The 55,003-nt window shown below is 66.7% G+C and carries 59 protein-coding genes and 1 pseudogene (1 of these 60 cut by a window edge); 30 read left to right on the plus strand and 30 right to left on the minus strand.

What is annotated here, in order from left to right:
- Together ACK4IU_RS10335 and ACK4IU_RS10340 are read right to left on the minus strand one after the other, a co-directional pair.
- A partial coding sequence (locus ACK4IU_RS10335; protein ID WP_409734632.1) for a phytoene desaturase family protein occupies positions 1-496 on the minus strand: 496 nt, incomplete at its 3' end.
- 3 nt (positions 497-499) lie between these two features.
- Positions 500-1,291, minus strand: coding sequence for a cyclase family protein (locus ACK4IU_RS10340; protein WP_409734634.1), 792 nt, complete (start codon positions 1,289-1,291; stop codon positions 500-502).
- 127 nt (positions 1,292-1,418) lie between these two features.
- Between ACK4IU_RS10340 and ACK4IU_RS10345 the strand changes: the two genes are divergently transcribed.
- The 6 genes from ACK4IU_RS10345 (at position 1,419) to ACK4IU_RS10370 (ending at position 8,167) form a co-directional block, all read left to right on the plus strand.
- Positions 1,419-2,987, plus strand: a complete 1,569-nt coding sequence (locus ACK4IU_RS10345; RefSeq protein ID WP_409734636.1) for a phytoene desaturase family protein — start codon at positions 1,419-1,421, stop codon at positions 2,985-2,987.
- A 33-nt stretch (positions 2,988-3,020) separates the two neighbouring features.
- Positions 3,021-4,544 carry an ABC transporter substrate-binding protein gene (locus ACK4IU_RS10350; protein WP_409734638.1) on the plus strand — a complete coding sequence of 508 codons (1,524 nt, stop codon included), beginning with the start codon at positions 3,021-3,023 and terminating at the stop codon, positions 4,542-4,544.
- A gap of 94 nt (positions 4,545-4,638) precedes the next feature.
- Positions 4,639-5,649, plus strand: coding sequence for an ABC transporter permease (locus ACK4IU_RS10355; RefSeq protein WP_409734640.1), 1,011 nt, complete (start codon positions 4,639-4,641; stop codon positions 5,647-5,649).
- Positions 5,642-6,508, plus strand: coding sequence for an ABC transporter permease (locus tag ACK4IU_RS10360; protein WP_409734643.1), 867 nt, complete (start codon positions 5,642-5,644; stop codon positions 6,506-6,508). Before ACK4IU_RS10355 ends, ACK4IU_RS10360 begins: the two co-directional genes overlap by 8 nt.
- A complete protein-coding gene (locus ACK4IU_RS10365) occupies positions 6,505-7,374 on the plus strand; it encodes an ABC transporter ATP-binding protein (protein WP_409734645.1) in 870 nt (289 codons plus the stop codon). Before ACK4IU_RS10360 ends, ACK4IU_RS10365 begins: the two co-directional genes overlap by 4 nt.
- A complete protein-coding gene (locus ACK4IU_RS10370) occupies positions 7,367-8,167 on the plus strand; it encodes an ATP-binding cassette domain-containing protein (protein ID WP_409734647.1) in 801 nt (266 codons plus the stop codon). Before ACK4IU_RS10365 ends, ACK4IU_RS10370 begins: the two co-directional genes overlap by 8 nt.
- A gap of 1 nt (position 8,168) precedes the next feature.
- Here the strand turns inward: ACK4IU_RS10370 and ACK4IU_RS10375 are convergent, their stop codons facing one another.
- On the minus strand, positions 8,169-8,723 hold the full coding sequence (locus ACK4IU_RS10375) for a winged helix DNA-binding protein (RefSeq protein WP_409734649.1): 555 nt from the start codon (positions 8,721-8,723) through the stop codon (positions 8,169-8,171).
- A gap of 153 nt (positions 8,724-8,876) precedes the next feature.
- Here ACK4IU_RS10375 and ACK4IU_RS10380 point away from each other — a divergent pair, with 153 nt between their 5' ends.
- The 12 genes from ACK4IU_RS10380 (at position 8,877) to ACK4IU_RS10435 (ending at position 20,262) form a co-directional block, all read left to right on the plus strand.
- A complete protein-coding gene (locus ACK4IU_RS10380) occupies positions 8,877-9,929 on the plus strand; it encodes an LLM class flavin-dependent oxidoreductase (protein WP_409734651.1) in 1,053 nt (350 codons plus the stop codon).
- 11 nt (positions 9,930-9,940) lie between these two features.
- Complete coding sequence (locus ACK4IU_RS10385; RefSeq protein ID WP_409734653.1) at positions 9,941-10,435, plus strand: flavin reductase family protein; 495 nt, start codon at positions 9,941-9,943, stop codon at positions 10,433-10,435.
- A 284-nt stretch (positions 10,436-10,719) separates the two neighbouring features.
- On the plus strand, positions 10,720-11,550 hold the full coding sequence (locus tag ACK4IU_RS10390; protein WP_409734656.1) for a PaaX family transcriptional regulator C-terminal domain-containing protein: 831 nt from the start codon (positions 10,720-10,722) through the stop codon (positions 11,548-11,550).
- A 161-nt stretch (positions 11,551-11,711) separates the two neighbouring features.
- Positions 11,712-12,917: a 3-oxoadipyl-CoA thiolase gene (gene pcaF, locus ACK4IU_RS10395; RefSeq protein WP_409734658.1), complete on the plus strand. Its 1,206-nt coding sequence runs from the start codon at positions 11,712-11,714 to the stop codon at positions 12,915-12,917.
- Between the two features lie 14 nt (positions 12,918-12,931).
- Entirely contained in the window at positions 12,932-13,933 is a 1,002-nt protein-coding gene (paaA, locus tag ACK4IU_RS10400; protein ID WP_409734660.1) for a 1,2-phenylacetyl-CoA epoxidase subunit PaaA, read from the plus strand.
- A 61-nt stretch (positions 13,934-13,994) separates the two neighbouring features.
- Complete coding sequence (paaB, locus tag ACK4IU_RS10405; protein ID WP_322243342.1) at positions 13,995-14,279, plus strand: 1,2-phenylacetyl-CoA epoxidase subunit PaaB; 285 nt, start codon at positions 13,995-13,997, stop codon at positions 14,277-14,279.
- Entirely contained in the window at positions 14,279-15,118 is an 840-nt protein-coding gene (gene paaC / locus ACK4IU_RS10410; RefSeq protein ID WP_409734663.1) for a 1,2-phenylacetyl-CoA epoxidase subunit PaaC, read from the plus strand. The genes paaB and paaC overlap by 1 nt, the downstream gene beginning before the upstream one ends.
- A gap of 4 nt (positions 15,119-15,122) precedes the next feature.
- Positions 15,123-15,647, plus strand: coding sequence for a 1,2-phenylacetyl-CoA epoxidase subunit PaaD (gene paaD, locus ACK4IU_RS10415; protein ID WP_409734665.1), 525 nt, complete (start codon positions 15,123-15,125; stop codon positions 15,645-15,647).
- Positions 15,648-15,684: 37 nt separating this feature from the next.
- Positions 15,685-16,761, plus strand: a complete 1,077-nt coding sequence (gene paaE / locus ACK4IU_RS10420) for a 1,2-phenylacetyl-CoA epoxidase subunit PaaE (protein ID WP_409734667.1) — start codon at positions 15,685-15,687, stop codon at positions 16,759-16,761.
- Positions 16,762-16,768: 7 nt separating this feature from the next.
- Positions 16,769-17,524 carry a Phenylacetic acid catabolic protein gene (locus ACK4IU_RS10425; protein WP_409734670.1) on the plus strand — a complete coding sequence of 252 codons (756 nt, stop codon included), beginning with the start codon at positions 16,769-16,771 and terminating at the stop codon, positions 17,522-17,524.
- Positions 17,525-17,569: 45 nt separating this feature from the next.
- Positions 17,570-19,648: a phenylacetic acid degradation bifunctional protein PaaZ gene (gene paaZ, locus ACK4IU_RS10430; RefSeq protein WP_409734672.1), complete on the plus strand. Its 2,079-nt coding sequence runs from the start codon at positions 17,570-17,572 to the stop codon at positions 19,646-19,648.
- Positions 19,645-20,262, plus strand: a complete 618-nt coding sequence (locus tag ACK4IU_RS10435; RefSeq protein ID WP_409734675.1) for a transferase hexapeptide repeat family protein — start codon at positions 19,645-19,647, stop codon at positions 20,260-20,262. Before paaZ ends, ACK4IU_RS10435 begins: the two co-directional genes overlap by 4 nt.
- Here ACK4IU_RS10435 and ACK4IU_RS10440 read toward each other — a convergent pair.
- The 4 genes from ACK4IU_RS10440 to paaG all read right to left on the minus strand — a co-directional run bounded on the left by ACK4IU_RS10440 (position 20,246) and on the right by paaG (position 23,511).
- Complete coding sequence (locus ACK4IU_RS10440; protein ID WP_409734787.1) at positions 20,246-20,845, minus strand: TetR/AcrR family transcriptional regulator; 600 nt, start codon at positions 20,843-20,845, stop codon at positions 20,246-20,248. The two genes, ACK4IU_RS10435 and ACK4IU_RS10440, sit on opposite strands and share 17 nt — an antisense overlap.
- An 84-nt stretch (positions 20,846-20,929) precedes the next feature.
- Positions 20,930-22,240 carry a phenylacetate--CoA ligase PaaK gene (gene paaK, locus ACK4IU_RS10445; protein ID WP_409734677.1) on the minus strand — a complete coding sequence of 437 codons (1,311 nt, stop codon included), beginning with the start codon at positions 22,238-22,240 and terminating at the stop codon, positions 20,930-20,932.
- Between the two features lie 30 nt (positions 22,241-22,270).
- A complete protein-coding gene (gene paaI, locus ACK4IU_RS10450) occupies positions 22,271-22,702 on the minus strand; it encodes a hydroxyphenylacetyl-CoA thioesterase PaaI (protein WP_409734789.1) in 432 nt (143 codons plus the stop codon).
- A 14-nt stretch (positions 22,703-22,716) separates the two neighbouring features.
- Entirely contained in the window at positions 22,717-23,511 is a 795-nt protein-coding gene (gene paaG, locus ACK4IU_RS10455) for a 2-(1,2-epoxy-1,2-dihydrophenyl)acetyl-CoA isomerase PaaG (RefSeq protein ID WP_409734680.1), read from the minus strand.
- Between the two features lie 72 nt (positions 23,512-23,583).
- On the opposite strand from paaG, the gene paaN reads away from it, so the two are divergent.
- The 7 genes from paaN to ACK4IU_RS10490 all read left to right on the plus strand — a co-directional run bounded on the left by paaN (position 23,584) and on the right by ACK4IU_RS10490 (position 31,710).
- On the plus strand, positions 23,584-25,266 hold the full coding sequence (gene paaN / locus ACK4IU_RS10460; protein ID WP_409734682.1) for a phenylacetic acid degradation protein PaaN: 1,683 nt from the start codon (positions 23,584-23,586) through the stop codon (positions 25,264-25,266).
- 26 nt (positions 25,267-25,292) lie between these two features.
- Positions 25,293-26,423, plus strand: a complete 1,131-nt coding sequence (locus tag ACK4IU_RS10465; protein ID WP_409734685.1) for an ABC transporter substrate-binding protein — start codon at positions 25,293-25,295, stop codon at positions 26,421-26,423.
- Positions 26,424-26,490: 67 nt separating this feature from the next.
- Positions 26,491-27,363: a branched-chain amino acid ABC transporter permease gene (locus ACK4IU_RS10470; protein ID WP_409734687.1), complete on the plus strand. Its 873-nt coding sequence runs from the start codon at positions 26,491-26,493 to the stop codon at positions 27,361-27,363.
- A gap of 2 nt (positions 27,364-27,365) precedes the next feature.
- A complete protein-coding gene (locus ACK4IU_RS10475) occupies positions 27,366-28,322 on the plus strand; it encodes a branched-chain amino acid ABC transporter permease (protein ID WP_409734690.1) in 957 nt (318 codons plus the stop codon).
- On the plus strand, positions 28,319-29,089 hold the full coding sequence (locus ACK4IU_RS10480; RefSeq protein WP_409734692.1) for an ABC transporter ATP-binding protein: 771 nt from the start codon (positions 28,319-28,321) through the stop codon (positions 29,087-29,089). The genes ACK4IU_RS10475 and ACK4IU_RS10480 overlap by 4 nt, the downstream gene beginning before the upstream one ends.
- Positions 29,076-29,777 carry an ABC transporter ATP-binding protein gene (locus ACK4IU_RS10485; protein WP_409734694.1) on the plus strand — a complete coding sequence of 234 codons (702 nt, stop codon included), beginning with the start codon at positions 29,076-29,078 and terminating at the stop codon, positions 29,775-29,777. Before ACK4IU_RS10480 ends, ACK4IU_RS10485 begins: the two co-directional genes overlap by 14 nt.
- Before the next feature lies 1 nt (position 29,778).
- Complete coding sequence (locus tag ACK4IU_RS10490) at positions 29,779-31,710, plus strand: 3-hydroxyacyl-CoA dehydrogenase NAD-binding domain-containing protein (protein ID WP_409734696.1); 1,932 nt, start codon at positions 29,779-29,781, stop codon at positions 31,708-31,710.
- A 154-nt stretch (positions 31,711-31,864) separates the two neighbouring features.
- On the opposite strand, the gene ACK4IU_RS10495 is transcribed toward ACK4IU_RS10490, so the two are convergent.
- The 19 genes and pseudogenes from ACK4IU_RS10495 to greA all read right to left on the minus strand — a co-directional run bounded on the left by ACK4IU_RS10495 (position 31,865) and on the right by greA (position 46,162).
- Positions 31,865-32,764: a sugar kinase gene (locus tag ACK4IU_RS10495; RefSeq protein WP_409734698.1), complete on the minus strand. Its 900-nt coding sequence runs from the start codon at positions 32,762-32,764 to the stop codon at positions 31,865-31,867.
- A 726-nt stretch (positions 32,765-33,490) separates the two neighbouring features.
- Positions 33,491-33,904, minus strand: a complete 414-nt coding sequence (locus tag ACK4IU_RS10500; RefSeq protein WP_409734700.1) for a c-type cytochrome — start codon at positions 33,902-33,904, stop codon at positions 33,491-33,493.
- Positions 33,905-33,972: 68 nt separating this feature from the next.
- Entirely contained in the window at positions 33,973-34,170 is a 198-nt protein-coding gene (locus ACK4IU_RS10505; protein WP_409734702.1) for a hypothetical protein, read from the minus strand.
- A 16-nt stretch (positions 34,171-34,186) separates the two neighbouring features.
- Positions 34,187-35,737: a cytochrome D1 domain-containing protein gene (locus ACK4IU_RS10510; protein ID WP_409734704.1), complete on the minus strand. Its 1,551-nt coding sequence runs from the start codon at positions 35,735-35,737 to the stop codon at positions 34,187-34,189.
- 127 nt (positions 35,738-35,864) lie between these two features.
- Positions 35,865-36,470 (minus strand): annotated as a pseudogene (locus ACK4IU_RS10515) (transporter substrate-binding protein); the annotation flags it as partial.
- A gap of 408 nt (positions 36,471-36,878) precedes the next feature.
- Positions 36,879-37,505 carry an urease accessory protein UreG gene (ureG, locus tag ACK4IU_RS10520; RefSeq protein WP_409734706.1) on the minus strand — a complete coding sequence of 209 codons (627 nt, stop codon included), beginning with the start codon at positions 37,503-37,505 and terminating at the stop codon, positions 36,879-36,881.
- Positions 37,502-38,134 (minus strand): urease accessory protein UreF, encoded by a 633-nt coding sequence (locus ACK4IU_RS10525; protein ID WP_409734708.1) that lies wholly within the window; start codon positions 38,132-38,134, stop codon positions 37,502-37,504. Before ACK4IU_RS10525 ends, ureG begins: the two co-directional genes overlap by 4 nt.
- Positions 38,131-38,640, minus strand: a complete 510-nt coding sequence (locus ACK4IU_RS10530; protein ID WP_409734710.1) for an urease accessory protein UreE — start codon at positions 38,638-38,640, stop codon at positions 38,131-38,133. The genes ACK4IU_RS10525 and ACK4IU_RS10530 overlap by 4 nt, the downstream gene beginning before the upstream one ends.
- Positions 38,641-38,643: 3 nt before the next feature.
- Positions 38,644-40,350: an urease subunit alpha gene (gene ureC, locus ACK4IU_RS10535; protein WP_409734712.1), complete on the minus strand. Its 1,707-nt coding sequence runs from the start codon at positions 40,348-40,350 to the stop codon at positions 38,644-38,646.
- A gap of 9 nt (positions 40,351-40,359) precedes the next feature.
- A complete protein-coding gene (locus ACK4IU_RS10540) occupies positions 40,360-40,674 on the minus strand; it encodes an antifreeze protein (protein ID WP_409734714.1) in 315 nt (104 codons plus the stop codon).
- A 13-nt stretch (positions 40,675-40,687) separates the two neighbouring features.
- Complete coding sequence (locus ACK4IU_RS10545; RefSeq protein WP_409734717.1) at positions 40,688-41,083, minus strand: carboxymuconolactone decarboxylase family protein; 396 nt, start codon at positions 41,081-41,083, stop codon at positions 40,688-40,690.
- A complete protein-coding gene (locus tag ACK4IU_RS10550; RefSeq protein ID WP_409734719.1) occupies positions 41,083-41,898 on the minus strand; it encodes a cyclase family protein in 816 nt (271 codons plus the stop codon). Before ACK4IU_RS10550 ends, ACK4IU_RS10545 begins: the two co-directional genes overlap by 1 nt.
- Positions 41,899-41,961: 63 nt before the next feature.
- Complete coding sequence (locus tag ACK4IU_RS10555) at positions 41,962-42,270, minus strand: urease subunit beta (protein WP_409734791.1); 309 nt, start codon at positions 42,268-42,270, stop codon at positions 41,962-41,964.
- Complete coding sequence (locus tag ACK4IU_RS10560) at positions 42,267-42,440, minus strand: hypothetical protein (RefSeq protein ID WP_409734721.1); 174 nt, start codon at positions 42,438-42,440, stop codon at positions 42,267-42,269. Before ACK4IU_RS10560 ends, ACK4IU_RS10555 begins: the two co-directional genes overlap by 4 nt.
- 10 nt (positions 42,441-42,450) lie before the next feature.
- Positions 42,451-42,753 carry an urease subunit gamma gene (locus tag ACK4IU_RS10565; protein ID WP_409734723.1) on the minus strand — a complete coding sequence of 101 codons (303 nt, stop codon included), beginning with the start codon at positions 42,751-42,753 and terminating at the stop codon, positions 42,451-42,453.
- Positions 42,754-42,762: 9 nt separating this feature from the next.
- On the minus strand, positions 42,763-43,587 hold the full coding sequence (locus ACK4IU_RS10570; RefSeq protein WP_409734725.1) for an urease accessory protein UreD: 825 nt from the start codon (positions 43,585-43,587) through the stop codon (positions 42,763-42,765).
- Positions 43,588-43,831: 244 nt separating this feature from the next.
- The gene (locus tag ACK4IU_RS10575) at positions 43,832-44,488 is read right to left on the minus strand and encodes a peroxiredoxin (RefSeq protein WP_409734727.1); all 657 of its coding nucleotides are present in this window, start codon (positions 44,486-44,488) and stop codon (positions 43,832-43,834) included.
- Between the two features lie 150 nt (positions 44,489-44,638).
- Complete coding sequence (locus ACK4IU_RS10580) at positions 44,639-45,676, minus strand: hypothetical protein (RefSeq protein WP_409734729.1); 1,038 nt, start codon at positions 45,674-45,676, stop codon at positions 44,639-44,641.
- A 15-nt stretch (positions 45,677-45,691) separates the two neighbouring features.
- On the minus strand, positions 45,692-46,162 hold the full coding sequence (gene greA / locus ACK4IU_RS10585) for a transcription elongation factor GreA (RefSeq protein WP_409734731.1): 471 nt from the start codon (positions 46,160-46,162) through the stop codon (positions 45,692-45,694).
- Positions 46,163-46,440: 278 nt separating this feature from the next.
- Here greA and ACK4IU_RS10590 point away from each other — a divergent pair, with 278 nt between their 5' ends.
- The 3 genes from ACK4IU_RS10590 to ACK4IU_RS10600 all read left to right on the plus strand — a co-directional run bounded on the left by ACK4IU_RS10590 (position 46,441) and on the right by ACK4IU_RS10600 (position 50,783).
- Positions 46,441-48,087, plus strand: coding sequence for a 4Fe-4S dicluster domain-containing protein (locus ACK4IU_RS10590; RefSeq protein ID WP_409734733.1), 1,647 nt, complete (start codon positions 46,441-46,443; stop codon positions 48,085-48,087).
- Positions 48,088-48,214: 127 nt separating this feature from the next.
- Positions 48,215-49,942 carry a tetratricopeptide repeat protein gene (locus tag ACK4IU_RS10595; protein ID WP_409734735.1) on the plus strand — a complete coding sequence of 576 codons (1,728 nt, stop codon included), beginning with the start codon at positions 48,215-48,217 and terminating at the stop codon, positions 49,940-49,942.
- A complete protein-coding gene (locus ACK4IU_RS10600; protein WP_409734738.1) occupies positions 49,932-50,783 on the plus strand; it encodes a 4-(cytidine 5'-diphospho)-2-C-methyl-D-erythritol kinase in 852 nt (283 codons plus the stop codon). Before ACK4IU_RS10595 ends, ACK4IU_RS10600 begins: the two co-directional genes overlap by 11 nt.
- Positions 50,784-50,981: 198 nt before the next feature.
- Here the strand turns inward: ACK4IU_RS10600 and fliP are convergent, their stop codons facing one another.
- Genes fliP through fliF form a run of 4 tightly spaced genes read right to left on the minus strand, consistent with a single transcriptional unit; the run spans position 50,982 to position 54,185 of the window.
- The gene (gene fliP, locus ACK4IU_RS10605; protein WP_409734793.1) at positions 50,982-51,671 is read right to left on the minus strand and encodes a flagellar type III secretion system pore protein FliP; all 690 of its coding nucleotides are present in this window, start codon (positions 51,669-51,671) and stop codon (positions 50,982-50,984) included.
- A gap of 44 nt (positions 51,672-51,715) precedes the next feature.
- The gene (locus tag ACK4IU_RS10610; RefSeq protein ID WP_149588371.1) at positions 51,716-51,985 is read right to left on the minus strand and encodes a FliM/FliN family flagellar motor switch protein; all 270 of its coding nucleotides are present in this window, start codon (positions 51,983-51,985) and stop codon (positions 51,716-51,718) included.
- 8 nt (positions 51,986-51,993) lie between these two features.
- On the minus strand, positions 51,994-52,575 hold the full coding sequence (locus tag ACK4IU_RS10615; RefSeq protein WP_409734741.1) for a flagellar biosynthesis protein: 582 nt from the start codon (positions 52,573-52,575) through the stop codon (positions 51,994-51,996).
- Entirely contained in the window at positions 52,575-54,185 is a 1,611-nt protein-coding gene (gene fliF / locus ACK4IU_RS10620; protein ID WP_409734743.1) for a flagellar basal-body MS-ring/collar protein FliF, read from the minus strand. Before fliF ends, ACK4IU_RS10615 begins: the two co-directional genes overlap by 1 nt.
- Before the next feature lie 115 nt (positions 54,186-54,300).
- Here fliF and fliL point away from each other — a divergent pair, with 115 nt between their 5' ends.
- Both fliL and ACK4IU_RS10630 read left to right on the plus strand, forming a co-directional pair.
- Positions 54,301-54,780, plus strand: coding sequence for a flagellar basal body-associated protein FliL (gene fliL, locus ACK4IU_RS10625; protein ID WP_409734745.1), 480 nt, complete (start codon positions 54,301-54,303; stop codon positions 54,778-54,780).
- Positions 54,781-54,791: 11 nt separating this feature from the next.
- Positions 54,792-55,003 carry the 5' portion of a hypothetical protein gene (locus ACK4IU_RS10630; protein WP_409734747.1) on the plus strand. The gene runs 187 nt beyond the window's last position, so 212 of the gene's 399 nt are visible here — the first part of the coding sequence; its start codon is at positions 54,792-54,794; its stop codon lies beyond the right edge, outside the window.

Consider the following 55,003-nt stretch of genomic DNA (forward strand, 5'->3'; position numbering starts at 1 on the left):
CCCGCAGCCCGCGCTTGCGCACCTGGCTCCACATCAGCTTTGCCATGGGCCACGACCAGAGCGACCCGCCCAGAAGCGCGAAGAGAAACGGCGCGTCGGCCTCGATGCCACCGACATCAAGGGCATGGGCGTCGCCATCCCCCGGCGCCACCGCATTGAAGGCAGCGATGTTCCGCGCCCGGTCCGTGGTCAGCACCAGCGCCTCGCCGTTCGGCCGCAGGACCGCCGTCGGATGCGGCGTGTGGCAATAGTCGAAGCCGTGCCGCGCGAGGTGGGGGCCAAGCGCGGCCCCCGCCGGAGAGGTCATGAACAGGACCCAGGTCGCCGCCATCACGTCATGCCTGAAGCCCGGCAGCGTAACCTCCTCGGTCCGCAGGCAGCCGCCGGGGACCGCCTCACGCTCCAGAAGAAGCACACGCCGGCCCTTGAGCGACAGCATCGCCCCGGCGACCAGTGCGTTGATGCCGCTGCCGATGATGACGTGATCGGGGCGCATGCCTCAGCCGCGCGGAACCAGCGCCAGCGCCCGGATCGGCGAGCCCGTGCCCTGCTTGATCTTCAGGGGCGCCGCAATCAGGATCGCGCCCTTGGCGGGCAGCTTGTCGAGGTTCGCGAGCGAGGCCAGACCGAAGCAGTTGTGCTTGTGCAGCAGGTTGTGCGCCGGGAACGGCGGCGTCATCCCGCCGGCCTGCCCCGCGTCGGTGCCGATGCACTGGCTGCCCCAGCCGACGATGCCCTTGCCGATCAGATACTCGATCACCTCGGCGGTCGGCCCCGGCGTGTGCGGCCCGGTCTCGTTGGCGTTCAGGAACAGCGCCTCGTCATGCGCCCGCTTGTCCCAGTCCGACCGCAGGACGACCCATTCTCCCTTGCCGATCGCGCCATGCTTCGCCTCCCAGGCCTTCACATGGTCGATGGTCAGAAGGAAATCCGGGTCCGCCGCACATTCCGCACTGAAGTCCAGCACGTTCACAGGCGCCACGAGCCGCTGCACGTCCAGCGTGTCGGTGTAGCCGTCGGGATAGTCCTTGCCGGTGATCCAGTGATGAGGCGCGTCGAAATGCGTGCCCGAATGCTCGCCCAGTTCCAGCCAGTTCCAGGCCCAGAACGGCCCGTCCTTGTCGTATTCGCTGATCCGGTGAATCTTGATCGGCGGGGTGTCCTTGGCGAAATCCGGGGGCAGCTTCAGCAGCGGGGTTTCCGGCCCCAGCACGCCCGAGCAATCCACCACCTCGATCCCGCCCGAGGCAATCATCTCCGCCACGGAATGCAGCACGTTCGCTGAAGTCATCGTCTTCTCCCTGTTGGCCGGACCGGTCCGGCTGATCCATGCCGGGCTGTCCCCGGTCGTGTCGGAATCATGCTAGACAGAAATAAATGTATTTGCAATTATCCTAAGGTCATTCGGGCGGGGGATCATGGCCGACAGCTTTGACGCAGTCCTGATCGGGGCGGGCCACAACACGCTTGCCGCCGCGCTGCATCTGGCCGCGAAGGGCTGGAAGGTCGGCGTCTTCGAACAGGCCGCAACGGCGGGCGGGGCGGTCAAGACCGGCGAATACACCCTTCCCGGCTTCCGCCACGACTGGGCGGCGATGAACCTGTCCCTCTTTGCCGGAAGCCCGTTTTTCAAGGCCTATGGCGCCGAACTCGCCCGCCATGGCTGCGAGTTCGTGCCGGTGGACCGCCCCTTCTCCTCCTCCTTTCCCGATGGCACCTGGGCCGGTGTCTCGACCGTCGGGACCGAGACGCAGGATGCCCTCCGCGCGCTGTCCCCCGCCGATGCTCAGACCTTCCAGGACCTGACCAGCCGCTTCGGGGCCGAGGCGCCGCATCTGTTCGGGCTTCTCGGCTCGGAAATGAAAATCCGTGCGCTTGCATATTTCATGTTTAAAACATGGCGCGCCAAGGGCTTGGACGGCACGCTGGACCTGGGGCGGTTCCTGCTCTCCTCGCCCCGCGCCTGGCTGGAAGAGACGTTCCAACATCCGCACATCCGCGCGCTCTTTGGGGCCTGGGGGATGCATCTCGACTTCGCCCCCGATGTCGCCGGCGGGGCGATGTTCCCCTATCTCGAAGGCATGGCCGGGCAGGCCCTCGGCATGGCGATCGGCAAGGGCGGCGCCGACACCATCGTCAAGGCGCTGGTCGCCGCCATCACCGCCCGCGGCGGCAGCGTGCAGACCGGCACTCCGGTCAGCCGCATCCTGCGCGAGGGCAACCGCGCGACGGGCGTCGAACTCGCAGACGGGCGCCGCATCATGGCCACCCGGGCGGTCATTGCCGGCACCGCGCCCAGGGGCCTGCGCAAGCTGACCGGAGACACCACGCCCGCCTTCGACCGCGCGATGGACGGCTTCCGCCACGCCCCCGGCACAATGATGATCCACCTGGCGATGGACGCGCTGCCCGACTGGCGAGCGGGAGACCAGCTGAAACGCTTCGCCTATGTCCACCTCGCCCCCAGCCTCGACCAGATGGCGCGCACCTACCAGCAGGCGCAGGCGGGCCTGCTGCCGGACGAGCCGATCCTGGTCGTCGGCCAGCCCACAGCCTTCGACCCCTCGCGCGCGCCCGAGGGCAAGCATGTCCTCTGGGTGCAGGTCCGCATGGCCCCCGGCACCATCACGGGCGACGCGAAGGGCGAGTTCAGCGCGACCGACTGGACGCAGGCCGCCGAACCCTTCGCCGAGCGGGCGCTCGACATCCTGGAGGCCCATGCCCCCGGCACCCGCGCAAAGATCCTCGCCCGCCGGATCGTCACGCCTGTCGAGCTGGAGGCCGACAACCCCAACCTCGTCGGGGGCGATCAGGTCTGCGGCAGCCATCACCTGTCGCAGCACTTCCTGTTCCGCCCCGCGCGCGGCCATGCCGACGGCTCGACCCCCATCGCCAACCTGCACCTGACCGGGGCCGCCGTCTGGCCCGGCGCGGGCACGGGGGCGGGACCCGGATTCCTACTGGCGCGGAAACTCGCCGGCACCTGACCACCAACCAAGAAACCAACAGGGAAAACCACCATGAACCTCAACCGCCGGAGCCTTCTGAAGCTCTCAGCCGCCTCGGTCGCCGCGGGCGGCCTCGCGCTGCCGTCCTTCGCGCAAGCGATCGACGAGCTGGTCATCGCCTACAACGTCAACCTGCCGTCGTGGGACCCGACCGTCGGCCCCTCGGCGGTGAACCCGACGATCCAGGGGATCTACCAGTCGGTCTTCGACCAGTACATCCTGCAACAGCCCGACCTGTCGCCCGCCCCAGGCCTTCTGACCGAATGGGGCTGGAACGACGACAAGACCCAGGTCTGGATGACCGTGCGCGAGGGCGTGACCTGGCACGACGGCTCGCCCTTCACGGCCGAGGACGTGGCCTGGTCGCTGGCCCGCGTGGCGAACCCCGAAACCGGCAGTCCGATCCAGTTCGTCTGGGGGACGCTGGCCAACCACCGGGTCGAGGGCAACAAGGTCATCGCCGACGTGGCCCAGTTCGACCCGACGATCTTCAAGTGGATGTATTTCCTGACCGGCTATGTCCTGCCCAAGGCCTATTACGAGAAGGTCGGCCCCGAGGGCTTCGAGGCCGCCCCCATCGGCACCGGCCCCTACATGGTGGACAAGTTCGAAAGGAACGCCTTCGTCCGCCTGAAGGCCAATGCGAATTACTGGGGCGGCAAGCCCGAGTTCGACACCGTGACGATCAAGTTCGTCCCCGATGCCGCCGCCCGGGTGGCCGAGGTGGAATCGGGCAACTCCCATGTCACGCTGGAGATGCCGTACGAGGAATACGACCGCCTGAAGGGCGGCCCGCTGGCCGGCGTGGCAACGCCGATCTCGGACATCGGGATGATCTTCCTGAACGACATCGACGTGATGCTGGACCCCAATGTCCGCAAGGCGGCCGCCCATGCCATCGACAAGCAGGCGATCATCGACCGGCTCCTGTCGGGCTACGGTGTGAAGATCGACACGCTGGAGACGCCGGAATACACGGCTTACGACCCGACGATCACCGTCGAATACAGCCCGGAAAAGGCGGTCGAGCTTCTGGCGGCCTCGGGCTACGGCCCGAACAATCCGGTCAAGTTCAAGATCCAGACCACCAAGGGCTTCAAGCCCAAGGATTACGAGATGATCCAGGCCATCGTCGGTCTCTGGCGCAAGGTCGGGATCGAGGCCGAGATCGAGGTCTACGAGATCGCCAAGCATTACGAGCTGCGCGCCGCCGACCAGCTGGCCCCGGCCGCCTTCTACAACTGGGGCAACTCGGTGGGCGATCCGACGACCTCGACGGGCTTTGCCATGTTCGGCCCCAGCCCGCATTCGGTCTGGGACGGGCAGGACCTGATCGACATGATCGGGCCGCTCTGGGACGAGAAGGACGAGGCCAAGCGGATCGAGGGCTGGAAGGCCGTGGACCGCTACATCGCCGAGAACGCGCTGGTGATCCCGCTTCTGCAATATGTCCAGCCGATCCTGCACGCGCCGGGCGTGGTGGTGACGCCGCATGCCAGCGGGGCGCTGTTGCCGCATCTGATGAAGCGGGCCTGATCTCGGGCTGATCCCCGGGGGGCTTCGCGCCCCCCGGACTCCCCGCGGGATATTTCTGGACAGATGAAAGGGGCCCTGCGCCCCACCGGGGCCGATGCCGTTCCTTCGCATTCTTCTTGTTCGCCTGCTGACCACCGCCATCACCTTGGCCGGTGTCGCGGTCATCGTGTTCTTCGTGATCCGCGTCGTGCCCGGCAACCCCGTCGCCATGATGCTGCCCCCCGGCGCGACCGAGGCAGACGTCGCCCGCCTTTCCGCGCTTTACGGGCTGGACAAACCGCTTGTCGCGCAGTTCGGCATCTGGGTGACGGGTGTGCTGCAGGGCGACTTCGGCACCTCGATCACCTCGCGCCAGCCGGTGCTGGATCTGGTCCTCGGGCGGCTTCCCGCGACGCTGGAGCTGTCGATCATGGCGCTGGTCATGGCGATGATCCTGGGCGGGGCCGCCGCGCTGACCGGCACCCGCTTTCGCGGCACCCGGACCGAGGGCGCGATCGACGTGGCCAACGGCATGTCGCTGTCGGTCCCCGATTTTCTCTGGGGCCTGGTGCTGATCCTCCTGTTCGGCGTGCTGGTGCCCATCTTCCATATCTCGGGCCGCGTGACGCCCTCGCTCGACCTGCCCTTCACCACCAACTTCTACCTCTTCGAAAGCCTGATCCGCCTGCGCTTCGACCTCTGGGCAGACATCGTCGCCCACATGTTCATGCCCGCGCTCGCCCTTGCCATCCCGCTGGCCGCCATCATCGGCCAACTTCTGAAGCAGTCGCTGAAAGAGACGATGAACCTCGACTATGTCACCCTCGCGCGCACCAAGGGCTATGGCGAATCCCGCGTCATCCTGCGCGAGGCGCTGCGCAACGCCGCCCTGCCGACGCTGACGCTCGTCGGCGTGCAGTTCACCTTCCTGATCGGCGGCACCGTCATCATCGAGCGCCTGTTCTCCTACGAAGGCCTCGGCAACATGGCCATCGACGCCGTCATCAACCGCGACCTGCCGCTGATCCAGGGCATCGTCATCCTTTTCGCCGTGATCTTCACCGCCGTGAACCTGATCGTCGATCTTCTCTACACCGTGTTGAACCCGAGGCTCCGGCATGGCTGAGGCGAAACCCCTGGACGGCCGCGCGCTTGTCCGCCGCCGGGCGGGCGTCCGGCTCTGGCTGTCGGCCGGCTGGCTTGCGCTTCTGGTGACGCTCGCGCTTCTCGCCCCCTGGATCGCGCCGAAGGACCCGCTGGCGCAGGACCTGTTCCTGGGCCGCCTGCCGCCCTTCTGGGTGCAGGGGGCCGAGCCCGGCTACTGGCTGGGCACCGACAGCCTGGGCCGCGATGTCCTGTCGCGCATCGTCCACGGCGCGCGGGTGGCGCTGACCGTGGCGCTGGTCGCGGGGACCATCACCTGCCTGGTCGGCGCGACCCTGGGCCTGATGGCCGGCTTCCTGCGCGGCTGGGTAGACCTGGTGATCTCTCGCCTCATCGACATCTGGATGGCCTTCCCGCCGGTCCTGTTCTCGATCCTCCTGATCGCCGTCCTCGGCCCCGGCCTTCTGTCCATCATCATCGCCATCGTCGTGATCGACTGGACCCGCTTTGCCCGCGTCGTCCGGGCCGAGGCGATGGCCCAGGGCGCGATGGACTATGTCGCCTCCGCCCGCGTCGCAGGGCGCGGGCGGCTGGGCACCATGGTCCGCGAGATCCTGCCGAACGTGCTGCCCACGATCGTCGTCCTTCTGACCCTGGAAATGGGCATCAGCGTCATCGTCGAGGCGATCCTTTCCTTCGTGAACCTCTCCATCGCCACCGACGACCCCACCTGGGGCGGCATGATCGCCGAGGGCCGCACCTCGATCCATCAGGCCTGGTGGGTGCTGGTCTTCCCGCTCGTCACCCTCTTCCTCACCGTCCTTTCCTTCTCGCAACTGGGCGAGGGGCTGAAGGACCGTTTCGACCCGGTGCTGCGATGACTTACCTCGCCATCCGCAACCTCTCCGTCCGGCTGAAGAAGGGGCCGCCGCTCCTGCGTCGGGTGTCACTGGACGTGGCGGCGGGCGAGGTGCGCGGGCTGGTGGGCGAATCCGGGGCGGGCAAGTCGATGATCGGCAAGGCGGTCCTCGGCATCCTGCCGCCCTCGGTCGAAGTGACGGGGGGCGAGATCCTGCTGGACGGGGTGGACCTCCTGTCCCTGCCCCTCAAGGAGCGTCGCCGCCGCATCGGCGCCAGCGCCGCGCTGATCCCGCAGGACCCGCTGACCGCACTGAACCCCAGCCACCGCATCGGCCCGCAGATCACCGACCGGCTGGTCGATATCCTCGGCTGGACCCGGTCCGATGCCGAGACCCGCGCCCGCGAGCTGCTGGCCGAGGTGCAGATCGCCGACCCCGACCGCGTCCTGCGGTCCTACCCGCACGAACTGTCGGGCGGCATGCGCCAGCGCATCCTGATCGCCTCGGCCTTCGCGGCCGAGCCGAAGCTGATCGTCGCGGACGAACCCACCACGGCGCTGGACGTGACCGTGCAGAAGCAGATCCTGAAGCTGATCGGCGGTATGCAGGCCCGCCACGGCACCGCGCTTCTCTTCGTCACCCATGACCTCGGCGTCGTGTCGAAGGTTTGCCAGAAGCTTTCGGTCCTTTATGCCGGAATGGTGGTCGAGGATACCTCGGTCGCCCATTTCTTCGCCGCCCCGCGTCACCCCTATTCCGCCGCCCTCCTGGCCGCGACGCCGAAATACACCGATCCGTCCGCCGGGCTTCAGCCGGTGCCGGATGCGGTGATCGCCGCCGTCCAAGCCGAGGTCGCGGCCTTCGACCGGGGGGCCGCGCATGGCTGACCTCTACAGCGTGCAGGACCTGCGCCTGTCGCTTGCCGACATGACCGCGAAGCCGCTTCTAGGTGCCGCCCCGCGGATCGAGATCCTGCATTGCCTGACCTTCACCATCCCCAAGGGCGCGGTCGTGGGCATCGTCGGCGGCTCCGGCTCGGGCAAATCCACGCTTGGCCGTGCCCTCGTCCGTCTCCTGGAGCCCTCGGGCGGCAGGATCCTCTTCGACCGCACCGACATCACCCACCTGCCCGAGCCCGCGCTGCGCCCCCTGCGCCGCCGGTTCCAGATGATCTTCCAGGACCCGATGTCGTCCTTGAACCCGCGCCACCGCGTCGGCACCATCATCGCCGAGCCCCTGCGCCTGCACCGTTTCGACGCGGTTGCGGACCGCGTGGCGAAGGCGCTGGACCACGTCGGCCTGCCGCAGACCTTCGCCAGCCGCTACCCGCACGAACTCTCCGGCGGCCAGCGCCAGCGGGTCGGCATCGCCCGCGCCATCGCGCTGGAACCCGATTTCATCCTGGCCGACGAGATCGTCTCGGGCCTCGACGTCTCGTCTCAGGCGCAGGTGCTGAACCTGCTGGAACGGCTGGTCCGGGACCTTGGCCTGACGCTCGCGTTCATCAGCCACGACCTGTCCGTGATCCGCCGCCTCTGTCAGCGGACCATCGTCCTGCACCGGGGCACGATCGTCGAGGACCGGCCGACGCCCGACCTTTTCGCCGCCCCCGAGGCCCCCTACACGCGCGAGCTTCTGGAGGCGATCCCCCTGCCCGATCCGGCCCAGCCCTGGACCTGAGTCACGCCCGCCGATGCGTCGCCGCGACGCGGGAAATCTCCTCGTAGATGCCGGACAGAAGGTTCAGCGTCCGCGTCGCCTCGGCCAGCCGGTCCGAGAACCCCGGCACATTTGCGACCGCCTGGATCAACAGCCGACGTCGCACCGCACCGTAGTCATCCGTTACCCTGCGGCCTTCCTCGGTCACCTCGTAGGTCACGCCCGACCGCCCCGCCCCCTTGCGGAGGATCAGCCCCGCGCCGATCAGCTTGCGCAGGGAATACTGGATGTTCGGCACATCGTCCCGGTTGGTCAGCCGCGCCAGGTCCTTGATCGTCTTCGGCCGGTCGTTCATGCGGATGATGTGCAGAAGCGCATTTTCCGGCCCCGTCGCCGCCAGGTCGCAGACCGAGGCCAGGCACTCCGACTGCCAGCGCCCGAATCCCTCGAACGTCCGCATCAGCGCGAATTCCAGTTCGGTCGTGTCCACCTCGATCGGGCCTTCGGCCAGGTGCCAGTGCCAGTCAAGCCCCCTGGGTTCGCCATCCTTCTGAGGTTTCACGGTTTTTTCCGACATGCCACGTCCCCTTCCAGCCCCGACCATGGCCGCACGGAACCGTTGACGCAAATGGATTTTACGATAGAGTTTCAAACATAAAATATCACCAAAACTGCAACAGGTAAGACCGACATGCCGCAACACCCGATGCTCTCGGGCGATCGTTTTCGCTTGGGCACCTTTTCGACCAACTGCTCCTCGGGGATGACGCCCACCAAGGTGCCGGAACGCTGGGTCAACAGCTGGGACAACAACCTGAAACTTGCGCAGATGCTGGACGAGGCGGGGATCGACTTCATGCTGCCCATCGCCCGCTGGATCGGCTACGGTGGTGAGACCGACTTTCACGGCGGGGTGCTGGAGACGATGACCTGGGCCGCCGGCCTTCTGGCCGCGACGAAGAACATCGCCGTCTTCGCCACGATCCACACCGCCGCCAACCATCCGGTCGTCGTCGCCAAGCAGATCGCCACCATCGACCAGATCGGCCACGGTCGCGCGGGGCTGAACATCGTCGCGGGCTGGAACAAGCCGGAGTATGAGGCGCTGGGCCTAACGCTGCCCGACGGCCACGAAACCCGCTACGCCTATGCGCAGGAATGGTTCGACCTCGTGCGCGAGCTCTGGACCTCGGACGAGCATTTCGACTGGGACGGCAAGTATTTCAAGGCCAAGCGGGTGAAGGGCGATCCGAAGCCCCTGCGTGGCTCGGTCCCGATCATCAACGCGGCCGGAAGCCCGCAGGGCCGCGGCTTTGCCACCGACAACGCGAACTTCCTGTTCACCCCGGCCATCGACCTGACCCGCTCCAGGGCCGAGATCGCCGAACTGAAGGACCAGGCCCGCGCCAAGGGCCGCGAGGTCAATGTGCTGACCTTCTCCCACGTCATCTGCCGCCCGACCGAGGCCGAGGCGAAGGCCTTCGCCGACTACACCGCCGTGCAGAACGCCGATACCGAGGCGGTGGACAACCTTGTCCGGCTGCAATTCGCCCATGCCCACAGCTTCCCGCATGACCTCCTGGCGCAAATCAAGCACCTCTTCGCCTTGGGTCACGGCGGCTTTCCCCTGATCGGCACGCCGGACCAGGTGGCCGAGGGCATCCTGAAGCTGCACGAAGCGGGGTTTGCCGGCACCACGCTGTCGTTTGTCGACTATGTCGAGGAATTCCCCTATTTCCGCGACACGGTGCTGCCGAAACTTCAGGCCGCCGGGATCAGATAGGGGACCGAGAGATGGCCGAAGACCCGACCGGGAAAGAGTTCCGCGACGCGATGCGCGCCTTCGTGGGCAATTGCAGCGTCCTGACCGTGGGCGACGGCGACGACGCCTCGGGCCTGGTCGTGACCTCGGCCATCTCGCTGTCCGCCGACCCGCCGCTGCTCCTGGCCTGCGTGAACCGTACCGCCTCGGCCCATCCGCTGCTGGTCAAGTACGGCCGGTTCGGCTGGTCGTCGCTCGGCGCCGCGCATCAGGCGGTTGCGGAACGCTTCTCGGGCTTCGGCGGAGTGAAGGGCGCGGCGCGCTATGACGGGGCAGAGTGGGAGACCGCCGTCACCGGCGCGCGCCTTCTGAAAGGGGCGCCTGCCGCCTTCGACTGCACGGTGGAAGAGATGATCGACCGCGCCACCCATTCGATCCTGATCGGCCGGGTCCGCGCGATCCGCTCCACGCCGGCCGCGGGCGCCCTCATCTACTGGAACGGCGGATACCGCGGACTGGCCGGATGACATCACCCGGCCTGAGGCGAGCCAGGCCGCTTCAACCCTGACGCCCTCGAAGGACCGGCAGCTCGTCACGTCCCACCGTCACATCCCTTGACCAGCACATCGGTCCGGCCTTCGGGATCTGAAGCTCGGGTCGGGGTTGCGCGTGGGCAGATCCCGCCGGCCCGGCTTGACGTGCGGCAGGGGCACCGGGGTCGGACCGCTCCTGCCGGACAGATGCGCAGGATCAGCCGGTTGTCCGCCACGGCAGTTCCATGCATAGAAGGCAGGATCACCTGGGGCGGGCCGTGGACGCAGCAGCAGAACGCATCATCGCTGGATTGGCGAAGGAGCTGCGCCCGAACGCGGCGGCCTTCATCGTGACGATCTACGGCGACATGGTGGTGCCGAGGGGTGGCGCCCTGTGGACGGGAACGCTGATCGAGCTGTGCGGTGGTGTCGGCATCAACGAATCACTTGTGCGGACGGCTGTATCCCGGCTTGTGACGGCATCGCAGTTGACTGGCGAGCGGATCGGTCGCCGCAGCTACTATCGCCTCAGAAGTTCGGCCGCGGCGGGCTTCGAGGAGGCGGCAAACCTGCTTTACGGCCCGGACCGCCCTGCGAAAGGCTGGCAGATCATCCATGACCCCGACCTGAAGGTCGAGGACGCCCGGCGGCAGAGGATGGGCCACATGGGTGGGTCGGTCTTCCTGCGACCCGACCGGGGCCAGACGATCAGCGACCGCGCTTTGGCTTTCCATGCCGAGGTGATGTCGTCGACGGGATCGCTGGCGGAGTTCTGGGAGCTTGGCGCATTGCGCGACGGTTATGCCCGGTTCATGTCGCTGTTCGCGGACGTCGACCCGCAGAGACTGTCGGAGCCGGAGATGCTTCTGGCACGCCTGCTTCTGGTCCATTCCTACCGTTTTGTCCTGTTGCGCGACCCGCGCCTGCCGCCAGATCATCTGCCTGCCGGATGGAACGGTGCCGAGGCCCGTGCGCTGTTCAGGACGCTGTATCTGGCCCTTACCCCCGGCGCGCATCGCCACATCGCCGCGCGGTGCGAAGGTCCTGACGGGCTGCTTCCCGCAGAAACGGCCGCAACCGAACAGCGGATGTCCAGCCTCCTGGCCTGAGCGGGGAGCTGTGCAGGGGCACCGCGTTCATCCTCTTGCAGTCTGAAACATTACAATGAATGACAATTTTTGACTTTTCTTGTGATGTTTTCTGCTGTATACGTTGACCGATCGGTCGGCGAATGAGGAATCGCCGGTCTCAGCAGACAACAGGAGCAAGGATGCGCGACGCCTTCATATGCGATGCGGTCAGGACGCCGGTGGGGCGTTATGGCGGGGCCCTGGCGCAGGTGCGCGCCGATGATCTGGCGGCGGAACCGCTGAAGGCGCTGATGGCGCGCAACCCGAATGTGGACTGGTCGGCGGTCGACGATCTGATCTACGGCTGCGCCAACCAGGCGGGAGAGGACAACCGCAACGTCGGCAGGATGGCTGTGCTGCTGGCCGGAATGCCGATTGGCGTGCCGGGGACGACGGTGAACCGGCTGTGCGGGTCGGGGATGGACGCGGTGGGCATGGCCGCGCGGGCCATCAAGGCCGGCGACTGCGACTTTGTCATCGCCGGTGGCGTCGAAAGCATGAGCCGCGCGCCCTTCGTGATGCCCAAGGCAGAGACGGCATTCTCGCGGTCGAATGCGGTCTACGACACCACCATCGGCTGGCGCTTTCCGAACCCGGCGATGAAGAAGATCTACGGCACCCACTCGATGCCGGAAACCGCCGACAACGTGGCTGCGGACTACAACATCAGCCGCGCCGATCAGGACGCTTTCGCGCTTCGCAGCCAGCAGCGCTGGGCCGCGGCGCAGGCGGCGGGTATCTTCCGGGACGAGATCGTGCCGCTGGTGATCCCGCAGAAGAAGGGGGATCCGCTGGTCATCGACACGGACGAACACCCGCGTCCCTCGACCACGCTGGAGCAGTTGGCCAAGCTGCGCGGCGTCAACGGGCCTGACCTGACGGTGACGGCCGGCAATGCCTCGGGCGTGAACGACGGGGCGGCGGCGCTGGCGGTTCTGTCGGCGGAGGCGGCGGCGGCGCAAGGGTTGACGCCGAAGGCGCGGATCGTCGCCATGGCGGCGGCGGGCGTGGAGCCCAGGGTGATGGGCGTCGGCCCGGCGCCTGCGGTCCGCAAGGTTCTGGCGCGGGCCGGCATGACGCTGGACCAGATGGACGTGATCGAGCTGAACGAGGCTTTCGCCGCGCAGGCGCTGGCCGTGTTGCGCGACCTCGGCCTGCCGGACGATGCCGCACATGTGAACGCGAACGGCGGGGCCATCGCGATGGGCCACCCGCTGGGCATGTCGGGCGCGCGGCTCATCACCACCGCGATGTACCAGCTGCACCGCACCGGCGGTCGCTATGCGCTGTGCACGATGTGCATCGGTGTTGGGCAAGGCATCGCCATCATCATTGAACGGGTCTGAGGGAGGAACCAGCCATGTATGCACAGATGGTCAAGGCCGAAGGCGCCAAGTCCCGCGAGGAGATGACGGAACAGGAGCGCGCCTTCCAGGATCGCATCGACCGCGGCGAGAAGATCGAGCCGAAGGAATGGATGCCTGAGGGCTATCGCAAGACCCTGATCCGCCAGATCGGGCAGCACGCGCACTCCGAAATCGTCGGGCAGCTGCCCGAAGGCAACTGGATCACCCGCGCGCCGACGCTGGAGCGCAAGGCGATCCTCCTGGCCAAGGTGCAGGACGAGGCGGGTCATGGCCTCTACCTCTATTCGGCCGCCGAGACGCTTGGCGTCAGCCGGGACGAGCTCTTGGAGCTGCTCCACAATGGCAAGATGAAGTATTCGTCGATCTTCAACTATCCGACGCTGAACTGGGCCGACATCGGCACCGTCGGCTGGCTGGTCGATGGTGCTGCGATCATGAACCAGGTGCAGCTGCAGAAGACCTCCTACGGTCCCTACAGCCGCGCGATGATCCGCATCTGCAAGGAAGAGTCGTTCCACCAGCGTCAGGGCTACGACATCCTGCTGAAGATGTGCCTGCAGGGAACGCCCGAGCAGAAGGCGATGGCGCAGGATGCGATGAACCGCTTCTGGTATCCGGCGCTGATGATGTTTGGGCCGTCCGACAAGGACTCGGTCCATTCCGCACAGTCGATGCAGTGGAAGATCAAGATCAACACCAACGACGAGCTGCGCCAGAAGTTCGTCGACCAGACCGTGCCGCAGGCCGAATACCTGGGCCTGACGATCCCCGACCCGAACCTGAAGTGGAACCAGGAGAAGGGCGGCTACGACTTCAGCGAGCCCGACTGGGAAGAGTTCTTCGACGTGATTGCCGGGAACGGCCCCTGCAACGCCGAGCGGATGGAAGCCCGCGTCACCGCCTGGGAAGACGGCGCCTGGTTCCGCGACGGCCTGATGGCGCACGCGAAAAAGCAGGATGCCCGCCGCGCCGCCGCGCGCATGGCCGCCGAGTGAATTGACGGCGGGCTGCGAAGGCCCGCCCCCACCCCTTGACCCGAACCGGGAGGAGAAACCGATGTCCAGTGAATGGCCCCTGTGGGAAGTTTTCATCCGCGGTCAGCATGGCCTGAATCACCGCCATGTCGGCAGCCTGCACGCGCCAGACGCCGAAATGGCGATCTGCAACGCCCGAGACGTCTACACCCGCCGCAATGAGGGCGTGTCGATCTGGGTCGTGAAATCGAACGAGATCACCGCCTCGGCGCCTTCGGAAAAGGGCCCGCTGTTCGAGCCGTCGAACAGCAAGGTCTATCGCCACCCGACCTTCTTCGACATCCCGGCTGAAGTGGGGCATATGTGATGCCCTCGCTGACCGATGTGATGACCGCCGATGCGGACCTGGCGCGCGCGCCCGGCATCCGCACGATGGCCGCCAAGGGCGCCGCCCCCGAGGATGCCTTCGTCGACTGGCTGTGCCGGATGGGTGACAACTGCCTGGTGCTGGGGCACCGCGTGTCCGAATGGTGCGGACATTCCCCTGTGCTGGAGGAAGACATCGCGCTGGCCAACACCGCACTGGACCTGATCGGCCAGACACAACTCTGGCTGGGCCTCGCCGGTGAGGTCGAGGGCAAGGGCCGGACGGCCGACAATCTCGCCTACCTGCGCGACGCGGCGCAGTTCCGCAACGTCCTGCTGGTGGAACGCCCCAATGGCGATTTCGGCCAGACGCTGATGCGCCAGTTCCTGTTCGACGCATGGCACATGGAGATGCTGCGCGCCCTTCAGGGGTCGTCCGACAAGCGCGTAGCCGAGATCGCGGCAAAGGCGGCAAAGGAAGTGGCCTACCACCTGGAACGCTCAGCCGATCTGGTGATCCGGCTGGGCGACGGGACCGAGGAAAGCCGCGCCCGGATGCAGAAGGCGTTGAACCAGCTTTGGCCCTATACGGGCGAGCTGTTCCTGGGTGATGCGGTCGATCAGGCCTTGGCAGAGGCCGGAATCGCCCCTGCGCCGGACAGCCTCAAAGCCGCCTGGGATCGCACTGTTGCGGAGGTGATGGCCGAGGCCACGCTTGCCCTGCCGGAAGGCACATTCCAGCACAAGGGCGGCAAGCAAGGTCGCCATACCGAGGCATTGGGCTTCATCCTGGCCGACATGCAGTTCCTGCAGCGCGCCTATCCCGGCGGCACCTGGTAAGGCGATGAGCAGCGCGGCGCTTCCCGATATCCAGATGGTGCGGCACTGGCTGGCCCAGGTGCCGGACCCGGAAATCCCGGTGATCAGCCTGACCGATCTGGGCATCATCCGGAACGTAGAATGGCAGGATGACACGCTGGTCGTCACGGTCACGCCCACCTATTCGGGTTGCCCCGCGACCAGCGTCATCAACCTGGATATCGAGGCCGCCCTGCGCGCCAAGGGCATCGCCAAGCTCCGCCTGGAGCGGCAGCTTTCGCCCCCCTGGACGACGGACTGGATCACACCCGAAGGTCGAGAGAAGCTGAGCGCCTACGGAATCGCCCCCCCGGTGGACGGCACTGCCGCCGACGGGCGGCTGGCAGGCCGGGTGGCGCGGCTCGCCGGAACATCGAACCTGGTGATCGCCTGCCCGCGCTGCGGCTCGACGAGAACGGAAAAGGTCAGCCAGTTCGGCTCGACCCCCTGCAAGGCCAGCTACCGCTGCACCGACTGCCTGGAACCATTCGACTATTTCAAGTGCATCTGAGGATGCGCCCGATGCTCAGACACTCCGGGAGGACATGATGTCTCGCTTTCATCCGCTGAAGGTCACCGAGGTCCGCCGCGAAACCCGCGACGCCGTGGTTGTGACCCTCGCACCGCGCGACGAGGACCGCGCGCTGTTCGACTTCACCCAGGGCCAGTACCTGACCTTCCGCCGCAGTTTCGACGGCGAGGAACTGCGTCGGTCCTATTCGATCTGCGCCGGCAAGCACGAGGGCGTGCTGCAGGTCGGGATCAAGCGCGTCGATGGCGGTGCGTTCAGCACCTGGGCGAACGAGAACCTCGCCCCCGGCGACGAGATCGAGGCGATGCCCCCGATGGGCAAGTTCTTCACCCCCGTCGATCCGACGGCGGAAAAACACTACCTCGGCTTCGCCGGAGGATCGGGCATCACGCCGGTCCTGTCGATCATCAAGACCGTGCTCGCGGACGAACCGCACTCGCGCTTCACGCTGGTCTACGCGAACCGGGCGATCAACACGATCATGTTCCGCGAGGATCTTGAGGACCTCAAGAACACCTACCTCGGCCGCTTCTCGGTGATCCATGTGCTGGAAACCGAGGCGCAGGACATCGACCTGTTCACCGGGCGCGTCGATGCCGAAAAGATGAAGGCCCTCTTCTCGGGCTGGATCGACCCGAAGTCCGTGGACACGGCCTTCATCTGCGGGCCGGAGCCGATGATGCTGGCCATTGCCGCCAGCCTCCGCGACCACGGCCTGACCGATGCACAGATCAAGTTCGAACTGTTCGCCAGCGGCCAGCCGGGTCTCGCCAAGGCGAAGCCCGTGTCGAAGGCCGACCTGACCGCGGGCAACTCCACATCTGCCACAGTGACGCTGGACGGCACCACCCGCAGCTTCGCCATGCCGCGCCAGGGGCAAAGCCTTCTGGACGCCGCCATCGAGAATGCCCTCGACGCACCCTATTCCTGCAAGGCCGGTGTCTGCTCGACCTGCCGCTGCAAGGTGATCGAGGGCGAGGTGGAGATGCACACCAACCACGCGCTTGAGGACTACGAGGTGCGGGCCGGGTACGTGCTGTCCTGCCAGAGCTTCCCGGTGACCGAAAAGGTCGTCGTCACCTTCGACGAATGAGGATCAGATGACCGAGACGATGAACATCGAGGACTACCTCGCCCAGGGCGGCGTCCTGACCTCTCCCGGCAACGTGCCCGCGCGCTACCGGGGCGAACTGATGCGGCTGATGTCCTCCTTCGTGGACAGCGAGCTGGCGGCTTCGGCAGGGTTCGCCGGGTCGATCAACTTTGCTCCGGGGATCAAGGAACGGATCGCCGCCAGCCGGATCACGCTGGAAAAGGCAGACCATGCCGAGCGTGTGCTGAGTGTCATGGCGGATTTCGGCACCGACACCGCGCGCTATCAGCGGCAGCACGACTGGGCGGCGCGCATGGCACGGGACGCCGATTTCGGCTCTGCCCGCATTGGGGGCGACATGCGGCTGTCGGTGTTCCACTACCCGATCACCGGCTGGGCCGATGCGGTGGTGATGAACGTGCTGATGGGCCTGGCGACAGGGGTTCAGATGACGGAACTGACCCGCGTTTCCTACGCGCCCCTGGCCGAGGTCTTTCGTGAGATCGCCCCGCGCGAGGCGCGGCATGCGGCCTTGGGGATCGAGGGGCTGGACCGCCTGGTCGCCACGGACGAGGGCCGCGCCGAGGCGAAAGCCGCCGTCGCCTACTGGCGCCCGCGCGTGGCCGTGACCTTCGGCGTCGCAAACTCGGCCCGCTACGAGACCCTGGCCAGATTCGGCCTGCGCCATGCCACCAACGAGGACCTGCACGCCCGCTGGGACGCGCTGGTCGCCGAAACCCTGGGGCCGATCGGCCTGAACTGACCTGCCGGGGGCCCGTCCCCCGCGCCTAGACCAAGGATGATACCCATGACCGCATCGGCCCGCCTCCCGCGCCGGTTGGAAAGTTTTGTCTGCGGCCGCTGGACCCCCGGCGCCCGCGACGGACAGCCCCTCTGTGATGCTGCGACCGGAGAGGTCGTGGCCACCATAGACTCCACCGGCATCGACTTCGCCGCCGCACTTGCCTACGGGCGCGAGGTGGCGGGGCCGAAACTGCGCGCCATGTCCTTCCACGACCGCGCCGGGATGCTGAAGGCCCTGGGCCTGAAGCTGATGGAGCTGAAGGAAGAGTTCTACGCCGAAAGCCTGCACACCGGGGCCACGCGGCCCGACGGCTGGATCGACATCGAGGGCGGGATCGGCACCATGCTGACCTTCGCCTCGAAGGCGCGGCGCGAGTTGCCGAACACCCGTGTGCTGACGGATGGCGAGGTCGAGGTGCTGTCGAAGGATGGCAGCTTTGTCGCCCAGCACATCCTGACGCCGATCCAGGGCGTGGCGGTGCATATCAACGCGTTCAACTTCCCGGTCTGGGGGATGCTGGAGAAGATCGCCCCCACACTGATCGCGGGCGTCCCCTGCATCGTGAAGCCGGCCAGCCAGACCGCCTATCTGACCGAGCTGGTCGTTCGGCGTATCGTGGAGACCGGGTTTCTGCCGGATGGCGCGCTGCAACTGATCTCCGGGTCCGTGGGCGACCTTCTGGACCATGTGACGGGCCAGGACGCGGTGACGTTTACCGGTTCGGCCTGGACGGGGCGGAAGCTGAAGTCGCACAAGGCGGTCATCGAGAACTCGACCCGCTTCACGATGGAGGCGGACAGCCTGAACGCCTCGATCCTCGGCCCCGATGCCGGACCGGGCACTGCGGAGTTCGACCTGTTCGTCAGGGAAGTCTCGCGCGAGATGACGGCCAAGGCCGGGCAGAAGTGCACCGCGATCCGCCGGGTCTTCGTGCCGCGTGCCCATGTGCAGGCGGTCATCGCCGCGCTTGGTGAGCGGCTGGAGAAGACGCCGCTCGGTTTGCCGGGGGACGAGGGCACGCGGATGGGGCCGCTCGCCAGCCTTGACCAGCGCGAAGAGGTGCGGGCGCGGATCCGCGACCTGCAGGCGGATGCCGAGATCGTGGCGGGCAACCCCGATGCCGTGCGCGTAGTATCGGGAGATGCCGAAGCCGGGGCCTTCCTGAACCCGGTCCTGTTGTATTGCGACAAGCCCTTCGCGGCTGGCGCGGTCCATGATGTCGAAGCTTTCGGGCCGGTGTCCACCGTCATGCCCTATGACGACATAGAAGCCGCCGTGGCGCTGGCAGCCAGGGGCAAGGGCTCGCTGGTGTCCTCGGTGTTCACCGACGATCCCAAGGTGGCCGAGGCCACCGTGCTGGGCCTTGCCCCGCATCACGGGCGGGTGCTGATCGGCAATCGGGCGACCGCCAAATCCTCGACCGGCCACGGGTCTCCGCTGGCCCCTCTGGTCCACGGCGGGCCGGGCCGGGCTGGCGGTGGCGAGGAGATGGGCGGGATGCGCGGCGTGAAACACTACATGCAGCGAACCGCCGTCCAAGGTAGCCCCCGGTTGCTGTCAGCCGTGACGGGTCGCTGGATCGAGGGGGCCGACGTGCAGCATGGGGTCCACCCGTTCCGCAAGTCGCTGGCGGAACTCAGGATCGGCGACCAGCTTGTCACGGCGGCGCGGCAGGTCACGCAGGAGGATGTGGAGCATTTCGCCCATTTCACCGGCGACACCTTCTATGCCCACATGGACGCCGCTGCTGCAAAGGCCAACCCGTTCTTCGACGACCGTGTTGCGCATGGCTACCTGATCGCGTCCTTCGCGGCGGGCCTGTTCGTAGATCCGGCGCCGGGCCCGGTGCTGGCGAACTACGGCGTCGACAAACTGCGCTTCCTGACGCCGGTCTATTTCGGCGACACGTTGCAGGTGCGGCTGACCTGCAAGGAGATCAACCCCCGCGCAAATGCCGAACATGGCGAGGTGCGCTGGGATTGCCAGGTCACAAATCAGACCGGCACGGTCGTGGCGCAGTATGACGTGCTGACCATGGTGGCGAAGGTCTGGCCCCCCGCCGCTGCCGAGGCTGCCGAATGAGCGGGCGCGTCTACAGCTGGGACGGCATCGTCCCGGTGATCGACCCCGCCGCCTTCGTCCACCCGGAGGCCGTGGTGATCGGTGACGTGCTGATAGGTCCGGCCTGCTATGTCGGCCCCGGCGCGGTTCTTCGTGGCGACTTCGGGCGCATCGTGATGGAGACCGGCAGCAATCTCCAGGAAACCTGCGTTGTCCATGCCTTCCCCGGCAAGGATGTGGTCATCGAGGAAGCCGGCCACATCGGCCATGGCGCGGTGCTGCACGGTTGCCGGATCGGGCGCAATGCGATGGTGGGCATGAACGCCGTGGTTATGGACGAGGCGGTGGTGGGCGCGGACTCCATTGTCGCGGCGCTGGCCTTCGTGAAGGCGGGTGCGCAGATCCCGCCACGCAGCCTGGCTGTGGGCAGCCCTGCAAAGGTGCTGCGGGAGCTTTCCGATGATGAAGTCGTGTGGAAATCGCAGGGCACCGCGATCTACCAGAGGCTGGCGCTCGAGGCGCCCGCTAAGCTGCGCCCCGCCGTCGCTCTGACCGCGCCGGAACCCGACCGCCGCCGCGCGCAAGCCCCGGCCTATGATCCGAAGGTGCTGGCGGGGCTCAACGGACTGCCTTGATCCCCTCCAGGATCAGCGTCGTCGCCACATCCGCGTAATCCTCGCGGCTGATGCGGCCGCCTTCGCGGAACCACATGTAGACCCAGTTCATCATGCCAAACAACGACATGGTCACCGGCATCAGAAGTGGTCGGTCCCTGCTGTTCAGGCCCGGATTGATCTGGTCCAGCACGGTCGAGAACCGGCGGACGATACGGCGCTCGATTGCCGTGATCTCGGCCTTCTGTTCGTCGGACAGGGCCGATGTCGCGTTGAGCTGCACCTTGTGCTGGTTGTCCGCGCCCCGGTAGTTCTCCAGCACGGCACCGACCAGTTTGCGCAGCCGCTGCTCGGGCGGCAGGTCTGGGTCGTCGGCCTCTTCGATGGCTGCGTCCAGACCTTCGAGATGCGTCATGATGATCGCGAAGATCAGCGCGTCTTTGCTGGGATAATAATGGTAAAGCAATGCCTTGGACACATGCGCCACCGTAGCGATCTGGGACATGGAGGCTTTTTCCATCCCCTGATCGGCAAAGACCTGTGCGGCGTGGTCCAGAATGATGCGCTGCTTTTCCTCGAAGTCTGCTGCCCGTGTCCGAGCCATGATGATATTCCTGACGCTGCAAAGTCGAAGAGGCATTCCTGCCCCTTCTAGTGCAAGCATGTGTTTGTGTCACTGACCGGACGGTCAGCCTTTGGGACGATTGTCCACGACGCGCTTGGCCTTGCCTTCGGAACGGGCAATTGCATTGGGATCGGTCACGTTGATGCGCGTGGAAACGCCGACGATGGCCTTGATGTGATGGGCAAGCTCCTTGGCCGATTTGACTCGGGCGTCCGCGTCCACTTGGTCCGGGGCGCATTCGACATGGACCGTCATGTTGTCCATCCGGCCTTCCCGGGCCAGCTCGATCTGGAAATGCGGGGCAAGACCGCGGCATTTCAGGATCTGTTCCTCGATCTGGGTCGGGAACACGTTGACGCCGCGCAGGATGATCATGTCGTCGCTGCGACCCGTGATCTTCTCGATCCGGCGCATGCTGCGGGCCGTCCCCGGCAAGAGCCGCGTGAGGTCGCGGGTGCGGTAGCGCACCATCGGCAGGCCTTCCTTGGTCAGCGTGGTGAATACCAGTTCGCCCATCTGGCCGTCGGGAAGGACTTCTCCCGTCACCGGGTCGATGATCTCGGGATAGAAGTGGTCTTCCCAGATGTGTAGCCCGTCCTTGGTTTCAACGCATTCCTGCGCGACGCCCGGACCCATGATTTCCGACAGCCCGTAGATGTCGACGGCGTGCATGTCGAACGCCTGTTCGATTTCCTCGCGCATCGCGTTGGTCCAGGGCTCGGCGCCGAAGATCCCGACCTTCAGCGAGGACTGGCGCGGGTCCAGGCCCTGGCGGCGGAACTCGTCGAGGATCGACAGCATGTAGCTGGGCGTCACCATGATGATCTGCGGCTGAAAGTCGGTGATCAGCGTCACCTGGCGTTCGGTCTGCCCGCCCGAGATCGGGACGACAGTGCAGCCAAGACGTTCCGCGCCGTAATGCGCGCCGAGGCCGCCGGTGAAGAGGCCGTAGCCGTAGGCGTTGTGCAGCAATTCGCCGGGACGGCCGCCCGCCGCGCGGATCGAGCGCGCGATCAGGTTGGCCCAGACGTCGATGTCATTCGCCGTATAGCCCACCACCGTCGGCTTGCCCGTGGTGCCCGAGGACCCATGCACCCGAACCAGCTTGTTCCGCGGCACGGCAAACATGCCGAAGGGATAGGTATCGCGCAGGTCCTGCTTGCAGGTGAAGGGGAACTTCGCGATGTCCTTCAGGGTCTTGAGATCTTCGGGGTGGACATCCGCCTCGATGAACCGGTTGCGGTAGAAGGGCGAGTTCTCATAGGCGTGCTTCAGAGACCGCTTCATGCGGTGGAACTGTAACGCCTCGATCTCGTCGCGCGAGGCGATCTCGATCGGGTCGAGGTCCTGCTTTCGGGGGGTAAGGTCTTCCATGGTTTCCTCCCTCGGGAATAGGTAAGCCGGTCAGCCATCGACCGGAAGATGGGTGCCCCTGACGGTGCGCGAATGGCCGCGGAATTCCGCGACATGCAGGCCGTCCTGGTTGGTGATACGGATATCGTAGATGCCAGACCGGCCGTGCCGCGACACCTCGCGTGCCGTGGCGGTCAGGCGGTCGCCGATGCGGACCGGCTTGAGGTAAGAGATCGAGCAGTGCTGGCCGACGACCACATCATTGTAGCTGTTGCAGGCGAAGGCGAAGGCGCTGTCGGCGAGCGTGAAGATATAGCCGCCGTGGCAGTTGCCGTGACCGTTCGACATCGCCTCGGTCACGGTCATCGACAGGGTCGCATGGCCAGGGGCGATCAGGTCCAGCGACATTCCCAGCCGCTGGCTTGCGCTGTCATCGTTCCACATCGCCTGGGCCGAGGCCTCGGCGATTTCCTGCGGGGTCATTTCTGCGACGGTCTTCATTTGCCGCTGAACCTTGCGGGGCGCTTTTCCAGGAAGGCGGTGACGCCCTCGGCATAATCGGCGCTGCGGCCGGCCTGCTGTTGCAGGTCGCGCTCCATGTCCAGCTGTTCCTCCAAGGTGTTCGTCGCCGCCGCCTGGATCAGCCGCTTGGTTAGACCGAGGCCCAGCGTCGGGCCAGCGGCCAGCGATTCGGCCAGTGTGATTGCTTCAGTCATCAGATCGGCGTCTTCGACCGCCTTCCAGATCAGGCCCCAGTCTGCGGCCTTCTCGGCAGGCACGGGTTCGGCCGTCAGCGCCAGCGCCTTGGCGCGAGGTTCGCCCAGGATGCGGGCCAAGGACCAGCTGCCGCCGGCGTCGGGGATGAGGCCGATCCTGGCAAATGCCTGGATGAACTTGGCGGATTTCGCGGCCAGCACGATGTCGCAGGCGAAGGCAATGTTCGCGCCTGCGCCGGCTGCCACCCCATTCACCGCACAGATAACCGGCTTCTCCAGCTGTCGAATCAGTCGCAGCGTCGGGTTGTAGAAGGTCTCCAGCGTCTTCCCCAGGTCCGGGGCCGGCCCGCCCTTGCGCGGATCGCGGTCGCCAAGGTCCTGCCCGGCGCAGAAGCCGCGGCCAGCACCGGTGACCAGAACTGCCCGAACCGCCTCGTCCTCATGCGCGCGCTGGACCTGCGCCCGCAGCGCCAGGTGCATCTCTTCATTGAAGGAATTCAGCTTGTCCGGCCGGTTCAGCGTCAGGCGCAGCACGCCTGCCTCCAGGCTGGCAAGGACAGTCTCGGATGTGGTCATGGTCGTCTCCCCCGTCCACACCATCTGCGGGACGCCGTGAAAAAGTTCTTGCATAAACCGACCGGCCGGTCAATGATAAAACCCGTCGGGGATGAGAGCCCCTGGCAGGAGGACAGCATGTCGGACTTCTTCGACCTTCACCGGCCGACGCTTGAGGCGGCCGTATCGGCCCTTGCACGCCGCGCATACTGGACCCCGTATCCCGAGGTTCCCAGCGGCAAGATCTATGGCGAAACCGCCAAGCCAGACGGAGAAGCCGCCTTCGCCGCACTGATGGGCCAGGATTTTGCGCTGCCCGGCCATCCAGCAGCGACCCACGTCGGGGCCGAGGTGTCGCCTTATGGCCCGACGCTCGCCATCCGCTATCCTGCCGCGACGCCTGATCAGCTGATCGCCGCCGCCACGGCTGCCGCCCCCGCTCTGGCCGCTGCCTCCGTGGAAACCCGAACCGGTGTCCTTCTTGAAACGCTGGCCCGCCTAAACCGCCAAAGTTTTCTGATCGGCAACGCCACGATGCACACCACGGGGCAGGCCTTTGCGATGGCCTTTCAGGCGGGTGGTCCGCACGCACAGGACCGCGGCCTCGAAGCCGTTGCGGCCGCCTACACCGAGATGACCCGCTTCGCTGCGCATGCCCACTGGGAGAAGCCACAGGGCAAGGCCGCGCCGATCGTGATGGAGAAGTCCTGGACGCTTCGTCCGGCCGGGATCGCGCTGACCATCGGCTGCAACACCTTCCCGACCTGGAACTCCTACCCCGGCCTCTTCGCGAGCCTTGCGACCGGCAACCCGGTGATCGTGAAGCCCCACCCCCGCGCCATCCTGCCGCTGGCCCTGACCGTCCGGGTACTGCGAGAGGTGCTGGTGGAAGCGGGCCTGCCCGCCGATTCCGTCCTTCTGGCGGTCGACGAACCTGGGGCCGAGATCACCAAGACCCTCGCCACCCGGCCCGAGGTCAAGCTGATCGACTACACCGGCTCATCGACCTTTGGCACCTGGCTCCGCGACAATGCCCGTCAGGCGCAGCTTTTCACCGAAGAGACCGGCGTCAACAGCGTCGTCATCGCCGCGACCCACGACCTTGACGGCATGTGCGCGAACCTTGCCTTCGCGCTGTCGCTCTATTCCGGCCAGATGTGTACTTCGCCGCAGAACATCTACCTACCCGAAGGCGGGATCGAGACCGACAAGGGTCACAAGTCCTTTGACGAGGTTGCCGCCGCGCTGGTTGCTGCCATCGACACCCTCCTGTCCGACCCGGCCCGTGCCGCCGGCATCTGCGGCGCCATCGCCAACCCGGCGACGCAAACGCGCGCCGAGGCGACTGCCGCCAAGGGCCGCGTCCTGCGCGCCGGGGCATCGAAGGGCGACCCGGGGCCCCTCCTGCTGGCCGTGTCCGAAACCGACCCGACCGCGACCGACGAGTGTTTCGGCCCCGTCGCCTTCCTGATCGCCACCAAGGACGCCGACGCCGCCATCCGGCAGGCCGCGAGCCTTGCCGCCGAGAAAGGCGCGATCACCGCCGCGCTTTACGACACCGACGAAGCGCGCATCGCCCGCGCCGAGACGGCCTTCGCCGACGCCGGCGTCAACCTGTCGATCAACCTGACCGGCAACATCTACGTCAACCAGTCCGCGGCCTTCAGCGACTTTCACGTCACCGGAGCCAACCCGGCCGGCAACGCCAGCCTTACCGACACCGCCTTCGTCGCCACCCGCTTTCGCCGGGTGATGTCGCGCCGACTGGCGGCCTGATTTTCAACCTCTGGGAGGAGACCCACATGAAGACGTTCCTGACCACCACTGCCCTCGTCGCCCTTGCCCTCCCGGCAATGGCCGAGATCAAGATCGGCGCCTCGCTGTCGTCAACCGGCCCCGCCGCCTTCCTGGGCGACCCGGAGCTCAAGACCCTGGAAATGCTGGTGGAGGAGCTGAACGCCAAAGGCGGCATAAACGGCGAGGAAGTGACGCTGATCGCCTATGACGACAATGGTGACCCGAACAAGGCCCGCACCTTCGCAACCCGCCTCGTCGAGGATGACGAAGTCGTCGCCATCATCGGCGGCACTACCACCGGCACGACCATGTCGATCCTGGCCGTGGCCGAGGACGCCGAGATCCCGTTCATCTCGCTGGCGGGCGCAATTGACATCATCGACCCGGTCAAACCCTTCACCTTCAAGACCCCGCACACCGACCGCATGGCCTGCCAGAAGATCTTCGAGGACATGCAGAAGTCCGGGATCACCAGGATCGGCATGATCTCGGGCACCGACGGCTTCGGCGCGTCCATGCAGGCGCAGTGCAAGGCCGTGGCACCGGACTATGGCATCGAGATCATCGCGGACGAGACCTATGATCCGAAGGACGCGGACATGACCGCGCAGCTGACCAAGATCAAGGGAACCGAGGGCGTGCAGGCGATCCTGAACCCGGGCTTCGGCCAGGGTCCGTCCATCGTGACGCGGAACGTCAAGCAGCTGGCCATCGATCTGCCCTTCTACCAGTCACACGGCGTGGCCTCGGACGGGTTCATCGAACTGGCCGGCGCCGATGCGGCAGAAGGCGTGCGCCTGCCGGGCACCGCACTTCTGGTGGCTGACCTTCTGGCGGCGGATGATCCGCAGAAGCCGGTCGTCGATGCCTACAAGGCGATGTTCGAGGCAAAGACCGGCACCCCGGTCGGCACCTTCGGCGGCTATGCACATGACGCCTTCCTGATCATGACCGATGCCATCGCCCGCGCCGGTTCCGCCGAACCCGCCGCGATCCGCGACGCCATCGAGGCGACCTCGGGCCTGGCCGGCACCACCGGCATCTATACCTTCACCCGCGAGGATCACCTGGGCCTCGACCTCTCGGCCTTCCGCATGCTGGAAATCCAGGGCGGCAAATGGACACTGGTCCAGTAAATCCACCCGCCGCGCCCCGGACACCCGGGGCGCGGCGACCCATTTCGGGCCATCGGGGGCGGGACGCATGTCGGAACTTCTGCAATTCCTTCTGTCCGGGGTGACGGTCGGCGCGGTCTATGCGCTGGTCGCCCTTGGCTTCACCATCATCTATAACGCCTCGGACGTGGTGAACTTCGCCCAGGGTGAGTTCGTCATGCTGGGCGGGATGATCACCGTCATGGCCTACACCGCGGGCGCACCGCTGCCCTTGGCTGCGCTGGCAGCCGTGGTGGCCACCGCCGCGCTGGGGGTGGCGATGAACAAGCTGGCGATCGAGCCTGCCCGAGGCGCACCCGTCGTGTCGCTGGTCATCATTACCATTGGTGTGTCGATCTTCATCCGGGGTGCGGCGCAGCTGGTCTTCGGCAAGCAGATCCACACCTACCCAGCCTTCTCCGGCGATGATCCCCTTCGTGTCTGGGGCGCGACGATCCTGCCGCAAAGCCTTTGGGTGATCGCAGGGTCCGTCGCGGTCTTCATCGGATTGTGGCTGTTCTTCACCCGCACGCTGCTGGGCCGCGCGGTGCTTGCCACCTCGAACAACCGGCTGGCGGCACAGCTGGTGGGGATCAACACGCCCTTCGTGATGACCCTCTCCTTCGCCCTCTCCGCCGGGATCGGCGCGCTGGCCGGGGTGCTGGTGACGCCGATCACCATGACCTCCTACGACGTGGGCCTCGCCTTCGCGCTGAAGGGCTTTGCCGCCGCAATGCTGGGCGGGATGGGCAACCCCAAGGGTGCGCTGGTGGGCGGCTTCCTCCTCGGTGTGCTGGAAGGAATGACGGCGGGTTACATCAGCTCGCAATACAAGGACGCCGCCGCCTTCATCGTGATCCTGGCCGTTCTCTTCTTCCTGCCGCAGGGCCTTTTCGGCCGCAAATCGACGGATCGGGTGTGACCATGCGACTGACCCCCAAATCCGCCACACTCCTGGCCCTTGTCATCCTGATCGCACTCTCGCCGGTCTTCTTCCCTTCGGCCTTCTACTACCGCGTCGGCGCGCTGATCTTTGTCAACGCGCTGGCCGTCACCGGCATCGTGATCCTGACCGGCTGGGCCGGACAGATCAGTCTGGGCCACGCCGGGTTCGCCGGTATCGGCGCCTATGCCTGCGCCCTGGCTCCCGTCCACTGGGGCATCCATCCCGCCTTGGCGGTCCTCCTGGGCGCAGCCGTCTCGGCCTTCCTCGCCTGGCTGGTCGGCCGTCCGATCCTGCGCCTGAAGGGCTATTACCTGGCCGTCGCCTCACTGGGGATGGGTATCCTGATCTCGATGGTGCTGAACAACGAGCGCGAGCTGACGCGCGGCCCCGACGGGATCGAGGTCGCCGAGCTTGGCCTGCGTGCCGTTCTGAAGGACGCAGGGCTTGACCTGTCGAACGGGCAGTTCTGGTACTTCTTCTGCGGCATCGTCCTGTTCCTGGGTGCCTGGCTGGCGCTGAACCTGCGCGACAGCGCGACGGGTCGGGCGTTGCGGGCGCTGCACGGGTCGGAAGTTGCAGCCAGGACCGTCGGCATGGACGTGGCGAAGCTGAAGCTGCAAGCCTTCGTGATCTCGGCCGTCTATGCCTCAGTCTCGGGCTCGCTCCTCGCACTTCAGAACAAGTTCATCACCCCCGATGTGGCCGGTTTCATGCACTCGGTCGAAATGGTGACGATGGCCGTCCTGGGCGGCGTCGGATCGGTCGCCGGCGCAATCTTCGGCGCGGCGGTGCTGACCCTGCTGCCGCAGGTCCTGACGGTCTTCGCCGAATACGAACAACTGGTCCTCGGCGCCGTTATGGTGCTGGTGATGATCTTCCTGCGCGAAGGCGTCGTCCCGTCGATCCTGCGCAAGATCCGGGGGAGGGGCGAATGAACCTTTTGTCGATCGAGGGGCTGGGCATCAGCTTCGGCGGCCTCAAGGCCGTGAACGACGTCTCCTTCGGCGTGAAACCGGGCGAGATCGTCTCGGTCATCGGCCCGAACGGCGCGGGCAAGACGACGCTCTTCAACATGATCTCGGGTGTCTACCAGCCGGGATCGGGCAAGGTCGTCCTGAACGGCGAGGACGTGACCGCCATGTCCCCGCACCTTCTGGCCCGGCGCGGCATGTGCCGGACCTTCCAGAACCTTCAGATCTTCCAGTCGATGACCGTTCTGGAGAACACCATCGCGGGCTACCACCTGCGGGAAAGCGGTCACGTCCTGTCCGACCTGTTCAACCTTCCGTCCTCGCGCCGCCGGGCGCTTGAGGCCGAGGCCGGAGCGCGGGAACTGCTCAAGCGCGTGGGCCTGGAACGCGCGGCCGAGCGGGAGGCCGGCAGCCTCTCCTACGGCTCGCTCAAGCGGCTGGAAATCGCCCGCGCGATGGCCCTGAACCCCAGGGTCCTCCTTTTGGACGAACCGGCGGCGGGCTGCAACGCGGTGGAAACCGAAGAGATCGACCACCTGATCGCGGAAATCGCGGCCTCGGGCGTCGCGATCCTTCTGGTGGAACACGACATGAAGATGGTCATGCGGATCTCCAACCACATCGTCGTCCTCGACCACGGCGAGAAGATCGCCGAGGGCGACCCGGCCTCGGTCAGCCGGAACCCTGCCGTCATCGCTGCCTATCTGGGGGCCGAAAATGCTGCTGGTTGAAGGTCTGCGCGCCCGCTATGGGCGGATCGAAGTGCTGCACGGGATCGACCTTGCCGTGAACTCGGGCGAGATCGTCACCGTGATCGGGGCCAACGGAGCGGGCAAGACCACGCTCCTGCGCTGCCTTTCGGGCGTGCATCCGCTGGCGGGAGGTTCTGTCACCTTCCGGGGCGAGCCGATGTCCGGCGTCCCGGCGTGGCGCCGTGTCGGCCGGGGCCTGTCGCAATCGCCGGAAGGCCGGCAGATTTTCACCAACCTGACAGTGGAGGAAAACCTGCGCCTCGGCGCCTATCTCTACGCCGATGACCGGGTAGAGAAGGACATGGACGACGCCTTTCAGATGTTCCCGATCCTGAAGGAAAAGCGGAACCTTGCGGCAGGCGGCCTGTCGGGCGGCCAGCAGCAGATGCTGGCGATGGCGCGGGCACTGATGGGGCGCCCATCCTGTCTGCTGCTGGATGAGCCCTCGATGGGCCTTGCCCCGATCATCGTCGCGCAGATCTTCGACGTGGTGAAGGGGCTGAAGGCGCTGGATGTCACCGTGCTTCTGGTGGAACAGAACGCCTACGGCGCGCTGAAGATCGCCGATCGTGGCTATGTGATGGAAACCGGCCGCATCACCATGGACGGCCCGGCCGAGGTGCTTATCGCCGATCCGCGCATCCGCGAAGCTTACCTGGGGATTTGAGATGACAGTCAGCATCCGGCGCGAGGCCGACATCGCCATCGTCACCGTCGACAACCCGCCGGTCAATGCCCTTGGCCAGGCCTTGCGCCAGGGCCTCTGGGACGCCGTCGGCACGCTGGATGCCGACCCCTCGGTCCGCGCCGTGGTGCTGATCTGCGCGGGCCGCACCTTCATCGCCGGGGCCGACGTGACCGAGTTCGGCAAGCCCCCCGTCCCGCCGCACCTCCCCGACCTGGTTGACCGGCTGGAACAGGCCGCAAAACCCTGGGTGGCCGCCATCCACGGCTCCGCGCTCGGTGGCGGATTCGAGGTTGCGATGGGCTGCCGTTGCCGCGTAGCCCTCGACACCGCCTCCGTCGGCTTGCCCGAAGTCACCCTCGGCATTGTGCCGGGCGCCTCGGGCACCGTCCGCACCCCACGTCTTGCGGGCGTCGAGGCGGCGGTCGAGCTGGTCACCACCGGCCGCCCGGTCAAGGCCGCCAAGGCCCTTTCGCTGGGCCTGGTCGATGCCGTCGTCACCGGCGACCTGCTTGCCGAAGCCGTCGCCTTCGCACGCCAGGCCCTGACCCGCCCCCTGCCTCAAGCTGTCTCCGCCCGCCACGTAACCACACCCGACGCGGCGTGGTGGGATGAGCAGAAGAAGGCCATCGCCAAGCGGGCCCGGGGCGAAATCGCCCCTCTTCGCGCGCTGGACTGCCTGCGCGTCGCCGCCGAGAAACCCTTTGCCGAGGCGATGGCCCACGAACGGGCGACCTTCCTCGAGCTGCGGGCCTCGGACCAGGCCGCAGCCTTGCGCCACATCTTCTTCGCCGAACGCGCCGCACCGAAACCCGCGCATCTGGGCGACACGAGGCCAAGAGAGATCAGCTCCGCCGCCGTGATCGGTGGGGGCACCATGGGCGCGGGCATCGCCGCCGCGCTGCGCGACGCGGGCCTGCCCGTCACCCTGATCGAACGCGATGCAGAGGCCGTGGATCGCGGCCTACAGAACCTCCGCACCATATTCGACGGCGCGGTGAAGCGCGGCAAGCTGACCGAGGCGCAGGCACAGGCCCGGATGGACGGCGTCACCGCAGGAAGTGACTACAGCCTGCTGGCCGACACCGACCTCGTCATCGAGGCCGTGTTCGAGGACCTTTCCGTCAAGCGCGCCGTCTTTGCCCGGCTGGGCCAGACCTGCCGCCCCGACGCGATCCTCGCCACCAACACCTCTTACCTCGACCCGCGCCTCATCGCCGCGGACCTGCCCCATCCCGACCGCTTCATCGGGCTGCACTTCTTCAGCCCGGCCAACGTAATGAAACTGCTGGAGATCGTGCCGATCCCGGCGACCTCGCCGGAAACCCTCGCCACCGGCTTCGCCCTGGCCCGGACGCTCGCCAAGATTCCCGTGCAGGCCGGGATCTGCGACGGCTTCATCGGCAACCGCATCCTGAAACGCTACCGGGCCGAGGCAGAAGCCCTTGTCCGACAGGGCACCCCCATCACCACCATCGACGCCGCCATGCGCGCCCACGGCTTCGCTATGGGTCCGTTCGAGGCGCAGGACCTTGGCGGCCTCGACATCGCGTACCTCCAGCGCGAGGGCGCGCGGGCAGCGGGGCAGGACGTGCCGGAAACGCTGGGCGACATTCTCGTCCGCGCCGGGCGCAAGGGCCAGAAGACCGGCGGCGGTTGGTACGATTATGCAGCGGGCGACCGGACGCCAAGGCCATCGGACACCACTGCCCGACTGCTGGCCGACCACATCGGCAGCGCACAAGCCCTTACGGCCGAGGAGATTGCCACCCGCCTCACCCGCGCGATGGCGGCGGAAGGAAGGACCATCCTGGCCGAGGGGATCGCCCTGAAAGCCTCTGACATCGACCTCGTGGAAGTCCACGGCTACGGCTACCCGCGCTGGCGTGGCGGGCCGATGTTCGCCGCGGCCTGAGCCGGTCGGCGGATCCCCCCACCCCGCCGCAAAGCATGGCGCCAAACTGCCTCTGCGGGCCGGCACGGTCGGACATCGGGAATCCGTCCCACGCAAGCACCGGTAGGATGACGGCCAATGCCGGACAGCAGAGAGCCCTCTGGCCCGCCGCAGGTCAGCGCGGCAGGATTGCACCTCGCACCGCGATGACACGCTCGGCCAGACCTGCGGCGGCAGCGAGACATTCGGAAATGTCTCCACCCCGGTCCATCTGCGCCAGGAAGCCGGCGTTGAAGCTGTCGCCCGCCGCCGTAGTGTCGACCACCCGCACTCCGGGCCGTGCCGGGCGGTGCAGGCGGCTTCCGTCCAGCGCAATCGCCCCGTCAGCCCCGCATTTCAGCGCGCCCTGCCGGACGCCTGCGGCCGCATAACGGTCAAGGATCGACGTGACGCCGCCTGTGCCGGAAAGTGCCGCCTCGTCGTCCTGCGACGGGAAGGCGATATCGCTTGCGGCGATGAAGCGCGCCATCTGGGTGCGGGCAGTGGCGATGTCGGGCCACAGTATCGCGCGATAGTTGGAATCGAAGGCGACCTTGCCGCCTCGCGCGCGAAAGCGCTCCAGCCCGTCGGCCAGCCGGTCGCGGGCCGCCGGGTCGAGGATCGCGATGCTGATGCCCGAGAGGTAGAGCGTGTCGAAGCCGTCCAGAAACTCTGGCGTCAGGCCGCTTTCCTTGCTGAACATGTGCCGCGCCGCCGAGGTCGAGCGCCAGTAGGAAAAGCTGCGCTCGCCCCTCGCATCGGTGTCGATCAGGTAAAGTCCCGGCATCAGCCCCGGCAGGCGGTCGACATGGCTGGTGTCGAGCGCCTCGGCCCGGAGCGCGTCGAGGATCCGGTCGGACTGCCGGTCGGTCCCAAGCGCCGTGACATAGGCCACCCGTCCCGGCCCCAGAGCGCGCGACAGGTAGACCGCCGTGTTGAACGTGTCGCCCGCCACCCCGATCCGGGCGGCATCGTCGCCGGTCCGGGCGACCTCGATCATCACCTCTCCCAGGCAGGCGATGCGGCCCAGTTGCATTGCATGACTCCGGCGCTTCCGAACGCCTCTACTGTGCTCATGCCGTTCTGGATGGCAAGGCGGACCGGGTTCGCCGGCGAGACCTTTTCGCAGACCCGGCAAAGGCCACCTCGGCCTGGATGACCAGCACACCGTTTCGCTCGCCGACCGTGCCGCGCAGTCCCCGGTCCAGTGCGAAGCTTCCCATGCAGAAGGCGGGCAGTAGACGGTTCAGGCCGCGTCGTGAACCGGGATTTGCGCAACTGACGGGGGAGCGAATTGAGAGGCTCAGGCTCGCGATCATGCGAATGGATCCAGGGAACAGGGGCAGTATCGCGCCGGAAGCGGATAGGGCTGCCAACGCCCGGCGCCTCTCCGTCGCGGACCACCGGGTCGAACGGATCCGCGAGACGATGACCGACAGCGGCCTTTGGATCGTCGGCCCGGTCCCCAGCGGGCGCGAACAGGGCGAGATCAAGCCGTCGGTCAGCCCCTGCCGGCACCTGGACAACCGCCACTAGTCTGGAGTCGCGCGCGTGGTCAAGGCGGGCGACATCCAACAACCTCTCCACGACCGACCCCTGGAAAGTAATCGCGACACGGCCAAGGCTCAGGTAGCCACTGGTTCGGGTCGCTCCGCGAGGATATCCATACAGCGACAGGGCGGATCAGGACGCCTTGCCGCCGGATAGCGCGCAAAACGGGGGACGGCCCCCGCCCGCAAAGGGCAGGGACCGCGCCGGAAGCTCACTTGAGGGTGGCGAGGTAGGCGGCCATGTCCTCGGCATCCTCGGTCTTCGGCAGCTTGAAGGTCATCTTCGACTTTGCCGCCGCATTGCCCGTTGCGGCCTTCACCCAAGCCGCCGGATCGGCCAAATAGGTCACGATCTGCGCCTCGTCCCAGACAACACCCTTGGCGTTCGCGGCCAGTATGCCATCGCCATACTTGAAATCGGGGGCCGATCCGACCGCACGGCCAACGACGCCCCAGAGGTTCGGGCCGGTCTTGCCGCCCTTCTGGATCTCGGTCCCGTCGGGAGCAATGATCGAGTGGCAGGACTTGCACTTCTTGAAGTTCGCTTCGCCCTCGGAGGCGTCCGGATCGGCGAAGGCGGGGGCCGCCAGGGTCAGGGCAAGGATGGGAAGCAGGGGTTTGAACATGGAATTTCCTTTCCGGTTTGCTGAAGCGGGAATTGGCATGGGATGCCGGCGGGGAACCTTGACTTCGGTCAGGACTGCTCGGCCTCGGCCATCAGGCGTGCGACCCAGCGCGCAGCAGCCCATGTGGCCGGAACTCCCAGCGGCAGCGGCAGCCAAAGCGCGGTGACGGGGGCGATGCCGGTCCAGCCGGCCGCCACGCCGACAAGGCCCAAAAGGAACAGGTTGATCGCCATCACTGCCGTGGCAAAGGGCCAAAGCACCGCCATCAACCGCCATGAGGGCCTAGTGGCTGGTTCCGTCCTCGACGGTGATCTTGTTCCAGACATTGTATTTTCCTGATGGCCCGACCATCGGCAAGCGTCTGATTTCCTTCAGGGTCCTGGCATCGTAGACGATCACGGCCCCATCCATCTCCCAGATCGACACCAGCGCATGCTTCCCGTCCCTGGTGAATTCGGTATGCGCCACGGTCTTGCCCGGTTCGGGCGTCAGAACCTTGGCGACCTCCAGCGTCTCCTTGTCGATGATGTGCATTTCGCCCTTCTGCTCACCCGTGAAGACGTCCGCCCACAGCCAGGGGGTCCCGTCATGGCTTCGTAGGAAAAAGCCGGGGCCAGAGGTTTCGATGGTCTTGACCAGCGACCAGTCCTCCATGTCGATCACGCTGATCCGGCCTTCGTTCAGGTGCGGAATGGCGACGACGCGATGGCCCTTGCGGTCCCAGCTGATGCCAGAGCCCAGGTGCGGCATCCCCGGCAAGGGCAGGCTGGCGATCTCGCGGCCGACATCCAGGTTGACGACGACGCCGGTCTCGGCTTCGGGGTTGGCGCCGATCAGTTCGCGGTAGTCGGGCGAGAAGAAGAAATCGTCCAACGGCGCCGAAACGTCGATCCGGCGACGGGCGAACAGCCCCTTCTGCACGCCTAGCGCCTCTTCCATCCCGTTCTCGTTGGAATGGACGAACCCTTCGGAATAGGGCCCGTCGTCCTCGGTAAAGGTCACCTCCCAGATCTCCGGCACGTCCTTCAGCGCCAGGACGAAAGTCCCCCGCTCCGGGGCCTGGTAGACCGCCGAGACGCGAGAAGCGTCGCCCTTGCGCCCCGTCACGTCGAACACCCTGGCCACCGACAGGTCGGCGGCGTTCAGGATCGTCAGCGTGTTCGGGAGGTAGTTGGCGACAGCCAGATACTTGCCGTCCGAACTCATCGCGATGTTGCGGCTGTTCAGGCCCGCGCGGACCCGGCCGACCTCGTGCAGCGACCAGATGTCGTATTTCTGCACCCAGCCGTCACGGGACATGATGAAGACATAGCGCCCGTCCGACGAGAATTTCGGCCCGCCATGCACCGCGAACGGCGTCTCGAAGCGGTCGAGCACGTCCAGCGTGTCGCCGTCCAGCACCGAGATGTGGCTGTCGCCGGTCTCCACGACCAGCGTGATGTTCATTGGGTCGGAGCTGAATACCGGGGCGGTGGCGGGGGCGTAGTCCTCCCGCATCGTTTGCGAGCCGTCGATCTCTGCCGTGGCCCAGATCGGGGCATCCAGCGGGGTCTGGATGAAAGCGGCGACGGCGGCGATCTCCTCGGGTTTCAGAGTGTCCTTGAAGGCCGGCATCTGCGTCATCGGGCGGCCGTCGGCGATGACGGCCGCCAGCTTCTCTCCCTTCAGACGCCCCAGGCTTTCCGGGATCAGCGCCGGGCCCTTGCCACCCAGCCGGGTTTCGGCGTGGCAGCTGGAGCAGAGGTCGGCATAGATCGTCGCGCCGTCGGGTTGGGCAACGGCAGGAGAGGCAAGCAGGGCAAGAAGGCTAAAGGATACGATGCGCAGGGTCATGGCTCTTGCGCCTGAAGGGGGTGACGGTAAGGTGGTCGGTGTCATCGACCCCGATCTCGGCATTGGTCAGGTTGCAGGTGACTTGCCCCCGGTCGTCCCTCGTTCATAACGAGAGTCCTTGGGGTTGATAGTGGTCGGTTTCGGGCTGGGCCATCCCGCCCGTGAGGTTCGGGAATTTCTGCCCGATCATCGCATCGCTGACCGCATCGACATCGGTGGTCCCCGCAGCGGTGACCGCGTTCACCCACATGTTGAAGCCGATGTAATGCGCCTCCATCGGGTCGTTCGTCACACGCTTGTCGTCCTTGATGAAGGCCTTCCAGGCCTCGATGAACGCCTTGTTCTCGGGCGTGTCGGCCGACATGAAGTAGTTCCAGGCCGCGAGGTGCCCGACCAGGTTCGGGGTGTCGAGGCCCGACAGTTCCTCTTCGCCGACCGAGAAAGCGACGACCGGGATCGTGTCGGCCTTCACGCCCGCGGCGGCTGGTTCCTTGTAGAAGCCGATGTTCGCATCGCCGTTGATCGTCGAGACGACGCCGACCTTCTTGCCGTCCGCGCCCAGCGCGACCACGTCGCCGACGATCTTCGACCAGTCCGAATGGCCGAAGGGGGTGTAGTTGACGAAGATGTCCTCCTTCGGGATGCCCTTGGAGATCAGGTAGGCCTCCAGGATGTTGTTCGTCGTGCGCGGATAGACATGGTCGGTGCCCAGAAGCGCGAGCTTCTGCACGCCGACCTTGATCGTCTTGGCCTGGCCGAAGGCGAGGCGCGGCAAGGTCATCGCAGCGGCGGCAGCGGCGCTGGACAGAAGCGTGCGGCTGGTCGGTTTCTTCGTGTCTATCCCCTGTTTCGTTTGCCCGGACCGCGCCGGACATGGTTGGTCTTTCCGGGCCTCGGGCCAGCGGCCTTGGCTGGGGACAGGAAAGCCGGGGGATCGCCATGCGCATAGGAGAAGGGGTTTCCTCGCGCCCAGTCCGCGGGGAGACGACGCATTTTTCGGTGCCTCGTCATGCTGCATCGCAGAAATCGGGCGGGGTGCGGACAGTCAGGCGCCTGCCGGGCGGGCAATCGGCCTGTGCAAAAGGCAGCGGGCGGAAGGTTCGCACCCGTCCGCCCGCGCCCGGTCGCAGATGAGTCGGGTTTACGCCGCGTCAGTCTTCAGCCGCAGGCCGCCGTTCCTGACGATGAAATCGACCACCTCGTCCACCCCCTTGCCGTGCCGCAACTGGGCCATGACGTAGGGACGGCTGCCCCGTGCCCGCGCCGTGTCGACCTCAAGCAGCACCGGGTCGACGCCGACATGCGGGGCAAGGTCGGTCTTGTTGACGATAAGGAGGTCCGATTTCGTCACCCCCGGCCCGCGCTTGCGCGGGATGTCCTGCCCGGCCGCCGTGTCGATGACATAGATCGTCAGGTCGGCGAGTTCCGGCGAGAAGGTGGCGGCCAGGTTGTCGCCCCCCGATTCAATCAGGATGAGGTCAAGATCGGGGAAGGCCTTGTTGAGGTCGGCCACGGCGGCAAGGTTGATCGAGGCATCCTCGCGGATCGCGGTATGCGGACAGCCGCCGGTTTCCACGCCCCGGATGCGGGCGGCAGGCAGGACCTGCGCGCGGGTCAGCGCCTCGGCATCCTCGCGGGTGTAGATGTCGTTGGTGATGACGGCCATCGACAACCGGGGGCCAAGCGCCCGGGCGAGCTTTTCGGTGAGGGTCGTCTTGCCGGCGCCGACGGGGCCGCCGATGCCGACGCGGAGGGGGCCGTGGGTCATGTGCGGAAGATCCTTACGTCCTGGGTTTCGTGCTGGAAGGCGGCAAGGTCAGCGGCCAGCGCGCAGCCGCCGAGGTCGTCGAGGCTGGCGGTGGCGGCCTTCAGGCCCAAGGCCTCGATTGCGGGCAGAAGGCGGGACAGGACCGCCTGCCCCTCGCTCTGGCCAAGGGGGACGTGGCGCGTGGCGATTGTGCAGAGGTTGCCGGCGAAGTTCTGGAGGTAGAGCTGGATGACCTGCGCGGGCGGCAGCGCCAGCGGGGCGGCGGCCTCTCCCACCGCGACCGGCAGCATCCGGGCGGGCAGAGGGCGCCCGGTCAGGCCTGCGACCATCCGCGCGAAGGCAGCACCCTGCTCTGCGCCCTCCTGCAACCGCTCTGCGGACGGGGCCAGAGCGCGGGCCAGCGCATCCAGAGCGTCATGGTCGGCATCCGGCGCAAGGGCCCGGGTCAGCAGAACCGCGTCCTGCCAGCCCGCGCCGTGGGTGAGGATGTTGCGCAGCCAGACCTCGAAGCCGGCGGCATCGGTCACGTCGCCTGTGGCGATCACCCGTTCCAGGCCGTGGCTGTAGGCAAAGGCCCCGGTCGGGAAGGCCGGAGACAGCCACTGGACGAGGGTCAGAAGCGCCGTCACGTCGCGCCCTTCGACGCATGGAAGTGCATCTGCCCGTCGCCATGGTGGTGCCAGCCGAACCGGGCACCATCAGGATCGTCGCCATGCGAATGACCCATCGTGCGGCCATGGCCATAGGCGCCGCCCTCGGGCTTGAAGGGCAGGCTCTCGCGCCGGATCGTCGCGCCGAGGCCGGTCAGCATCCGTTCCAGCACATGATCCTCGCGGATCACCAGCCGGTCGGGCAGGATCTGGCACAGCGTGTGGCGGTTGCCGATGTGCCAGGCAAGCCGCGTGAGGTCGCCGGTGATGACCAGCACTGCCTCGGGCGCCGGGACGATCTCGATGTTCAACCCATCGACCAGAAAGCCCCAGTAGTTGTCGAGGTTCGTGACCGACGGCAGGTCCACCAGGAACGCGCGGCCGCCCTGGGTGGTGAGAAGTTTCCTCCGCATCAGGCGCTGGTCGTAGTCCAGGACGACGCGGTCATGGGCCAGGGGCGGGGCGGATTTCAGCAGGCTGGTCATGGCTCAGAACAGGAAATAGCGCTGCGCGAGGGGGAGTTCCTTGGCCGGCGCGCAGGTGATGACCTCGCCGTCGGCGCGGACCTCGTAGGTCTCGGGGTGGATCTCGACCCTGGGCGTGGCCGAGTTGTGGATCATGTCGCGCTTGGCGATGTCCCGCGTGTTCTCGACCGTGAGCGTCACCTTCGCAATCCCCAGCCGCCCCCGCAGGTCATCCTCCTGCGCGGCCTTGCTGACAAACATCACCGCCGACCGTTCCACCGCCCGGCCCAGGGCCCCGAACATCGGGCGGGAATACATCGGCTGGACGGGGATCGACCCGTTCGGGTCGCCCATCTGGGCGACCGTTATCATGCCGCCGATCAGCACCATCTCGGGCTTGGCGCCGAAGAAGGCCGGGTTCCACAGCACGAGGTCGGCGCGCTTGCCCACCTCGACGCTGCCGATGTGCCGGCTGATCCCGTGCACGATGGCCGGGTTGATCGTGTACTTGGCGATATAGCGGCGGACGCGGACGTTGTCGTTCGCCCCCGTCTCCTCGGCCAGCCGCCCGCGCTGGACCTTCATCTTGTGCGCGGTCTGCCAGGTGCGGGTGATCACTTCGCCCACCCGCCCCATCGCCTGGCTGTCCGACGAAATCACCGAGAACGCGCCCATGTCGTGCAGCACGTCCTCGGCCGCGATCGTCTCGCGTCGGATGCGGCTTTCGGCAAAGGCCACGTCCTCGGGGATGCGCTTGTCGAGATGGTGGCAGACCATCAGCATGTCGAGATGTTCCTCCACCGTGTTCACCGTGTAGGGCATCGTCGGGTTGGTGGACGAGGGCAGCACGTTCTGCCAGCCCACCACCTTCATGATGTCGGGCGCATGGCCTCCCCCCGCGCCTTCGGTGTGGAAGGCATGGATCGTCCGGCCCTTGAAGGCGGCAAGGGTGTTCTCCACGAACCCGCTTTCGTTCAGCGTGTCGGTGTGGATCATCACCTGCACGTCCATCTGATCCGCCACGCCCAGACAGCAGTCGATGGCGCCGGGGGTGGTCCCCCAGTCCTCGTGCAGCTTCAGCGCCGCCGCCCCGCCCCGGACCTGCTCCACCAGCGCCTCGGGCAGGCTGGCGTTGCCCTTCCCGGCAAAGGCCAGGTTCATCGGCAACCCGTCCGCCGCCTGGATCATCCGCCCCAGGTGCCAGGGGCCCGGCGTGCAGGTCGTGGCCAGCGTTCCATGCGCCGGACCCGTCCCACCACCCAGCATGGTGGTGATGCCGGAGTGCAGCGCGTCCTCCACCTGCTGCGGGCAGATGAAATGGATATGCGCGTCCATCCCGCCTGCGGTCAGGATTCGGCCCTCGCCCGCGATGATCTCGGTGCCGGGGCCGATGACGATGGTCACCCCGGGCTGGGTGTCCGGGTTCCCCGCCTTGCCGATGGCGGCGATCCGCCCGTCGCGCAGGCCGACATCGGCCTTGTAGATGCCGGTGTGGTCGATGATCAGCGCATTGGTGAAGACCGTGTCCATCGCCCCCCGTGCGCGCGAGACCTGGGACTGCCCCATGCCGTCGCGGATCACCTTGCCGCCGCCGAACTTCACCTCCTCGCCGTAGGTCGTCAGGTCCCGCTCCACCTCGACGATCAGGTCGGTGTCGCCCAGCCGCAGCCTGTCGCCCGTGGTGGGGCCATACATGGCGGCATAATCGGCGCGGCGGATCGTGGCGGGCATCGGATCCTCTCAGGGCTTGCCGGGGCCGCGGGCGGCGAGGCGCTTGACGTTGGACCGGGTGCGGCGGGCGATGGGTTTCAGCGCGAGGTCGGCGATCGCGGCGGGCGGCTTGCCGGCCATCACCGCCCGCGAGGCGGCAACGGCCGACTCGCCGACCGCCGCCACCTTCTCGGACGACATCCGGGCGGTTTCCGAGGGCGTTACCCGCCACATGCCCATCATCCCCCACAGTCGCATGGCGATAACCGCCTGCGCTTCCATCAGCATCATCCCGGTCCTCAGCGACAGCGCGATCACCTGGGCCGGGGTCATCATCGGATACATGGGCAAGCTCTCCTCATGCGCGGAACCGGTCATCCACCGGCACCGACAGGGCGGTGGCCAGCGCATTGGTCTGCGCCGCCAGTGCGATCACCGATAGCAACTCTCCATGTTGGGCGGATGACATCCCCTTGGCCTTCGCGGCCGCGGTGTGGGAATGCACGCAGTAGTCGCAGCCGTTGGCAGCGGAGACGGCAATGTAGATCATCTCCTTCACGAGGGGATCGAGCGCACCGGGCGCCATCACCGCCTGCACCCTGTCCCAGACCGCCTTCAGCAAGGCCGGCTCGTGCGCGAGTGCGCGCCAGAAGTTGTTGACGTAGTCCGTCTGCCGCTTGGCGCGGATGTCGGCGAAGACGGCGAGGGCCTCGGCCCCCGCCTCCTCGTCCCGCAGAAGGGGGACGGTCGCCATCACAGCACCGCCATCACGCGGGCCGGGCCGCCGGTGCCCTGCTTGTGCTTCGGCGCGCCGATGAAGACCGTGGCGCCCTTGGCCGGCAGCTGGTCGAGGTTCGCCATGTTCTCGATCCCGAAGCGCCCGCCGGGCAGCCAGCTGAAATGCACCGCGAAATCGGCCGAGTTGCCGGGGTCGAGCGACAGCGTGTCCACCCCGATGCAGGCCACGTCCATCGCGGCCAGCATGTCCGTTGCCGCCTTGGAAAAACCGGGGAAGGCCAGCTTGCCATCGGGCGTGTTGCGGAAATCCGGGGAGCCGACCTTGGCCGCCCAGCCCGAGTTCAACGCCACGCAGGCGCCCGCCGGGATCTCGCCGTTGGCGCTGACCCAGGCTTCCAGATCGGCGGGCTCCACCATCGCATTGGCGTCGTCCTTCGCCTTCGCGGTCAGGTCGATGACGCAGAGCGGGCAGACCAGCCGCTCTGGCGCCAGATCGGCGACCGAGGTGCCGTCGGCGGTGAAGTGCAGCGGCGCGTCGATATGGGTGCCGGTGTGTTCGTAGATCGTCAGCTTCCACAGCTGATAACCGTTGCCCTCGAACTTCACGGCGGGGTCGTAAAGGATGCCGGGATTGCCGTCGAAGGTCGGGAAGGACCCGTCATAGGCATGGGTCAGGTCCACCACCTTGCCCGCGGCCTTGGCAAGGGCGGGTTTTGCCGTGGTCAGGCCAGAGGCCATCACCGCGGCGGTGGTCGCCGCCGCGCCGGTGAACAGCGCGCGGCGGGACAGCATCGAGGACTTGATGTTCTCGATCAGGCAAGCGTCACACATGGGGCTTTCTCCCTGTTGGTTGGAAAGCCCAGCGTTTGCCGTCTGTTGCCCTTGCGTCAAGCGTCATCCCAGCGGCCCCATCACCTTCTTGTTGAACCCGAAGACCACCCGTGCGCCACCATAGGGGACCAGCCGGACCTCGCGGCTCTGTCCCGGCTCGAAACGGACGGCGGTGCCGGCGGGGATGTCGAGGCGCTGGCCCATGGCGGCGCCGCGGTCGAAGGACAGCGCGGCGTTGGTCTCGGCAAAGTGGTAGTGGCTGCCAACCTGCACCGGCCGGTCGCCGGTATTTGCGACCATCAGAGTGGTGACGGGCTGGCCGGCGTTCAACTCGATCTCGCCCGCAGCGGGAAGGATCTCGCCCGGGATCATGACCGCGCCCATCGGTAGACAAGATAGCCGAGCACGGCCACGACGGCGGCGATCATCGCCAGGTGGTCCGGCTCGACAAGCAGGTGCAGCAGGCCCGTGGCATGATGGTCCCCCGGATGGGCCAGGGCCGCAGAAGGGAGAAGGGTCAGGACGGGGACAAGGCGTTGCATCGGGGGCCTCTCAACGGATGGGGTGGTGGACGGTGACAAGCTTGGTGCCGTCGGGGAAGGTCGCCTCGACCTGCACGGAATGGATCATCTCGGGGATGCCCGCCATGCACTGGTCGGCCCGGATCACATGGGCGCCGGCCTCCATCAGGTCGGCGACCGAGCGGCCGTCGCGGGCGCCCTCGACGACGAAATCGGTGATCAGCGCCACCGCCTCGGGGTGGTTCAGCTTGACGCCGCGCGCCAGCCGGTTGCGCGCGACCATCGCCGCCACGCTTATCAGAAGCTTTTCCCGCTCGCGGGGGGTCAGGTTCATCGCGTCTTCTCACATCTGCCAGACGCGGGGCAGGGGGCCGTCGCGCAGCACCTCGAGCACCCGCAGGACCTGCCGCCGGAGCGGCCAGCTGTCCGCCGCCATCAGGCGCAGCGTCAGCTTGCCGTCGAAGCCGGAGGCCCCCGCCGACACGCCGGGTTCGTCCAGCACCGCCCGCATCGCCGCCACCCGCGCCTCGGCCCCCTGGGCCACCAGCGCAAGGCTGGCAAAGGCCCGCGCGCCCTGCAGGACGCCCGGCCCTGCCGACAGGGCCGCGTCCCCCAGTCGCAACGGCTCGACCAGCACCGGAACGTCGCCGCGCAGGACCTGCCGGCGGTCCACCAGGCTGACCCGCCGCACCGCCTCGCCCATCGCCGCGCGGCCGAGGACCACCGCCTCCAGCAGGAGGCACGACGCACCCGCAGCCAGCCGCACCGTCGTCACACGCTCCAGCGCCGATGCGTCGAACAGGATCGTCTCCTGCGGTAGCCAGTCGAGATGCGCACCCGCGCCAAGGTCATGACTCACCGTGACACGCGCGATGCCGGCGTCGGAACGATAGGCCCGTTCCGCCGTCTGGGTCGTGGCCGTCACGCGAGAACCCGCGGCCAGGCTCAGCGCAAGGGCCAGCCGGTCGCCGCCGGTCATCCCGCCCGAGGTGTTCAGGAACACCGCCTCCGGCCCCTGCGCCCCCGGATGCACGAAGGCCTTGGCCGAGCCCTCCTGCCGCAACCCTGCCAGCCGGGTCCCCGAGGCCGCCAGGCGGAAGTCCACCCGCGCAAGGCCATGGCTGCGCTCGACAGGCGCTAGGGCAGAGGCGGGGCGGGGCAGGTCCATCAGCATGACGGCCACAGCTAAGCGCCCCGCGCATGCCGTGTCCTCGCCCGACCGCAGCAGGCACCCGTTGCCGCCCGCCAACACCGCGCCCGGCGACCAGAAACCGGGCAGTTTGCCCAGGAAACCGGCAACCCGAAAAGCGGACGGGCAGAAACGCCCGCGGATCACCGGCATCCGAAAGGTGCCCTGCCCCTGCGCCGTTCCTCACGACGGCGGGCCGACCGAAGGAACGGCAGCGGGCCGGTCAGGCCGGCGACTTGGCGAAACGCAGGTAGGGCAGCTTGATGTCCAGTTCGCCGAACCGTTCCCTGGCCTGATCATTGTTCAGCGCCAGAGCCACGATCACGTCCTGACCCGGCACCCAGTTCGCGGGCGTCGCCAGCGGCACGCCGTCGGTCTTCTGCACCGCGTCCAGCGCGCGCAGGATTTCCGCGAAGTTGCGGCCGATCGACATCGGGTAGGTCATCGACAGGCGGATCTTCTTGTCCGGCCCGATGATGTAGACCGTCCGCACCGTGGCCGAGTTCGCGGGCGTCCGCCCCTCGGTCGGCAGGTAGTAGTCGGCGGGCAGCATGTCATAGGCCTTGGCGACCGTCAGGCTGGTGTCGTCGATGATCGGGAAATCGGCCGGAGCGCCGCCGAAGGCCTCGATGTCGCGCTTCCACTTCTCGTGGTCCTGCACGCTGTCCACCGACACGCCGATCACCTTGGTGTTGCGCTTCTTCCATTCGGCGGCCAGCTGCGCCACGGCGGCGAATTCCGTGGTGCAGACCGGGGTGAAATCGCGCGGGTGGCTGAAGATGATGCCGTAGCTGTCGCCCAGCCACTCGTGGAACCGGATGGTCCCGGCGGTGGACTCGGCGGTGAAATCGGGGGCAACGTCGTTGATGCGGACGGCCATGAGTAACCTCGTTCGATTGGACTCCTGTCTGGCGCGGAACATATGCCGACTGGAACAGGGTTTCATCCCCCTGCGACGATTGGCCATCGAAAAGAAAAGCCGTTCGCTTTCCGGGATCCTAACCGGACGAAAGTTTCGCCTCTCGGCAAATCAGTCGAACGTCCCGGTCACCCGGCCGAACAGCATGAAGGCCCGCGCCGTGCGCGTGTCGGCCAGCTCGACGAGTTCGGCGTCCGTGGCGTTCGGCTCGAAGGCCGCGAAGGCCTTGTCGAAAGCGCGCAGGAAATGGTGCGCGGCGTCGCGGAACACCGGGTCCGACTTCATCCGCGCCGCCGTCAGCGCCAGCGAGGCCCGGTCGCGGATCCCGCCCAGCGCCGCGATCGACCGCCCGCGCTCGCCGGCGGCAAAGCGCCGCCAAAGCTCCGGGTGGCACATGTCGGGTTGCAGGTCGTCCATGTAGATGCCGTCCTGGCTGAGCAGCGTCAGCACGTCCTGCGCCGCGCGGATCAGCTTGGCCGAGGTCCGGTCCTCCAACGCGAGGCGCAGGGCGCGGAAGCCCTCCTTGTCCTCGGGCGTCTCGGGGAATTGCAGCGCACGGATGAAGCTTGCCACCGACAGGGGCGGGCGGAACTCCTCGGGCGGGGTGCCCAGCGCCAGGGTCGGTTCTTCGGCGGCCGGTTCCGGGCGCGGCTGGACCAGGGCGGCCTTGCGATCGGCCGAGGGCACCGACAGGGCGGTGTCCCGCCGCGAGGAGAAGGTCGCCAGCACCGTTTCCGCCTGCTTGGTCGAGGCGGCGATCTCGTCGATCTTCCTTTCGACCGCCGGGGTCAGTCCCGAAGGCTGGCCCTGCCCCTGCGCCTGCACATAGCTGGACCGCATGGCATCGACCGTGGCCTGCAACCGCTTTGCCTCGGCGCGGAGTTCCCGGATCGACCGCAGCGTGATGACCACCGCCCAGATCAGCGCGATGGGCAGGAAGACCATGAGCAGGGTCATGATCAGGCCCAAGGTGCGGGTCTCGCTGCCCGGGGGCGTGACCAGCACATAGACCAGGATCAGCAGGACCCAGACGAGGCTGAGGGCGACGCCCGCGATCTCCATCCCGCGGCTCGGCGGGTCGTTCATCTGCGCCAGGGGGCCGGATCCAAGCCCGCTGGCGACCTTGATGGGATCATGCGGCGGTTTCACCAGGGCGCCCCCGGATCAGAGGTAACGGATCGACAGGATTTCGTAGGACCGGGTGCCGCCCGGCGTCTTGACCTCGACGCTGTCGCCTTCTTCCTTGCCGATCAGGGCCCGGGCCAGCGGAGAGCGCAGGTTCAGAAGCCCGTTCTCGATGTCGGCCTCGACCTCGCCGACGATCTGGTAGGTCTTTTCCTCGTCGGTCTCTTCGTCCACCAGCGTCACCGTCGCGCCGAACTTGACCGGGCCGGACAGTTTCGATGGGTCGATGACATCGGCCAGCGACAGGATGCCCTCCAGCTCCTTGATGCGGCCCTCGATGAAGCCCTGCTTCTCGCGCGCTGCGTGATATTCGGCGTTCTCGGACAGGTCGCCGTGTTCGCGCGCCTCGGCGATGTCGCGGATGATCGCCGGACGGTCCACCGTCTTGAGCTGCTTCAGTTCCGCATCCAGCGCATCGAACCCGCGCCGGGTCATCGGGATCTTTTCCATCGGTATTCCACAGTAAAAGAAGAAGCCACGGATCGGGACACGATCCATGACTTCGGTCAATTCTGCCTCACCTCACCCGATGAGGCCCTGAATTGCAAGGGGTCATGCCGTTTGTGGTCGGCGGCCTGTCGCCGGCGGGACAGAATGTTTCGCGCGGCCGGGTCGGTCTTGCCGTGATGTTGCGTCACGGTTGACCTCGGGTCCGACCTGCGGCAACAGGGGTGCCGCAAATAGCCAGCGTTTCACGGCCGGGACCGGCTGCCGGGGAAGGACAAGCGATGACTTCGATCCAGCGCGAGAAGATGGACTATGACGTGGTGATCGTGGGGGCGGGGCCTGCGGGCCTGTCGGCCGCGATCCGGCTGAAGCAGCTGGACCCGGAACGGTCGGTCGTCGTTCTGGAAAAGGGCTCCGAGGTCGGCGCGCATATCCTGTCGGGCGCGGTGCTTGACCCCTCGGGTCTGGACGCGCTCTTGCCCGACTGGCGCAACATGGACGCGCCGATCAAGGTGCCGGTGCGCGAGGACAACTTCTACCTCCTCGGTCCCGCTGGCCAGGTCCGCATCCCGAACTGGCCGATGCCGCCCCTGATGTCGAACCACGGCAACTACATCGTCTCGATGGCCAACGTCTGCCGCTGGATGGCGGGCGTGGCCGAGGGGCTGGGCGTGGAGATCTTCCCCGGCATGGCCTGTTCGGAGCTGGTGTTCGAGGATGACAAGGTGGTCGGCGTCGTCGCCGGAGAATTCGGCCGCGACCCGGAAACCCGCGAGCCGGGGCCCGCCTACGAACCCGGCATGGAGCTGCGCGGCAAGTATGTGTTCCTGTCGGAAGGGGTGCGCGGCAGCCTGGCGAAGCAGGTGATCGAGAAATACGACCTGTCGAAAGGCAAATGCCCGCAGAAATTCGGCCTGGGCATGAAGGAAATCTGGGAGATCGACCCCGCCAAGCACCGCGAGGGGACGGTGACGCACACGATGGGCTGGCCGCTGGGCAGGAACGCCGGCGGCGGGTCGTTCATCTATCACCTGGAGAACAACCAGGTCTATGTCGGCTTCGTGGTCCACCTGAACTACGAGAACCCGCACCTCTACCCCTACATGGAGTTCCAGCGCTTCAAGCATCACCCGATGGTCGCGGAACTTCTGAATGGTGGCAAGCGCGTGGCCTATGGCGCACGGGCGATCAGCGAGGGCGGCTGGCAGTCGATCCCGAAGATGGTGGCGCCGGGCGTCGCGCTTCTGGGCTGCTCGGCGGGCCTCGTGAACGTGCCCCGCATCAAGGGCAACCACAACGCCATGCTCTCGGGCAAGGCCGCCGCCGAGGCCGCCCATGCCGCGATCATCGCGGGCCGCTCCGGGGACGAGTTGACCGCCTATGAGACCGAGGTCCGCACCGGCGCCATCGGCAAGGATCTGAGAAAGGTGCGCAACGTCAAGCCGCTCTGGTCGAAGTACGGCCTGACCGCCAGCCTGATGGGCGGCGGCATCGACATGTGGCTCAACACCATAGGCCTGACCGCTTTCGGCACGCTGCGCCATGGCAAGTCCGACGCCGCCGCGACCGGCAAGGCCAAGGATTTCAAGCCGATCGACTATCCCAAGCCCGACGGCAAGCTGTCCTTCGACCGGCTGACCAACGTCGCCTTCTCCTTCACCAACCATGACGAGAACCAGCCCGCCCATCTGGTGCTGAAGGATCCGTCCATTCCGATCCGGGTCAACCTGCCGCAGTACGCCGAACCGGCGCAGCGTTATTGCCCGGCGGGGGTCTACGAGGTGCTGGGCGAAGGCCAGGACGCGACCTTCCGGATCAACTTCCAGAACTGCGTCCACTGCAAGACCTGCGACATCAAGGATCCCAGCCAGAACATCACCTGGACCACGCCGATGGGCGGCGGCGGGCCGAACTACCCCAACATGTGAGCCAGCGCAGGGTCGGCTCACGAAAGCTTGTCCAGTTCGGGGATGTCCGGCTGCAAGGCCGGACAGCGCCACATTGCGCGCCCGCCCTCGCCGGGCTACCTTCGGCGGGACCGTCGAGGAGAGGCCCATGCGTTCCGTGATTTCCCGCACCTTTTCCGCCCTGGTGCTTGCGGTGGCTCTGGGCGCGCCTCTTCAAGCCGAGGACGACATCAACACCGGGGCCTACCTCGCAGCCCGGATCGCCGAAAGCGAGAACGACTTCCGCGCCGCCGCTGGCTGGTATGCCCAGGCAATCGCCGCAGACCCGGGCAACCCGGCGCTGCTGGACGGGGCAATTCTCGCCAATATCGGCGTCGGCAACTTTACCCAGGCGATCGAGCTTGCAGCGATGCGGCGCGACCTGGGCAAGGACCAGGGCATCGACCGCAGCCAGCTTGCCGACCTGGTGCTGCTGGCTGACGAGGCGCAACGCGAGGATTATGCTGCGATCCAGGCAGCGGCCGGGACGGGGCGCGATGTCGGCGACCTTGCCAACCAGCTGGTCCTGGCCTGGGCCAAGGTCGGCGACGGCAAGATGTCCGAAGCGGTCGAAGCTTTCGATGCGGTCACGAAGAAGCAGGGTTACGAGGCCTTCGGCTATTTCCACAAGGCGCTTGCCCTGGCCTCGGTCGGCGATTTCGAAGGCGCCGACAATATCCTGTCAGGCAAGGCCGCCGGGCCGATCGTCGTTATGCGTCGCGGGGTCTTCGCTCATGTGCAGATCCTGAGCCAGTTGGAACGCAACGCCGATGCGCTGGCCCTGTTGGACCGCAGCTTCGGCACCGGACCGGATCCAATGGTCGATCCCCTCCGCCGCCGCCTTCAGGCGGGAGAGCCGATACCCTTCGATGCGGTCCGCACGGCGCGGGATGGCATCGCCGAAGTTTTCTTCTCGATCTCGACCGCCCTGCAGGGAGGGGGCGATCCGGTCTACACGCTGCTTCACCTCCGCGTGGCCAGCTACCTGCGCCCGGACCACAGCGATGCGCTGCTGATGAGCGCGAACGTACTGGAGGATCTGAACCGGTACGACCTGGCAGCCGAGACCTACGCCCAGTTCACACCTGAGGATCCCGCCTTCGTCACCGCCGAGGTCGGTCGGGCGGGCGCCTTGCGCGCTCAGGGCAAGGCCGATGCCGCCATCGAAGCGTTGCGGACACTGGCCAGGGCGCATGGTGACCTGATGGGGGTGCAGTTCGCGCTGGGCGACATGCTGCGCGGGCAGGAACGGTTCACCGAGGCGGTTGCCGCCTATTCTGAGGCCATCGCCCTTGCCACGGCGGCCGGGCGGGAAGACTGGGTCCTGTATTTCTACCGCGGCATCTGCCACGAGCAGTCGAAGGACTGGGCCTCTGCCGAGGCCGACTTCCGTCGCGCGCTGGAGCTGAACCCGACTCAGCCGCAGGTGCTGAACTACCTCGGCTACGGGCTGGTGGACCGTGGTGAAAAGCTGGACGAGGCGCTTGGCATGATCGAGAAGGCCGTGGCCGGCGACCCCAAGCAGGGCTACATCATCGACAGCCTCGCCTGGGCCTACTTCAAGCTTGGCCGTTATGCCGAAGCGCTGGAACCGATGGAAAAGGCCTCGCTGTTGGAGCCTGTCGATCCGATCGTCACCGACCATCTTGGCGATGTCTACTGGATGAACGACCGCAAGCTGGAAGCCCGGTTCCAGTGGCGACGGGCTTTGTCCTTCAATCCGACGGAGAAGGATAAGGCGCGTATCATGCGCAAGCTCGAGATCGGTCTGGACGCGGTGATGGCTGAAGAGGGCACCGCACCGGCCCCGGTCAAGGCCGCCGAGAATGGCAACTGAGGCCGTCAGCGAAGCGGCACCCGCCAAGCTGAACCTGTGCCTGCATGTGACCGGACGCCGGGTGGACGGATATCACCTGCTCGACAGTCTGGTGGTCTTTTCCGACATTGCCGACCGGGTGTTCGCCAGCCCGGCCCGCGGTCTGTCGCTGGTGGTGGCCGGGCCGGAGGGCGCGGGTCTCCAGGCCGACTCGGACAATCTGGTTCTTCGCGCCGCCCGTTCCATGGGGGTGACGGATGCCGCGCTGGTGCTGGACAAGCGGCTGCCCATCGCCTCGGGCGTGGGTGGCGGGTCGGCGGATGCCGCGGCGACCCTGCGGGCGCTGGCCCGGCTGACCGGGCGACCCCTGCCCGCGATGTCCGATGTCCTGCGGCTTGGCGCGGATGTGCCGGTCTGCCTGGCCTGCCGTCCGTCCCGGATGACCGGTATCGGCGAGCGGGTGACCCCCCTCCCGCCCTTGCCGGCGCTGGGATGCGTGCTGGTCAACCCCCGCCTGCCGGTTCCCACGCCACAGGTCTTTGCCGCCCTCGACAGGCGCGACAACCCGGGCCTTCCGGACCTGCCCGCCTCTGCCCTGGCCTCGGCCGCCGGGTTTGCCGGCTGGCTGGCGGCGCACAGCCGGAACGACCTTGTCGCCGCTGCACGCGCCGTCGCGCCGGTGCTTGCCGAAGTCCAGGCGGCGCTTGAAGCCGCTCCCGGCTGCCTTCTCGCCCGGATGTCAGGGTCGGGCGGCACCCATTTCGGCCTCTTTGCCACCCCGGCGGCCGCCGCTACCGCTGCCGGACATCTCAAGGAACTGCATCCGTTCTGGTGGACGGAGGCCGGCCGGATCCTTGGCTGACCACCTCCGGCCGAAGGCTCGTCGAGCACTTGCGTACGCTCCTCGCGCCCGGTGCCAAACCTGTATTGGCAACTGTGAAGGACCTCGTCGGGGCGGCTCCGCGAAAGATGGTTTCCGGAGTCCTGACGTCCACAAGCATATCGTTGACTTTCCTATATAATCTTGAAATGTCCACCGTGGACAGAACCGGGCGCAGCCTCAGAAATAGCTTCGGACGAGCGCGCCCGAGATCAGGGTCCAGCCGTCCGCCACCACGAAGAAGATCAGCTTGAACGGCAGCGAGACGACGGCTGGCGGCACCATCATCATCCCCATCGACATCAGGATCGCCGCGACGACCAGGTCGATGATGAGGAAGGGCAGGTAGATCATGAAGCCGATCTCGAAGGCCCGCTGGATTTCGGACAGAAGGAAGGAGGGCACCAGAAGAGACAAGGGTGCGTCCGCAGGTGCGACGGGCGCGGTCGCGCGCAGGTCCTGCAGGGTCTGCAGGGTCTCGGGATCGACCCGCAGCGCCATGAATGCCCGGAACGGCGCAATCGCCGCCTTCAACCCCGGACCGATCTCCATCGTCCCGTTGGTCATGGGCTCGATGCCCTTGACCCAGGCTTCGGTGAAGACCGGATCCATCACGAACCAGGTCAGGAACATGGCCAGGCTGATGATCAGCATGTTGGGCGGCGCCTGCTGCAAGCCGATGGCCTGACGCAGGATCGACAGGACCGTGACGATGAAGGGAAAACAGGTGACCATCACCGCGAGCCCCGGCAGGATCGAGAGCACGGTAATCAGCAGCAACAGCTGAACCGAGCGCAACGACAGCGATTCTCCGCCCGCCCCGCCAAGGTCGATCGACATCTGTTGCGCCAGCGCCGGCCCGGACAGCATGCCCAGCACGACGACCAGTGCCGCGGTCAGGCCGGGGGAAAGCCTCACAATCCGCCTCGCAGGTTGGCGACTTCCGTCAGGCGGACCGCCAGTTGCCCCGCGTGATCGCCCTCCAGTTCGGTCAGCTCGCCACGAGCGATCAGACGATCCCCGACATAGAGTTCGACCGGATCGTCCACCCTGCGGTCAAGTTGCAGCACGGCATCCTTGGACAGGCGCAGCAGATCGCGAACCAGGGGCCGGGCGCGTCCGACCGAGATCGTGACCTCGATCGGGACCTGGCTGAAGGGGTTGGTGTCTGCGATGTCTTCCATGGGGGTCCTCAGGTGTTGAGGGTGAAAAAGGCGCGGACCGCAGCCGCGATGTCGGCGGTGACCTGGGACAGATCGACACTCGCCTCGGCTGTCCCCAGGCGGAGATAGACCTGGCCCTCCGGCAAAGAGGGCTCTTCCTCGACCACGATCGGAAGGCCTGTCGCCTCGGCCAGGAGACCCTCGACCTGGCCACGGACCGCCGGATTGAGCACAAGGGTCACGGGCGCATCGGCCATTTCCTCGGCCAGCGGAGTCAGCGCTTCGAGAACGGTCGGCGCCAGCGCCTCGCGCGCGATTGCCGGCAGAAGCCGATTTGTCATCTCGAGCACCAGCGGTCGGATGGAGTTCAGGACATGGGCGCGCGCGTCCTGGAAGGTGAAGGCCAGGCTTTGCAGATTTCGCGCGAGATCCGCCCGGATCCGGGTCTGATCGCCCTGCTGAGCGGCAACGGCATCGTCCCAGCCGGCCGTGTAGCCCTGCTCGAACCCGGCGACCTTCGCCTCTTCGACTGCTGTCTCCTCGACCAGCGGCCGGATCGAGCCGTCATCCGTCGATGCTGTGTCAAACACCTCGAGACGCAGAGCGGGCATCAGACACGCTCCTCGTCATGTTCCATCCAGCCGCGCAGAATCTCGATCGACTCGGTCTGACGCTGCTCGATCAGACGACGCAGGCGGGTAGCCGGGTCTTCCTGGGTGCCATCTCCCGCCTCGGTCAACGTCGACCGGCCCGCACCGGCAAACTCGCCATAGTCGAGCCCGTCCTCAACTTCGCCCGTCAGGGCAACAGGATCAGCGGGCGTAGCCATTGGAAGCGCCAACGGAAGCTCGGGCGACGGCAGGGCCGACCGGTTTGCCGATGCCAGCACGGGGCGGATAACGAAAAGCCCCAGGATCAGGGCAACAGCCGCAAGCACCGCCGTCTGAATGATGGACATGACATCGATCTGTCCGATCGCCGGAATGATGCTGGCCGTTGTCGCCTCGGTCCCGGGAGGTGTCGGAACCTCCTGGAACTCCAAGGATTTGAGTGTCAGAACATCCCCACGGGCCTCATCCAGGCCCACAGCGGAAGCCACCAGCTCCCGCAGGGTCGCAAGTTCCTCGTCGGATCTGGGCGACCAGGAGCGCGTTCCGTCTGCGGCGGTCGTCACCACGCCGTCCACCATGACCGCAACGGTCATCCGGCGCACGGCACCTGGGCTGCGCAGGATCTCGCGCTGCGTCTCGGAAACCTCGTAGTTCACCCGTTCCCGGGTTTCGGAGTTCTGGCTCTTGCCAGAAGCTCCTGCCGTCGCATCGCCTTCCGGCAGATTCGAGGCGACGGTCACCTCACCACCAGGTTCGGTGCTGGACCCGCTTTTCTCTTCGGTTTCGGAGGAAATGGCCACGCGGCCTTGAGGATCGAACTTGCGCTCGGTGATCGACTCCCGATCGGAGTTGAGCTCGATGGAGACCTCGACAATCGCCTTTCCCGGGCCCACGCGCGCTGCCAGCAGACGCTCGACATTGCCCTTTATCGCAGCGGCACGGTCCTGCGCATTGCCGGACTCGAACTCCTGCACGTCTCCGCCGCCGATCAGACCCGAGACGGTGTCGATGATCTGCACGGCCTCGGGCGTCATCCCGGCCACCGCACTGGAAACCAGGTGCCGGATCGCCTTTGCCGTGGCCTCGTCCAGGTGTCCCGATGCCGTGGTCAGGGTAACCGACGCGGTCGGTGCGCCTTCCGGCCGGAAGGACCGGTTCGGGGCGCTTGCGATGTGGACACGCGCCGCCCTGATCTGCGGAATGGCGAGAAGCGTGCGGGCGATCTCGCCTTCCTTGGCCCGCCAGTAGGCCGCGTCGAACATCTGCGAGGTGGTTCCGAAGCCCGACAGCGAATCCAGAAGCTCGTAGCCAGCGCCGCCCACCGTGGGTAAACCGTCGGCCGCAAGGGACATCCGTAGGGCATCCCGTCGGCTGACGTCCACCAGGATCGAATCGCCCCTGATCTCGTAGCCGATGCCTTGCTGGTCGAGAGCCGCGACCACCTCGCCCGCGGCAGAAGGCTCCAGCCCCGCATAGAGCAGACCCATTTCCGGCCGACCTGCCATCCGGCTGAGGACAAGCACGGCGGTGAACATCGCCACTGTGGCACCCACGAGGATGATCCGTCGGCGAAGGTCAAGCGATGTCCAGATGGCGATCAGGTTCTGCAAGTCGATTCTCCGGCTCCGGCGTTCTGCCTTGGCTCACATTTGCCGGTCGGCCTTAACAATCGGTTAGTGACCTTTGATCTATGTTCGTTCTCATCCCGAAGCGGAGGCACGGAACATGGCGACGGCAGAAGCCACATTGGACGAGGAGCCGAAGAAGCGATCGAAGAAACCCCTGGTGGTCGGGCTTGCCTTGGCGCTGGTGCTTGGCGGGGTTGGCTTCTATGCCACGTTCTCGGGCCTGATTCTGGGCGGTGGAGGTCATGAACCGGCCGACCACGGCCCCGGCCCGCTCACCGGGGTCGCCTTCGTTCCATTGCCGACGATCGTCGTCTCGCTCGGCCCCGACTCGGGAAGCGAGCATCTGCGCTTCACGGCACAGCTGGAAGTCGTGGACACGGCGCAAGCGGATGTCGCCACGCTTTCGCCGCGGATCCTCGACGTGCTCAACAGCTATCTCCGCGCCATCGACTCCGCCTCGATCGAGGACCCTCAGGCCATGGCGCGACTGCGGGCGCAGATGTTGCGGCGTATCCAGGTCGTCACCGGCGAGGGACGGGTGCGCGACCTTCTGATCACCGAATTCGTGCTGAACTGAGGCGGAGCGCCATGGACATGATTTCAGACATCCTGCTTATGGCCGGCTCTTTCGGCGCCGCCATCTACTGCTTTGTCCTGTCGAATCGCCTGAAGCGGTTCACGACGCTCGAATCCGGGATGGGCGGGGCCATCGCGGTTCTGTCCGCACAGGTCGACGACATGACCGTCGCCCTTGAAAAGGCGAGGTCGGCGGCCAACGGGTCCGCCGAAAGCCTGGAGGC

The organism is Tabrizicola flagellatus (genome assembly GCF_046295235.1).
Lineage (GTDB): Bacteria > Pseudomonadota > Alphaproteobacteria > Rhodobacterales > Rhodobacteraceae > Tabrizicola > Tabrizicola flagellata_A.

Bases quoted from the DNA above. Each gene is read 5' to 3' on its own strand.
- ACK4IU_RS10530 (WP_409734710.1), bottom strand. From the start codon at position 38,640: ATGACCAGCCTGCTGAAATCCGCCCCGCCCCTGGCCCATGACCGCGTC.
- ACK4IU_RS10600 (WP_409734738.1), top strand. From the start codon at position 49,932: ATGGCAACTGAGGCCGTCAGCGAAGCGGCACCCGCCAAGCTGAACCTG.
- paaD (WP_409734665.1), top strand. From the start codon at position 15,123: ATGAGCAGCGCGGCGCTTCCCGATATCCAGATGGTGCGGCACTGGCTG.
- ACK4IU_RS10575 (WP_409734727.1), bottom strand. From the start codon at position 44,488: ATGGCCGTCCGCATCAACGACGTTGCCCCCGATTTCACCGCCGAGTCC.
- ACK4IU_RS10495 (WP_409734698.1), bottom strand. From the start codon at position 32,764: ATGCAACTGGGCCGCATCGCCTGCCTGGGAGAGGTGATGATCGAGGTC.
- ACK4IU_RS10480 (WP_409734692.1), top strand. From the start codon at position 28,319: ATGAACCTTTTGTCGATCGAGGGGCTGGGCATCAGCTTCGGCGGCCTC.
- ACK4IU_RS10345 (WP_409734636.1), top strand. From the start codon at position 1,419: ATGGCCGACAGCTTTGACGCAGTCCTGATCGGGGCGGGCCACAACACG.
- ACK4IU_RS10590 (WP_409734733.1), top strand. From the start codon at position 46,441: ATGACTTCGATCCAGCGCGAGAAGATGGACTATGACGTGGTGATCGTG.
- ACK4IU_RS10510 (WP_409734704.1), bottom strand. From the start codon at position 35,737: ATGACCCTGCGCATCGTATCCTTTAGCCTTCTTGCCCTGCTTGCCTCT.
- paaZ (WP_409734672.1), top strand. From the start codon at position 17,570: ATGACCGCATCGGCCCGCCTCCCGCGCCGGTTGGAAAGTTTTGTCTGC.
- ACK4IU_RS10465 (WP_409734685.1), top strand. From the start codon at position 25,293: ATGAAGACGTTCCTGACCACCACTGCCCTCGTCGCCCTTGCCCTCCCG.
- ACK4IU_RS10485 (WP_409734694.1), top strand. From the start codon at position 29,076: ATGCTGCTGGTTGAAGGTCTGCGCGCCCGCTATGGGCGGATCGAAGTG.
- ACK4IU_RS10545 (WP_409734717.1), bottom strand. From the start codon at position 41,083: ATGGCGACCGTCCCCCTTCTGCGGGACGAGGAGGCGGGGGCCGAGGCC.
- ACK4IU_RS10370 (WP_409734647.1), top strand. From the start codon at position 7,367: ATGGCTGACCTCTACAGCGTGCAGGACCTGCGCCTGTCGCTTGCCGAC.
- ACK4IU_RS10440 (WP_409734787.1), bottom strand. From the start codon at position 20,845: ATGGCTCGGACACGGGCAGCAGACTTCGAGGAAAAGCAGCGCATCATT.
- ACK4IU_RS10570 (WP_409734725.1), bottom strand. From the start codon at position 43,587: ATGGACCTGCCCCGCCCCGCCTCTGCCCTAGCGCCTGTCGAGCGCAGC.
- ACK4IU_RS10595 (WP_409734735.1), top strand. From the start codon at position 48,215: ATGCGTTCCGTGATTTCCCGCACCTTTTCCGCCCTGGTGCTTGCGGTG.
- ACK4IU_RS10505 (WP_409734702.1), bottom strand. From the start codon at position 34,170: ATGGCGGTGCTTTGGCCCTTTGCCACGGCAGTGATGGCGATCAACCTG.
- paaN (WP_409734682.1), top strand. From the start codon at position 23,584: ATGATAAAACCCGTCGGGGATGAGAGCCCCTGGCAGGAGGACAGCATG.
- ACK4IU_RS10475 (WP_409734690.1), top strand. From the start codon at position 27,366: ATGCGACTGACCCCCAAATCCGCCACACTCCTGGCCCTTGTCATCCTG.
- ACK4IU_RS10385 (WP_409734653.1), top strand. From the start codon at position 9,941: ATGGCCGAAGACCCGACCGGGAAAGAGTTCCGCGACGCGATGCGCGCC.
- ACK4IU_RS10565 (WP_409734723.1), bottom strand. From the start codon at position 42,753: ATGAACCTGACCCCCCGCGAGCGGGAAAAGCTTCTGATAAGCGTGGCG.
- paaK (WP_409734677.1), bottom strand. From the start codon at position 22,240: ATGGAAGACCTTACCCCCCGAAAGCAGGACCTCGACCCGATCGAGATC.
- ureC (WP_409734712.1), bottom strand. From the start codon at position 40,350: ATGCCCGCCACGATCCGCCGCGCCGATTATGCCGCCATGTATGGCCCC.
- paaA (WP_409734660.1), top strand. From the start codon at position 12,932: ATGTATGCACAGATGGTCAAGGCCGAAGGCGCCAAGTCCCGCGAGGAG.
- ACK4IU_RS10560 (WP_409734721.1), bottom strand. From the start codon at position 42,440: ATGCAACGCCTTGTCCCCGTCCTGACCCTTCTCCCTTCTGCGGCCCTG.
- ACK4IU_RS10355 (WP_409734640.1), top strand. From the start codon at position 4,639: ATGCCGTTCCTTCGCATTCTTCTTGTTCGCCTGCTGACCACCGCCATC.
- paaE (WP_409734667.1), top strand. From the start codon at position 15,685: ATGTCTCGCTTTCATCCGCTGAAGGTCACCGAGGTCCGCCGCGAAACC.
- ACK4IU_RS10555 (WP_409734791.1), bottom strand. From the start codon at position 42,270: ATGATCCCGGGCGAGATCCTTCCCGCTGCGGGCGAGATCGAGTTGAAC.
- ACK4IU_RS10500 (WP_409734700.1), bottom strand. From the start codon at position 33,904: ATGTTCAAACCCCTGCTTCCCATCCTTGCCCTGACCCTGGCGGCCCCC.
- ACK4IU_RS10610 (WP_149588371.1), bottom strand. From the start codon at position 51,985: ATGGAAGACATCGCAGACACCAACCCCTTCAGCCAGGTCCCGATCGAG.
- ACK4IU_RS10490 (WP_409734696.1), top strand. From the start codon at position 29,779: ATGACAGTCAGCATCCGGCGCGAGGCCGACATCGCCATCGTCACCGTC.
- paaB (WP_322243342.1), top strand. From the start codon at position 13,995: ATGTCCAGTGAATGGCCCCTGTGGGAAGTTTTCATCCGCGGTCAGCAT.
- paaG (WP_409734680.1), bottom strand. From the start codon at position 23,511: ATGACCACATCCGAGACTGTCCTTGCCAGCCTGGAGGCAGGCGTGCTG.
- ACK4IU_RS10360 (WP_409734643.1), top strand. From the start codon at position 5,642: ATGGCTGAGGCGAAACCCCTGGACGGCCGCGCGCTTGTCCGCCGCCGG.
- greA (WP_409734731.1), bottom strand. From the start codon at position 46,162: ATGGAAAAGATCCCGATGACCCGGCGCGGGTTCGATGCGCTGGATGCG.
- ACK4IU_RS10365 (WP_409734645.1), top strand. From the start codon at position 6,505: ATGACTTACCTCGCCATCCGCAACCTCTCCGTCCGGCTGAAGAAGGGG.
- ACK4IU_RS10540 (WP_409734714.1), bottom strand. From the start codon at position 40,674: ATGTATCCGATGATGACCCCGGCCCAGGTGATCGCGCTGTCGCTGAGG.
- ACK4IU_RS10425 (WP_409734670.1), top strand. From the start codon at position 16,769: ATGACCGAGACGATGAACATCGAGGACTACCTCGCCCAGGGCGGCGTC.
- ACK4IU_RS10350 (WP_409734638.1), top strand. From the start codon at position 3,021: ATGAACCTCAACCGCCGGAGCCTTCTGAAGCTCTCAGCCGCCTCGGTC.
- fliP (WP_409734793.1), bottom strand. From the start codon at position 51,671: ATGCTGTCCGGGCCGGCGCTGGCGCAACAGATGTCGATCGACCTTGGC.
- ACK4IU_RS10470 (WP_409734687.1), top strand. From the start codon at position 26,491: ATGTCGGAACTTCTGCAATTCCTTCTGTCCGGGGTGACGGTCGGCGCG.
- pcaF (WP_409734658.1), top strand. From the start codon at position 11,712: ATGCGCGACGCCTTCATATGCGATGCGGTCAGGACGCCGGTGGGGCGT.
- ACK4IU_RS10375 (WP_409734649.1), bottom strand. From the start codon at position 8,723: ATGTCGGAAAAAACCGTGAAACCTCAGAAGGATGGCGAACCCAGGGGG.
- ureG (WP_409734706.1), bottom strand. From the start codon at position 37,505: ATGACCCACGGCCCCCTCCGCGTCGGCATCGGCGGCCCCGTCGGCGCC.
- paaC (WP_409734663.1), top strand. From the start codon at position 14,279: ATGCCCTCGCTGACCGATGTGATGACCGCCGATGCGGACCTGGCGCGC.
- ACK4IU_RS10435 (WP_409734675.1), top strand. From the start codon at position 19,645: ATGAGCGGGCGCGTCTACAGCTGGGACGGCATCGTCCCGGTGATCGAC.
- fliL (WP_409734745.1), top strand. From the start codon at position 54,301: ATGGCGACGGCAGAAGCCACATTGGACGAGGAGCCGAAGAAGCGATCG.
- ACK4IU_RS10615 (WP_409734741.1), bottom strand. From the start codon at position 52,575: ATGCCCGCTCTGCGTCTCGAGGTGTTTGACACAGCATCGACGGATGAC.
- ACK4IU_RS10340 (WP_409734634.1), bottom strand. From the start codon at position 1,291: ATGACTTCAGCGAACGTGCTGCATTCCGTGGCGGAGATGATTGCCTCG.
- ACK4IU_RS10550 (WP_409734719.1), bottom strand. From the start codon at position 41,898: ATGTGTGACGCTTGCCTGATCGAGAACATCAAGTCCTCGATGCTGTCC.
- paaI (WP_409734789.1), bottom strand. From the start codon at position 22,702: ATGACCCCGCAGGAAATCGCCGAGGCCTCGGCCCAGGCGATGTGGAAC.